This is a genomic window from Rhizobium sp. PAMB 3182, from assembly GCF_052908355.1.
In genome coordinates this window covers 2,736,685-2,792,457 of the sequence record NZ_CM128607.1, presented here as the reverse complement: position 1 = coordinate 2,792,457, position 55,773 = coordinate 2,736,685, and the positions used below count along the sequence as shown (strand labels likewise).

Genomic DNA, 55,773 nt, shown 5'->3' with positions numbered 1-55,773 from the left:
ACGCTTCGGCGCTACATGCCGCGAAGCACGAGGATCATAGGCTTTTTCGGCAAGGTTCGCATCGACACACGAATGCTGTTGCTGTTCGATGCCATCTTGTCGAAGCCTGGGCCGAACATCGTCAGAAAGCTGGCGACAGGCGGTCCGGTGCGATGCATCGGCAAGATCAACGACGACCTGAGCCGGGTGATAACCCGGCTCATGCTGTCTCTGCCCATGGTCAAGCCGCCATCGACGGGTACCATCACCACGTCGAGCCGGCCGATCTGGCTGTAGTGACTTTCCGTCAGCTCGTAATGCAGATGGCCGAGATGGCCGATGCACAGACCCGCGACCTCGAAGATGAAGATCGAGTTGCCGTTCGGTTCGGCTCCGCCGCCATAAAAGCTGCGGATGTCGGTCGGAACGTTCCGGATATACGCGTCCCCCGCAACCATGCTGATATCGGCAGCCTCACCCGGCGTATCTGACCAGCCATGCAGGACATGCGGGATCGCCGGATCGGGCAGCAGCGTGTAATGGCTCGAATGCGCCTTGTTCATGGTCACCACGTCCGGCACCAGAGGCGAACGGAGCGAGCCGCTCCAGTCGGTCGCGATCCGCGTCCCGTCCGGTGTCTCGATAAGGAACGTCGAATGTCCGAGGAAGGTGATCGTCACGTCCTCTTTCAACGCGGTTTTCAACACGGGCAGAGATGAGGAATCGAAACGCGCATACTGCACATCGGGCAGTGTGCCGGCGATCATCTGGCACTGGCTGACGGGCGGGCGGTCCTGCGCCTCCGTCGCCAAGGCGACGAAGACCAGAAGCATGCCGACGATGAATGACGGACGTCTCAGCATTCCCGGCTACCAGCGATGTTGAGCACTCATCGCATGATGCGGGAATGCGCGCCGTCCGTCCAGTCGGCTCACGCATTCGTGACTGGGAGGCTGTCAACTCCAGAATGCCGGCAGCGTTTCTTCCAGCCGCGCGCCAAGGCGAAGCGGCGCGATCTTTTCGGCGAGGCCGGTGCGGTCGGAGATTTCGACGCCGACGCCGCAGATGGTGGCCGGACCGGACGCCGCCTCGAAGCGGCCCTTCGGCATCTTCGAGATAAAACGGTTGAGCGGTTCTTCCTTGTCCATGCCGAGCGAGGAATCATAGTCGCCGCACATGCCGGCATCCGACATGTAGGCCGTGCCGCCGTTCAGGATCTGGTGGTCGGCGGTCGGAACATGCGTATGGGTGCCGACCACGAAGGAGGCGCGGCCGTCGACGAAATGCCCGAAGCACTGCTTTTCACTGGTCGCTTCCGCATGAAAGTCGAAGACAATGGCATCGGCCTGCTCGCCGAGCGGGCATGCGGCGAGGATCGCCTCGGCGGAATGGAACGGATCGTCGAGTTCCGGATGCATGAACACCCGGCCCATGATGTTGGCGACGAGCACGCGCGCGCCGTTTCGGGCATAGAACAGCCCGGAACCGCGGCCCGGCGTTCCCGCGGGATAGTTGGCGGGGCGCAGGAACTGATCGTGCTGGCCGGCGAATGTCACGGCCTCGCGCTGGTCCCAGACATGGTTGCCGGTCGTCACCACGTCGGCGCCCGCATTGATGGTCTCGAGAAAGATGTCCTCGGTGATGCCGAAGCCGCCGGCGGCATTCTCGCCGTTGACGATCACGAAATCGAGCTTCAGATCGCTCACCAGGCCGGGAAGCCTGTCCCATACCGCCTTGCGGCCCGTCTTGCCGACCATGTCACCGAGAAAAAGAAGACGCATTCCCTATCCAATCACCCGAAACTGCGGAAGCCGCTCTCCGTCAAAACGCCGTCAAGGCGGACGTCATGCGGCTCAAAAGGCACCTTTGCCACTTCCTGCAGGTCGAAGGCAATGCCGAAAAGCTTCGGTTTCCGGCCTTTTTGGTGGAGTTTGTCAATCGCCCGGTCATAATAGCCCCCGCCATAGCCGACCCGGTGGCCTTCGCGATCGAAGGCTGCGAGCGGCACCAGCATGATATCGGGATCGACGACCGCCGCGTCCTCACCCGGCCCCATCGTCCCGAAACCCGTCTCGACCAGCGGCACGCCGTGCCTGAATTCGCGGAATTCGATCGTCTCCTTGTCCATGACCACCGGCAGGCAGAGCCTTGCTCCGCGATCTGCAAGATCGGCCATCAGCGGACGGATGTCGGCTTCCGAGCGGATCGGAAAGAAGCCGGAGACGATGGCGCCCTTTTCGACCACAATGGCCGCAATCCCGTGTCGGGCCATGGCGGCTGCCTTCGTCTGCCGTTCATCTGGCGTCAGCGCCGCACGCGCCGCAAGCCGCTCCTTGCGCAGGATGGACTTCAACTCGCTGTGCGAAAAGTCGGCAGATCCTTGTGACATTCAGGCTTCCCATGGACAGAAAAACGGCAGCAGGTCAGGCGACCATGCTGCCGTTCTTCATGGAGCGGAATGACGGCGGAACGCAAGACCCAACCCGCCGCCTGTCTCCGTATCAGGGCAGGATGCTGGTGCTGGACCAGGCCGGACCGTTGCGGTCCTCGTCCTTCAGGCTGGAGGAGCCGAAGCTGTAGCGCAGTCCGCCAAAGAAGGTGTGGCTGTGGTCGTCGCTCAGGTCCGCGAGGGAGGAGGTCGGGTGATAGTTGTCGAAGCGATAGCCCGCAAACAGCGTCAGAGGCATGCTATCCATGCGGTAGTTGATCGCCGTCTTGATCGTCTCGATGTCCATGTCCGACTGGATGCCGTCGATATGGTGATACATGCCTTCGAGATCGAAGCGCAGGTTGTCGGTCAGGAAATAGCGCGCGCCGATGCCACCGAAATAGTGGTCGGCGTCACCGATTTCGTAGTCCTGACTGCCGTAGCCGGCAAGTCCGTAGAAGGTCGTGTTGCCCATGTAGGCTGCAGCCTCGAGACCGCCGGAAACTTCCTTGGTGTAGTTGCCGACGCCGGCAATGCCGAGATCGCTGAAAACGCCGGTGGCGATGCGGTCGTACTTGACGAACCCGCCGATGGCATAGGACTCGGCCGGCCGGTAATAGAGATGGGCGGCCGCGCTGTAGGGCGTGTAGTAGTGATCTTCGATGTGGCTGCGCTGAACGCCGCCGTCAACCTGCAGGTTGACCCCGTTGCCCGCGTCGTAGTTGAGCGCACCACGCAGCGACCAGGCCTTCTCGTCGATGTCGAATTCCTTGGAGCGGCCGATCGCGCCACTGCTCTCCACATAGCCGCTGAAGCCGGAAGAACCCGAAGCGGAGGACTGGAGATCAGCGGCAAGAAGCCCGCCCGGCAGAGGCAGAACAGTGATGGAGGCAAGAAGAACGACTTTGTGGAAACGCATGACACCCTCGCGTGCGGTATGCGTAAATCTGTAACAACTCGTGGTTAATCGTTCCTTACACGGCCCCGAGATTTGTGCCGAAAGAGGAGCTTGCCTTCCGCCGGCATCTTTGTGAGGCTTGGCCAAAGACCCAAGCGGGAAGGACACGCAATGAAAGTCGGAATCGTCGGCGCCGGCATGGTTGGCAGTTCTGCTGCCTATGCGCTGGCACTCCTGGGCCTCGCCAACGACGTGGTACTGGTCGACCTCAACGCAGACCTTGCGCGCGCCCAGGCCGAAGACATCTCGCATGCCGTGCCTTTCGTTTCCGCCTGCCGCGTGACCAGCGGGGACTATGCGGCTCTGAACGGCGCGGACATCGTCATCATCGCCGCCGGTGTCAGCCAGCGGCCGGGTGAAACGCGGATCGCGCTCCTCAGCCGCAATGCCGAGGTTTTCCGCAGCGTCATTGCCGAGACCTCGCGCGCCGCCCCGAACGCCATCCTTCTGATCGCTTCGAACCCCGTTGACATCATGACCGAGATATCCACCCGCCTCTCCGACCTGCCCCGCAGCCGGGTGATCGGCTCCGGCACCATTCTCGACACGGCCCGCTTCCGCAGCCTGCTTGCAAGGCAGCTCGGCGTCTCGCCCCAGTCGGTGCACGCCTATGTGCTCGGCGAGCATGGCGACAGCGAGGTGTTGGCCTGGTCGAGCGCAAGGGTCGGATCGGTGCCGGTCGAAACGCTCGCCCAGCAACTCGGGCAGCCGCTCGATGCGGCAGCAAGAGCAGCGATCGACAGCGGCGTGCGCAATGCCGCCTACACGATCATCAACGGAAAGGGCGCGACCTATTACGGCATCGGCGCCGGGCTGGCGCGCATCGTGCGGGCAATATCGAAGGACGAGCGCGACCTGCTGTCGGTCTCGGCCTCGACGCCGGATATCCTCGGCGTCAAGGACGTCGCACTGTCGATCCCGCGCATCGTCGGAGCCGACGGCATCATCGACGACGTCATACCGGATCTCAATGAGGCCGAACGCAATGCGCTGCGTGACAGCGCGACGCTGCTCAAGACCCTGGCGGACGCCATACCGGTCTGAAGACATTGCATCGAAGTAGGAGAAAGGTGCGATCCACGACAACCGATGGAAACGTCGATCCTGGGCGCCTACTGAAGTAGGTGGGCGCCGTATAGCCAAGCCCACGGGCCTGGTTAGGGACAGCTCCCTTAGGATCGGGTATGGCCCCGAGGATTCATTTGTTCCTGTCGGGAAGCGCAGACCGCACACGCAGATATAGTGGAGTTCGCAGTGTTCCGCCAGTGGCGGCACTCACGATATTACGGCTTTGCAAGACGGGCAGCGCGAGCGGATGTCCGCGTAGAAGCGCATCGGCGAGATGCCGATTGCGCACCGCAATGTGGCGTTCCAGTTCGCGCCGGAAAGAACAACGATATACCCCATTATTTAAGGACGGATGTGAAACGGAATTTTAACAATATTGGGAGCCGCACCTTGGCCCTTTACCGATAATTAGCGATGGATCGCCATAGAATTTCTCCAGCCAATGCGTGGAGAGTTCCGTGAAGTCAGCACCGTTTTCTGCCGTTCTTTCAGCGTTTTCACGGCGAATTCGCAAACCTTCCGGCCTCATTGGGAAATTCATCCATGCCCGTGACGGCAATTTTTCCATTCTCTTCATCCTGACCTTCGTGCCGCTGGCAATCGCCGTCGGCACCGGCATCGATTTTTCCCGGGCATTGAACGCCCGTACGGAAATGCAGGCCGACCTTGATGCCGCGATCCTCTCGGCGACAAAGGATATCGGCAAGGACACCAGCGCAAACCTGAAGACCAAAGCCGAGAAGACCATGAAGGCCATGGCGCTTCAGCGTGGCAGCTATACGTTGAACGAACTGGACATTACCGTCGATACGACCAGCAAGTCGATCAGCGGCACCGCCAGCAGCAATGTACCGACAACCCTCATGCGCCTTGCCGGCATCGACGAAGTGCCGGTACGGATCGCTTCCGCGGCAGCGGGCGGCAAGGATATTTATTACGAGCTGCACCTCGTCCTCGACAAGTCCGCCTCCATGTTGCTGGCCGCCACGACCTACGACCAGAGCATCATGCAGAAGCTCAGCCTGAACTGCGTCTTCGCCTGCCACGACACCGCCTACGGAGAGAAATACCAGGGCGTCTACTACAGTTCCTATTACGACTATGCCCGGGCGAAGAAGGTGGTCCTCCGGGCTGACGTCCAGGCAGACGCGGTCACCACGCTGATGGACACGATCGACAGCGCCGATCCGTCGCACAACCGCATCAAGGTGGCGCTCTATACGCTCGGAACGAACTCCAGCGCGTCGCAGGTGCTAAAAAGCAATTACAAGGTTTCAAACGGCATCCGGCAGGTGATCGCACCGACATACAGCACCAAGGACATCCGCACCCAGATGGTCAGCAACACCGAACTGACCTCCGCGACATCCTACATCACCACCGATTTCAGGGCGCTGACAACGCTCAACAACTATATATCCAAGGCAGGCGACGGATCGTCTCCCTCCACCCCACTGAAGATCGTCGTGATGATCACGGATGGGGCGCAATCGTCTGCGGACTGGGTGTTTTCCGGCCAGCCCTATATCACGCCGATCAACAGCACCTGGTGTGATACGATGAAAAAGCAGGGAGCAACCTTCTCCGTGCTCTACACGACCTATCTGCCCTGGACCAACCGATCCGAATACAACAACACCATCGGCAACACGATGGCGAGTTCCAACTACAAGTCGATATGGGGCGGCACGATGCCTTCGACCAAGGTGACCCGTCACGACTACCTCACCACCGCGCTGACAGCCTGTGCGAGCAGCGCCGACTATTTCATGTCGGCTGCCTCTCCGGATGAAATCAAGGCCGGGCTGACCGAGCTTGTCGGCAAGACGCTGGGCTCCCTGCGGCTGACGCAATAGGCCAAAGGGTGCAGTGACCTACCTCAACAGCGCCAGGACGGTATCCCTGTCATAGGGTTTGCTGATCATCGGAATACCGGCAAACTCTTCCGGAAAGGCTGCCGTATCGCCGTAGCCGGAGGCAAACGCGAAGGGGATGCCCTTCGCCTTCAGCATCCGGGCCACTTCGAAACTGGTTTCCGTTCCCAGATTGACGTCGAGAAGGGCAAAATCGATCGGCACGGTCCGCTGGCTGAGCTCTTCGACCGCAAGCCCGACACTGGAGACGACCACGGTGTCGCGGCTTCCGAGCGTGCGGAAGATATCCTCCGCCTCCATGGCGATGATGAGGTTGTCCTCGACGATCAGAACGGACTGGGGCACGGCGACGGCGGTAACCGCGCCGCCCTTGCCGCTCTCGGCGGGATCCTCGGCAACCGGTGTCTCACCGGCGACGATGTGCTGCGCGGGCAACAGGAATGAGGCCGTAACCCCTTCGAGATTGTAGGAAATGCCAGCCTTTCCGCCGAGTTCAAACGGGATCGTCCGCTCAATGATCGCCGAGCCGAAGCCACGACGTTCCGGAGCCTTCACCGGCGGGCCGCCGATCTCCCGCCACAGGATGTCGAGATCACCCAGCTCGTTGTGCGACAGCGTGATCGTCACGCGCCCGCGCTGGTCCGACAGCGCGCCATGCTTGGCGGAATTGGTGATCATCTCGTGGATGACCAGCGCCACGGACGAGAAGGCCTGGGGCGACAGAAGCAGTTCGGGGCCCTCGATGGAGATCCGTCCGCGCTTATCGAGCAGGTAACTCTCGGCCTCGACCCGAACCAGCTGCGAGAAGGGGGCCGGCGACCAGTTCTGGCGGGTGATCTGGTCATGGGCGCGGGCAAGCGCCTGCACCCGGCTGTCGAGCTTCTTGACGAAGTCGGCCGTCGTATCCTCGCCGGCGCTTGACTGGGAAATCAGGCCGCGCACCAGGCCAAGAATATTGCGGACGCGGTGATTGAGTTCGGCAATCAGCAGCTCCTGCTTCTCATTCGCGAGCTTCCGCTCGCGCCCCGCCTCGTCGGTGAGCCGCAGGACCACTTCCAGAAGCATCACCCGCAACTGCGACGCCGCACGAATCTCGGCAGATGTCCACGGCGCACTCTGGCCATGGACCGATGTCTGCCATGCGGCAAAGCTCTTGCGCGGCGAAATGCGTGCGCCATCCGCGCCGATTTCCGCCGGCTTGTCCGGATTGCCCGCCCAGACGACCTGCTGCACAAGTTCTCCACGGAAGAACAGGATATAGTCGTGCGGTGACCTGGAGATCGGCACCGACAAGATGCCTGCGGCAACTCCCGCAATGGCGCGCGCCTCCGGCATCAGCGACGAGAGCTCGTGCGTTGCAAGAACTTCGTTGTCCTTTCGCGTGTTCAGGAAGGTCTGAAGCCGGAACACGTCTTCGCGATCCGGCGCCGCGCCGCCGGTCAGAGCCACGCCTTCCTGGATTACCGCATAGCCGTCTGCCTTCAGGAGCTGGGCGAAGGATTCCGCCGAAAGCTTGAGAAGCTCCGGTGCCGAAACGCCCGTGGACATGGTCTTGGAAATCTGCGCCGTCAGTTCCGTCACCCGCGCATCGTTGACACGCTCTTCCGCGGTCAGCCGCGTCTGGATGATCAGCGAGAGCATCTGGCCGAACAGCAGGACTGCGCTTCTCTGGCGCATGGTCGGCGTATGCGGCCGCTCGTGGTGGCAGGCGATCAGTCCCCATAGCTCGCCGTTGACGATCACCGAGATCGACATGGACGCACCGACATCCATGTTTTTCAGGTATTCGATATGGATCGGCGAAACGGACCTCAGCCGGCTTCCCGACAGATCGATCGGCCCGGAGCCCGCGGCAATCGGCGCCGCCAGGATCGGCGCACCCGCGTCGTTGACGTCTGCGATCAGCCGGATCGGGTTTTCGACATAGAGAGCCCGTGCCTGCTTGGGAATGTCGGTCGCCGGATAGCGCAGGTTGAGAAACGTTCCCATGTCGTAACGGCGTGCTTCGGCCATGACTTCGCCGCTGCCGTCATCAAGGAACTTGTAGAGCATGACACGGTCGAACCCGGTCATCATCTTGACGAAACGGACGGCCTGCGAGCAGGCGGCATGCAGACTCGGCACCTCGGCAAGCTGGTCGATCGCATTGCGGACGTTGGCCACGTCGAGAGCGACGCCTTCCAGCGCTCCCGCCTTCTCGAATTCGAGGATCACGCGGCCTTCACCGATATGCAACGAGACGTCAAAGCGTTCCTCGACACCTTCGAGCGCCACGTTATAGACCACTTCCACGCCTTTCTTCGGACGCAGGAACTGCAGCCGGTTGCGGATCGCGTGGATGGTTTCCGCCGACAGAAGCTGCGTGGCGGGCTGCTCCATCAGCGACTGCGCATCCATCGGCAGGAAGTCGCGCACATTCTCCGAGACATGCGAGATCGTCCAGTCGGGCAGCAGCGCGACCAGAAAGCCGAAGGACTGGACCCTGCCAAGCAGGTGAATGGGTTCGGCGTCACAATTCGCCAGATCGATGTGCTCAGACATGCACACTCTCCTCTAGGCCAGCTTCGACACGCGCGGCCGACAGGTACGATCCGAACACCAGGCTGGCGGCAGATACCGCCTGGCCCGCAGCTGCGTCGGATTGGTCCCGTGCCGAAAGCCACGCCATGAACGACTTCCACAGCCCCCTTCCCTCGCCATGACGAAGGAACGATTGCGGCAGGAGAGATCCGCCTGCCTTGTCCTGCTGCGCACGGATATGGGCCGCGCCGAGACGCGATCCTTCAAGCACGTAGCAAACACCCTCGACTGACAGGTCGCGGTTCAGGTATGGCAAGGCTTCTTCCCTTGGCGCATCCAGCCCCATCTCCTGCAGATCAGATTTCAACGCCGCCAGGCGCCCGCGCTCCTGGTGAAACGGCAATGTACGGAAAACGTCCTGACCGGAGAGCCAGTACTCCAGCGCCGGCAGCAGACGCGCATGCATCATGAGGAAGCGTCCATACCCCTCACGGCTCGCCAGATCTGCGCGAGAAACGACACAGTCCAGACGCCCATGGAGACCCGCGGTCTCGGCTCTCAAAGCTTCGATGAGGAGCATCCAGAAAAGTCTCCAGTTCAAAATTATGCAACGGTTTGCGATGGTTAAACTGCAAAACGGGATTTGGCGAGAGCAATTGCTTCACGCAGCTGGTCGGGGCGGGAGGGCTTCAGCACCACCTGTGAGCCCGCATAGCGCGAGGCCAGCAAGTCCGCTCTCGTATTGGCCGTATGAAAGATCAGCGGCACTTCGTTTTCATAAAGACGATCGGCCAGCGGAAAGACCTCGCCGTCCTGCAGATTGACATCCAGGACAGCAATCTGCGGCGCGCAATTCTTGAGCGCTTCGATGGCAGATTGCACGGACGGGAACGGTCCTGCGACCCGGCATCCAAGCGACGAAAGGGTGCTTTCCAGCTCCCACGCCACGATCGGCTCGTCTTCGGTGACGATCACCTCGAGGACTTCACTCTCTGCATGCTGGACCGCAAGACCCATAAACGACTTCCTTGCATCTCAATTGACTAAATTCGGTTAGCGGCAAAACGGTCGGAGCGAGGAATTTGTTCCCACCCGACCGGCGCATGTTTTCGTCGAACACCGTCGGCTGCGTCCGGCGACGGGAATCGCAGGCATGCGCAGGGTTCGGCTCGAAAGCCGACCATCGAACCTTATGATGGAGGTGACTGCTCAGTTCACGTTGCCCTGTGGGCGGCTGGTAAGCCTCGAGGTCAGGCCGTTGATCTGGCTCGTGATTTCGACGATGGCTTCGGCGAGCGCCGCCTCGCTGCGGGCCGTTTCGGCAAGTGCCGTTTCACGCACGCTTTTCAGGCTAAGGCTTTCGGCTTCGAGCTTCTCGAGCCTGCGAGAGACTTCGGACAGTTCGTCCATCACCATTATGCCAGCCATGACGGTCAGCCGCAGGTCGCCGATCTCGCCGAACTGGTCGCGCAGGTGGCTGACATAGCGGTCGAACTTGCCGGCGAGCCCCGTCAGGTGCTCTTCCTGGCCCTCTTCGCACGCCATGCGATAGGCCTTTCCGTCGATGGTCACCGTAACCTGCGCCATGTTCTGTTCCTTGCTTCCTGCTTAGCGGTCCAGCACCGCGCGGATCGTTTCCATCGCCGTCACCAGACGCCGGGAGACCTCCCGGTTGACCTCTTCGAGCCGATTGGCGCGAAACTGGGATTCGTCGAGTTCCTGGGCCAGCCGCGAGCGGTCCTCGTGAACCCGGCGAACCTCTCCATCGACGTCGCGCTGGTCGCGCTCCTTCTCGAAGCGCGCGTCCAGCGCACTTTCAAGCCCGCTAAGCGCCTGCCTCAGGCCAGCCAGCGCCGCGTTCACCGTCTTGTCTCCCGACATGCCTCGTATTCCCGTTGCCGCCCATCGAATCGACCGGAAACCGGCCTTTCTGAAGGCAGGACAGTATTCTTCCGGCTGTTCATCCGTCAACAAACCTGACAGGCAAGCCCGGTGCGGAACTTGTGGACGAACACGCATCAGCGGCGAATTTTAGCCGAAAGCCGCTTGGTCCTCTTTCCGGAAACCGAAAATTATTCGGTCGGAAAAGGGCGTGAGGGCCTGTTTTATTGACTCGTCCGCACCACCTGCTATGTGTCAGCCGCGTTTGTACGGCCCTGTGGAAGGGCCAGCACTTTCTTGACACCCGGAACAAGCGGACAAGCTATGATCTCTCGCGAAAAACACAACCGGATGGCCAATGCGATCCGTTTCCTCAGCATGGATGCCGTCGAAAAGGCCAACTCCGGTCACCCCGGACTGCCGATGGGCATGGCCGATGTCGCAACGGTTCTGTTCACGCAGTTCCTGACCTTTGATCCGAAGACTCCGCTCTGGCCGAACCGCGACCGCTTCGTCCTGTCCGCCGGCCATGGCTCGATGCTGCTCTACTCGCTCCTCTATCTGACCGGATACGAGGACATGACCATCGAAGACATCAAGAACTTCCGTCAGCTTGGCGCCAAGACCGCAGGCCATCCCGAATACGGCCATGCCTCGGGTATCGAGACCACCACCGGCCCGCTCGGCCAGGGCATCGGCAACTCGGTCGGCATGGCGATCGCCGAGCGCAAGCTGCGCGACGAATTCGGCTCCAACCTGATGGAGCACTTTACCTATGTCATCGCCGGCGACGGCTGCCTGATGGAAGGCATCAGCCAGGAAGCGATCTCGCTTGCCGGTCATCTCAAGCTCAACAAGCTGATCGTCTTCTGGGACGACAACGGCATTTCCATCGACGGCGCGGTCAGCCTTGCCGACTCGACCGACCAGCACGCCCGCTTCCGCGCCTCCGGCTGGAACACGCTGGCCGTCGACGGTCACGATCCGGAAGCCATTGCCGCGGCAATCGTCAAGGCGCAGCAGTCCGACAAGCCGACGATGATCGCCTGCAAGACGGTCATTGGCTTTGGCTCGCCCAACAAGGCCGGCACGCACAAGGTTCACGGCTCGCCGCTTGGCGCGGACGAAATCGCAGCAACCCGCAAGGCCCTGAACTGGGAAGAAGAAGCCTTCGTCGTTCCCGCCGACGTGCTGGACGCATGGCGCCTCGCCGGCCTGCGCTCGACCAAGGCGCGCATGGAATGGGAAGCCCGTCTCGAAAACGAAGCCGCCGAAAAGAAGGCGGAATTCACCCGCCGCTTCGCCGGCGACCTGCCGGGCGGTTTTGACAGCGCCATCATCGACTACAAGAAGAAGCTGGCCGAGACCAAGCCGACGCTTGCCACCCGCAAGTCTTCGGAAGATGCGCTCGAAGTCATCAACGGCGTTGTTGCCGAAACGCTCGGCGGCTCGGCCGACCTGACCGGCTCGAACAACACCAAGACCAGCCAGACCGCCTCGATCAAGCCGGACGATTTCTCCGGCCGCTACCTGCACTACGGCATTCGCGAGCACGGCATGGCTGCCGCCATGAACGGCATGGCGCTGCACGGCGGCCTGATCCCGTATTCGGGCGGCTTCCTAATCTTCTCCGACTATTGCCGCCCGTCGATCCGCCTCGCCGCTCTCATGGGCATCCGCGCAATCCACGTGCTGACGCATGATTCCATCGGCCTCGGCGAAGACGGCCCGACCCACCAGCCGGTCGAGCACATGGCCGCGCTGCGAGCGATCCCGAACCTCCTGATGTTCCGCCCGGCGGACGCCATGGAAACCGCCGAATGCTGGCAGCTGGCGCTACAGCACCGCGACCGCCCCTCCGGCATCGCGCTGACCCGCCAGAACCTGCCGGCGGTGCGCACCAAGTTCTGCGAGAAGAACCTCTGCGGCAACGGTGCTTACGACCTCGTGCCGGCCGAAGGCGCCAAGGTGACGATCTTCGCTACCGGCTCCGAAGTCGAGATCGCGCTGAAGGGCCGCGAGGCGCTGGAAGCCAAGGGCATTTCCACCCGCGTCGTCTCCGTGCCCTGCGTGGAACTGTTCCTCGAGCAGTCGGAAGATTACCAGAAGTCGATCATCGGCAATTCGCCGGTCAAGGTCGCCGTCGAAGCCGGCATCCGCCAGGGCTGGGACCACTTCATCGGTTCCGACGGCATCTTCGTCGGCATGCATTCCTTCGGCGCCTCCGGCCCCTACAAGGAACTCTACAAGCACTTCGGCATCACGCCGGAAGCGATCGTATCGGCTGTCGAGGAAAAGCTCGCCTGATACCGGACCATATCCCCTCCGGCCTCGCGCCGGAGGGTTTCTCCCCGCGACACAAGCGCGGTGGAATCCCACCCGAAATACTCTATAACGAGCACTGAAATCCGCGTCGCAAGACCAAGGGACCAACCTGAAATTTCCAAGGAATGGGAGTTCGAGCAATGACTGTAAAAGTTGCCATCAATGGTTTCGGCCGTATCGGCCGCAACGTCCTCCGGGCGATCTACGAGTCCGGCCGCAAGGACATCGACGTCGTGGCCGTCAACGACCTGGGCCCGGTCGAAACGAACGCTCACCTGATGCGCTATGATTCGGTTCATGGCCGCTTCCCGCATGAAGTCTCCGTCGATGGCGACGTGATCTCCGTCGGCTCCGAGAGCTTCAAGGTCTTTGCAGAGCGTGATCCGTCCAAGCTGCCCTGGGGCGACCTCGGCATCGACATCGTGATGGAATGCACCGGCATCTTCACCTCGAAGGAAAAGGCCTCCGCCCACCTCGCCGCCGGCGCCAAGCGCGTTCTCGTTTCGGCTCCGTCCGACGGCGCCGACAAGACGATCGTCTACGGCGTGAACCACTCGGCCCTGACCAAGGACGACCTCGTCGTCTCCAACGCCTCGTGCACGACCAACTGCCTGGCACCGCTCGTCGACGTTCTGCATTCGGAATTCGGCATCGTCCGCGGCATGATGACGACGATCCACTCCTACACCGGCGACCAGCCGACGCTCGACACGATGCACAAGGATCTCTACCGCGCCCGTGCGGCCGCGATGAGCCAGATCCCGACCTCGACCGGCGCTGCCAAGGCCATCGGCCTCGTCATCCCGTCGCTGAAGGGCAAGCTCGACGGCATCTCCGTCCGCGTCCCGACCCCGAACGTCTCGCTCGTCGACTTCAAGTTCATTCCGTCGAAGGAAGTGACCGCCGAGCAGATCAACAATGCGCTGATCGCCGCTGCCGATGGCCGCCTGAAGGGCATCCTGGCCTATACCCGTCATCCGAACGTCTCGATCGACTTCAACCACGATCCGCATTCCTCGACGGTTGCCCTCGACCAGACCAAGGTCATGGACGGTACGATGGTTTCGGTCCTGTCCTGGTACGACAACGAGTGGGGCTTCTCCAACCGTATGTCCGACACGGCTGTCGCAATGGCAAAGCTCATCTGACGATCAGTCGAGCTCAGATATCGAGAAAGCGCGCCCTCTCCGGCGCGCTTTTTTGTTGCACTGCGAGAATGAACCTTGGTGGACGCCTCCGGATCGGTCATTGTGACACAAGACACCGCTATGCAAAGGCCCGCCATGCCCCAGACCACCGACACCCTTTCCCCTTCGCTCACCGGCTTCGATTTCTCCGCGCTCTCCGCCCGCGAACGCTACAAGCTGATGATCGGTACCATCATCCCGCGGCCGATCGCGCTGGTGACCAGCGTCGACGAAGACGGCCGCGTGAACGCCGCACCGTTCTCCTTCTTCAACTGCCTGTCGGCCGATCCGCCAATCATCGCCCTCGGCGTCGAGCTCAATCCCGACATGTCCTTCAAGGACACCAGCCACAATATCCGCATGACCGAGGTGTTCACCGTCAACATCGTGTCGCACGCGATCGCCGAGGCCATGCATGTCTGCGCGGCGAAGTATCCGCGCGGTGTCGATGAACTGAAGGAGGCGGGCCTGACCGCCATGCCGGGCGTCAAGGTCGCGTCGCCCTATATCCGTGAAGCGCCGGCCGCGCTTGAGTGCCGCCGGCACATGACGCTCGAACTCGGCAAGTCGCGGCAGATCATTCTCGGCGAGATTGTCTATGCCCACTACCAGGACGGCATCGTCGACGAACGGCTGCATGTTGACCCCGCCGGGATCGACGCGATCGCCCGTCTCGGCGGCGATACCTGCGCAACCATTCGCGACCGTTTCGACATGCGGACGCCGGTTCTCTGAACGCGCCGCTCGTCGGCGAAAAAATCCAAAATTTTCAGCCGGCTATCTCAAAATCTCCGCATTGCGCGCCTATGTTGCAAAAGCAGGGTTCCGAGATCGACAGGGGGCATATTTGGAGTCATTTTACATAGCCATTTTCATCAGCATGGTACTCGTGCTGTTTGCAATTTTTTCAAGCCTTATTGCCTTCCGGTTTGGTGCTCCCCTTCTTCTGCTTTTTCTTCTGATCGGTATCGTAACCGGCGTAGACGGGTTCGGCATCGAGTTCAGCAACTACAATCTTGCCTATTTCATCGGGTCGATCGCGCTGGCGGTGATCCTGTTTGATTCGGGTTTCGGCACCTCTTTGCAATCCTTCAGGCAGGCGGCCGCGCCGGCCCTTGTCCTGTCGATCGTCGGCGTGCTGATCACGTCGGCAATCTTCGGGCTGGCGGCGATGGTGTTGCTCGGCTTCTCCTTCCCCGAAGGCCTGCTTCTGGGAGCGATCGTCGGTTCGACCGATGCCGCCGCCGTGTTCTTCCTGCTGCGCATCGGCGGCATTCACATTCGTGACAATGTTCGCTCGACCCTGGAAGTGGAATCCGGCACCAACGACCCCTTCGCGATCTTCCTGACGCTCACGCTTGTCAACATCATCGCCGCCGGCCAGTCCTTTCAGGATCTGGACCTGACCCTGCTCACCGGCTTCCTTCAGCAGATGGGCTACGGGCTTGCCTTCGGCTTCGTCGGCGGGGTGGCGATCGTCGCCCTGATCAAGCGCTTCCAGCACGATCAGGGGCTGTTGCCCATCCTGGTGCTGGCCATGGCGCTCCTGGTCTTCTCGATCACCGGCGCGCTGGACGGCAGCGGCTTCCTTGCCGTCTATGTCGCCGGTCTCTATGCCGGCAACGCGAAAATCCAGTCGGCGCTGTCCATACGCCGCTTCCAGGCCGGCATGACCTGGCTTGCGCAGATCATCATGTTCCTGGTGCTCGGGCTGCTGGCAACGCCGTCGCAGTTTAGCGACATCCTGCTGCCGGCGCTGACGCTCGGCCTGTTCCTGATCTTCGTCGCCCGCCCGGTCGCCGTCTGGCTCTGCATCCGGCCGTTCCGCTACACCCGCCGCGAGACAGGTTTCGTCGCCTGGGTGGGGTTGCGCGGGGCCGTCTCGATCCTGCTTGCCATCCTGCCGGTCACCGGCGGATTGGAGAACGGCGAGATTTATTTCAACGCCGCCTTCGTCATCGTGCTCGTCTCGCTGGTCGTGCAGGGCTGGACCATCAAGCCCACCGCGAAGCGACTGGGCCTCATCGTGCCGCCGCGCACCGGCGCAGTCGAGAAACTCGAAGTCGACCTGCCGGGTGCCGTCAACCACGAGCTTATTGCCTATCGCGTCGCCCGCGAAAGCCCGGTCCTGAAGGGCGAGCGCATTCCGCGCTGGGCGCGGCCGTCGCTCGTCCTGCGCAACGGCCGTTCCATGCGCTACCAGTATGCCGGTCGCCTGCAGGAGAACGATCTCCTCTATCTCTTCGTCGATCCCGGCTTCTCCCGCCTGCTCGACCGCCTCTTCGCCGGCGCGGTCCCCGTGGCCAGCGACGACAACGAGTTCTTCGGCTCTTTCGCGATCTCGCCGTCGCGCCCGGCCCGCGAGCTCGACGCGGCCTACGGCCCGGGCCTGCTCAGCGAAGCGGAAAGCGAGATGACGATTGCCGAGCTCATCAACAAGCGGGCTGGCGGCCAGGCGGACTATGCCGATCGCATCCGCCTCGGCCAGATCATCCTGATCGTCCGCGAGATCGACGACAATGGTCGTATCGCCAGCGTCGGGGTCTCGCTCGAGCCCGTCGACCCGTCCAACAAGCTGCCGCCCTTGGCCGGTGTACAGGTCGGCTGGGAGCGTCTGCAGGCGCTCATCGAGAAGATGCGACGTACATAAATCCGGAGCCGCCGCTTGCGTCTCCGGCCCGGCGTAGTATGGTCCGGGCCGACAGTTGGGAGCGGTTCCGGCCGCTCCAAAAAGACTTCCCCAGAAGGACAAAAGTGGAGCACCCATGCCGACTTTCAAAACCCTCGACGATCTTCCGGACGTAACCGGAAAGCGCATTCTTCTGCGCGTCGATCTCAACGTGCCGGTCACCGATGGCAGGGTGTCTGACTTGACCCGCATCGAACGCGTCCGCCCGACCATCCTGGAACTCTCCGACAAGTGCGCCAAGGTTATCCTGCTCGCTCATTTCGGCCGCCCTAAGGGCAAGCCCGTCGACGACATGTCCCTGTCGCTGATCATCCCGGCCATCGAAGAGGTTCTTGATCGCCACGTCGCCTTCTCCTCCGATTGCATCGGCGAAGCCGCCGCGGAAGCCGTCGAGAAGATGAACAACGGCGATATCCTGCTGATGGAAAACACCCGTTTCCATGCCGGCGAGGAAAAGAACGACAAGGATTTCACGGCAGCACTGGCCGCAAACGGCGACATCTTCGTCAACGACGCCTTTTCCGCGGCCCACCGCGCGCACGCCTCCACCGAAGGGCTCGCCCACCATCTGCCGTCCTATGCCGGCCGCACCATGCAGGCCGAACTGGAAGCGCTGGAAAAGGGCCTCGGCAATCCGACCCGTCCGGTGGTCGCCATCGTCGGCGGCGCCAAGGTCTCGACCAAGATCGATCTCTTGCAGAACCTCGTGAAGAAGGTCGACGCTCTGGTGATCGGCGGCGGCATGGCCAACACCTTCATCGCCGCCAAGGGCATCAATGTGGGCAAGTCGCTCTGCGAGCATGACCTCGCCGATACCGCCCGCGCCATCATGGCAGAGGCGGAGAAGTCCGGCTGCGAGATCGTCTTGCCGGTCGACGGCGTGGTCGCCCGCGAGTTCAAGGCCGGCGCGGACAACGAGATCGTGGCGGTCGACGCCATCCCCGCCGATGCGATGATGCTCGACGTCGGTCCGAAGTCGGTCGACGCGGTCAACGCCTGGATCTCCAAGGCCCACACTCTTGTCTGGAACGGTCCGCTCGGCGCATTCGAGATCGAGCCCTTCGACGCGGCGACGGTTTCCGCCGCCAAGCACGCTGCAGAGTGCACGACCGGCGGAGAACTGGTGTCGGTTGCCGGTGGGGGCGATACGGTCTCCGCCCTGAACCATGCCGGCGTTGCCGACGACTTCACATATGTCTCGACCGCAGGCGGCGCTTTCCTGGAATGGATGGAAGGCAAGGAGCTTCCGGGGGTCGAGATTCTCACCAAGCAATAGACATGCGTTTTCGCTTTATGCGCGCAGGAAGGAGCGGGATTTCCCGCTCCTTTTTGTTAAATTGGTGTGAATTACTCAAACATTTCAAACGATTAAAATAAATTCAATCGTTTCAATAAAATCCGGCTGCATTTTAATTGCCATAAACTTCTGCTAACGGAGGCTGAGATTTGCCTAGGGAGTAGTTGCATGAGCGAGCGCCTCGAAGATATTGCTGTGAAAATGGTGACCGGAGGCAAAGGCCTGCTGGCAGCCGACGAATCCACCTCCACGATCAAGAAGCGGTTTGACACGATCGGTCTGGAATCGACCGCCGACAGCCGCCGCGATTACCGCGAGATGCTGTTCCGCGCCGACGAGGCGATGAACGACTATATCTCCGGCGTGATCCTCTACGAGGAAACACTTTTCCAGAAGGCGGCCGACGGCACGCCGCTCGTCGACCTGATCAAGGCCTCGGGCTCCATTCCGGGCATCAAGGTCGACACCGGCGCCAAGCCGATGGCACTCGCCCCCGGCGAAACCATCACCGAGGGCCTCGACGGCCTCGCCGACCGGCTTGCCCGTTACCATGAGGCCGGCGCCCGCTTCGCCAAGTGGCGCGGCGTCATCGCCATCTCCGATACCCTGCCGACCTACGGCTCGCTGAAGGCCAATGCGCATGCGCTGGCCCGCTATGCCGCGCTCTGCCAGGAAGCCGGCATCGTGCCGATCGTCGAGCCGGAATGCCTGATGGATGGCAAGCCGGGCGACCACGACATTGCCCGCTGCGAGGAAGTCACAGAATTCGTGCTGCGCACCGTCTTCAACGAACTGGCCGAGATGAAGGTCGATCTCGAGGGCATGGTGCTGAAGCCGAACATGGTCATCGACGGCAAGAACGCCCGCAAGGCGTCTGTCGCCGAAGTCGCCGAACGCACCGTACGCGTGCTGAAGGCGACCGTTCCCGCCGCGGTGCCCGGCATCGCATTCCTGTCCGGCGGTCAGTCGACGGAAGAGGCGACCGCCCATCTCTCGGCCATGAATGCAACCTACGACATGCCCTGGGCCTTGACCTTCTCCTACGGACGTGCTCTGCAGGAGGACGCTTTGAAGGCGTGGGGCGGCAAGTCCGAAAACGTCGCTGCCGGCCAGCGGGCGTTTACGCACCGCGCACGCATGAACAGCCTGGCTGCCAAGGGCAGCTGGAAAAAGGATCTTGAGAAGGCAGCATAAAAAACGCGCCGTTCAAGGGAGGTTGGAGCCGCTGCGCCTTCGGGCTGCAGCGGCTTCTTTCATTTTGGCGATGCCCCGGGGATATCCACCACTCAGCCGCCGGGTCGGATCAGCGCCGTCAGCATGGTCAGGACGAAAGCGCCAACCGCGATCTTCCAGAAATCGCCCCGCCTCGTCAGCCCCGGCAGGCCGATCGGCTTGATGATCTGCACGGCCATGGCAAGCACAAGCAGCAATGCAATGAGTTTTGCCATGACCTTTCCTCTTTTTCCGGTATGCTTTGGCGCAGGAATGATTCCGCCCCTCGCGATCGAGGCTCCGCCCCGATCTATCGCAGATGAATGGAACCGCGCAATGGCACCGGGCATTTGCTTTTTCATTCAACATCCGCTCACATAAGATCATGCGCCGCAACATTTTTCCTGTATTCGCGCTCCTGCTTGGAGCCCTGTTCCTCTTCATCGGCAATGGCCTTCACGGCCTGCTGCTCCCCGTTCGTGGAGCGTCCGAAGGCTACAGCACGACGGTCCTCGGCCTTCTTGGTACGGCCTGGGCCGGCGGCTTTGTCACTGGATGCTTCGTCGCGCCGGCGCTCGTCAGGCGCATCGGCCATGTGCGCGCCTTTTCCGGCTGCATCTCGCTGATCGCCATCGTTGCGCTGCTGACCGGGCTCGTCGTCAACGACGTCGCCTGGGTGGGGCTTAGGGCGTTGACCGGCTTCGCCTCCGCCGGCACCTCGATGATCGTCGAAAGCTGGCTCAACGAGCGCGCCACCAATGAGAGCCGCGGCACGATCTTCTCGCTCTATTTCGTCATCAACCTTTCCGGCGTCGTGGCCGGCCAGATGGTGGTATCCTTCGGCGACGTCCACACGCCGGTCCTGTTCATGGTCTGCGGCATCCTCTACTGCGTCGCGATGCTGCCGACGACGCTCTCGAATGCCGCCTCTCCGCAACCGCTGAAGAACGTCAAGCTCGACCTCAAGAGTCTCTTCTCGCATTCCCCCGTCGCCTTTGTCGGCATTCTGCTGATCGGCATCGCCAATGGCGCCTTCGGCACGCTTGGCGCCGTCTTCGGCGCGCGCGCCGGACTGCCGCAGGCCTCCATCGGCCTGATGATGAGCGCCGCCATCTTCGCCGGCGCACTCCTGCAGCTGCCGGCCGGCCGGATCTCCGACAGGATGGACCGCCGCTACGTGCTGGCCGCACTCGCAGGCATCGCAGCCCTCGCGGGCCTCATTCTCGTCGTTCTGCAGCCGACGAACGTCGTGTTCCTGATCGTCATCGTCGCCATTTACGGCGGCACCGCCAACACGCTCTATCCGATCGCCGTGGCGCACGCCAACGACCACGCAGGCCCCGACGAATTCGTGAAAGTCTCCGGCGGTCTCTTGCTGCTCTTCGGCATCGGCACGATCATCGGCCCGACGGTCGGCGGCCCCGTGATGTCGGCGCTTGGCCCCTACGCCTTGTTCCTGATCACCGCGATCGCTCACATCGCCACAGTCGGCTATGCGATCCTCAGAACGCGCATGCGGGCCGCCGTGCCCATCGCGGACCGCGAGACCTTCACGACCGTGTCCAACACGCCCAACGCCCTCTCCACGCCGCAGAGCGCCGAATTGGACCCGCGCGCCGGCGGCGAAGGCAGGAGTGATGGGCTACAGGCAGCCGAATAGGGATAAACGTCCATGAACCCGTTTGACGACGACAAGCCCAAGAAGAAGACCGAACACGAAATCGGTTCGGATATTTCGAGCCTTTCCGCCGACGAATTGACGGCAAGGATAGCTTTGCTGGAAGCCGAGATAGCCCGCCTCGCAGTCGAGCGCGACGCCAAGTCCAAGGGACGCGCGGCCGCCGAAAGCTTCTTCAAACGCTAAATTCCACAAGTATTGACGGATGAAAAAACGTAGTAATTTTAAGAAGATATTAATTCCCGGCACAGCCACAACAGGCATTTAACGGAAAATTAAGCTTTATAAGTCATTACTGACACCATCCAGTTCACTGGATTCGGACATTGCCCTTTGGGTATGATCGTCTGATTTCTCCCTGTTTTACCTTGAGAGCCGCTTCCGAGTGGCTCTTTTTTTTGCCATTTTGGTGCCATAAGGCAAATGGCCTGCGGAACAACGCCGACAAACGGGAGTTTAGTTAAAATTCTAAACAAATTCGGCACCTTGGCTTTGGCAATGAGCAGTATCTTCACATTGGTTTCTGCAAAGGTGTGGGAATTAACCCTTTCTTAATAATCGGCTTGCGCATTTGGGGTAATGATTGCATCCTGTAAACCGATAAAACGGGTGCCGCCCAGTAAAGAAGGCGGCCAGTCCGACACCCAAGAATGTGATGCGTTGAACAGGGAAATATCGATGTCAGACCGCGGTTTGAACACAATCAGTTTTGCCGGCCACGCGGCGTCTTCCAGTCAGTTTCAGACACTCTACTCCGAGGGCATGTCCCTGGTGGAAGAGACTGCAAGCTACCTGGACGGTTCGGGCCGTGCCGCATCCAAGGTCCTGCCGCGCCTTGCATCCGTTCTCTACGCCGCCGAATCCATGCGACTGACCACCCGCCTCATGCAGATGGCCTCTTGGCTGTTGCTGCAACGCGCCGTCAACAACGGCGAAATGACCCGCGAACAGGTCATCGCCGAAAAGAGCAAGGTGCGCCTCGACAGCTTCAACGTCGACCGTTCGGCCCCGGGCTGGAACGATCTGCCGGAATCCTTCCGCGATCTCGTCGAACGTTCGCTGCGCCTGCAGAAGCGCGTGTCGCTGCTTGACCGCGAAATCTATCGCCCGGCCGAAGCGGCACCGCAGGCAAGCGGTGAAAATTCGGTCCAGGCCCAGCTCGACCTTTTGAAGACGGCCTTCGGCGGCCAGTGAGGCGGAACGTCCAGGGCCGGCCCTGCTAGGAACATCACATCCGAACAACCTCCGGTGAGCCTCTCGCCGGAGGTTTTCTTTTTCCGATCCTGCCAGACAAACGACATGCGAATCTCCTAAGGTCCCGGCTGATGATGAGAAGCCGCGGAGAGAAATTGCCCATGACCTATCTGGAGTTCGAAAACGACTCGGCGCCCGAAACGCTTGCCTTCGTCGACAGGATGAACGAGGCGGCGGACGCAGCGTTGCGTACCCCCGGTTTCGAACGCGACCGGGACCTCATCCGCGCGCTGATCGAACGCGACGACAAGCTGATCATTCCGGCAAGGCGCGGCGACTACCTCTACCAGTTTCGCAGGCTGAAGACGCACGCCCTCGGCGTCCTGCAGCGGGTCCCGAAGGAAACAGCGCCACTTCCCGATGCCGACTGGGAGACCGTCTTCGACCTCGATGCCTTCTGCGAGACGGAGGGCAAGACATGGGTCTGGCGCGGCGCCACCGCCTGCATCGATGACCCTGAGCTGATCCTCCTCGCGCTTTCCGACGGCGGCTCGGACCTGATGCGCTACGTCGAATTCGACTGCCGCGACAAGGCGGTCGTTGCCGGCGGCTTCGATACGCCGGCCTGCCGCGCGCATGCCTCCTGGCTCAACCGCGACGAAATCTTCTACTTCGGCTCCATCGACCGGAATTCGGCGACCCGATCGAGCTGGCCCCGGGTTGGCAGGATCCTGCAGCGGGGAATGGTTCCGGCCGATGCGCCAGTGATCTTCGAGGCTGGCGAAGACGACGTCACCGCCTTCGCCTTTCGCCTGGGACATTCGCTGGCGGCACTGCCGGCGTCCGCCGGACACATCGATGTCTTTGCCATCCGCCATGACATCGGCTCGACCAGCTATTGGCTGCAGAAGAACGGCGGCGAGCGCATGGCATTGGATGTCCCGCGCCTCAGCGATGTGGGCTTCAGCCACAATTACTATCTCTGGCGCGCCAAGTCGGACGAGGCGGTCGCCGAGGGCAGCCTGGTGCTCGCGCCGCTCCCCGTGCATTTCGATGCCTGCCCGCCCCGGTTGGACCGGCCCCGCATCGTGTTTGCGCCCGGCGAGCGCCAGACGGTCACCCAGTTCATGCTGCTGAAGGAATGGTGCATCTTTACTGTATCCGACAATCTTCAGCCGAAGATCTTCCTGCTCGATCTCAGCGACCCGACGGGCGAACCGCAGGAACTTGCCATGCCCGCCAATGCCGAGACCATCGGGCTGAAAACGCTCGACGACGACCTGCACCACGGCGACGACACGCTTCTGATCTGGACGCAGGGTTTCCTCCAGCCGCCGACGCTCTTCCGCCTTGATCTCGCGGACCGCTCACAACCGCCGACGCTGGTGAAGACGGCGCAGGCGCCCGAACTGTTCGACGCCTCCGGCATGCGGTCCGAACTGCTGATGGCGACCTCGTCGGACGGCACCGAAATTCCCTACCGGCTCGTCCTGCCTGCGAACGCGGCCGCCAACCCCCTGCCCGTGCTGCTTTATGGCTATGGCGGCTTCGAAAGCGGCCTGCAGCCCTACTATTCCGGCGTCACCGGCCTCTGGCTCTCGCAGGGCAACGCCTATGTCCAGGCCTATATCCGCGGCGGCGACGAATACGGCCCGGCCTGGCACCTGGCCGCCAAGCGCGAGAAGCGGCCGACGGCCTATGAAGATTTCGTGGCGATTGCGCGCGACCTTGTAAAACGCGGTTATGCGCGCCCGGAGACGATCGCCTGCCAGGGCGGCTCCAACGGCGGCCTGCTGACCGGCGTCATGCTGACCCGCTACCCCGAGGATTTTGGCGCGGTCTGGTGCCAGGTGCCGGTGCTCGACATGCTGCGCTTTCACACCTTCCCGGCCGGCCGCGCCTGGATCGACGAATACGGCGATCCCGACAAGCCGGAAGATGCAACCTTCCTCAAGGCCTATTCCCCGCTCCACAATATCCTGAGCGCGGAAGAGCGGCGCTACCCGCCAGTCTACGTCGAAAGCTCCAGCAACGACGACCGCGTCCACCCCTCGCACGCCAGGCGCTTCGCCGCCCTCCTCAAGGATGCCGGACAATCCGTCCTGTTCCGCGAGTTCGGCTCCGGCGGCCACGGTGGCGACGGCCGAGCCGACGACATCGCCGCCCGCCTGGCAACCGGCTACAGTTTTCTTAGGGAGACGATCGTCAGGAACGCGCGCAGAGGGTAGAGCAAACGCAAAAAAGCCCGGCGCGAAACCGGGCTTTCAAAGCTGTTCGAGCGCGAAGTCTTAGAGGCCGAGGCCGGAAAAGCGCTGCTTGAACTTAGAAACGCGGCCGCCGCGGTCCATGAGCTGCTGGTTGCCGCCGGTCCAGGCCGGGTGCGACTTGGAGTCGATTTCGAGGTTCATGACGGCGCCTTCCGTACCCCAGGTGGACCGGGTTTCGTATTCGGTGCCATCGGTCATGACCACCTTGATCATGTGATAGTCGGGATGGATGTCTGCCTTCATAACAATCTTCCTGTGACGCGCTTCGGGTCCAATTGTCGCAAGTTTTTGGCAAGCCATTGCGGTCTATGGACCAATTGAATAAATGAAGCCGCAGTCGTTTCTGGCTACGGCTTTCCAATTCGATGCCGTGCCTATACATGAACGTTGCCAGGATAACAAGGCCCACATGGCAGGAACTTGGTTCCGCCCGGGCAAGGGGGAAAAGTGGCGCAACAACAGTCGGACAGCACCGCCTCAAGACGCAATTTGCGCCCGCTCGCACAGCTGTTGCCCTATCTCAAGCGCTACAAGAAGAAGATCGCCTATGCCCTCTTCTTCCTGGCGCTGGCAGCCGCGATGACGCTTGCCTTGCCGCTTGCCGTGCGCCGGATGATCGACCACGGCTTCAACGAGGCCGACCACGCCTTCATCAACAACTACTTCGGCATGCTGGTGCTGATGGGGCTTCTTTTGGCGCTCGCGAGCGCCATGCGATACTACCATGTCATCTCGCTCGGCGAGCGGCTGGTCTCCGATGTGCGCAGCGACGTCTTTTCCCGCGTCACCGCGCTTTCGCCGGAATTCTTCGACGTCAACCAGTCCGGCGAGATCGTCTCGCGCCTGTCCGCCGACACAACCCAGATCAAGTCCGCCGTCGGCGCCACGGCGTCGCTCGCCTTGCGCAACACCATTCTCTGTCTCGGCGCGATCGGCATGATGGTCTATACCAGCCCGAAACTGTCGAGCCTCGTGCTGGCCGCCATCCCGATCATCGTCTTTCCGCTCGTCGCTTTCGGGCGCTCCGTGCGTCGGCGTTCGCGCGCCGCGCAGGATACGTTGGCCGACGCGACCGCCTATGCCGGCGAAACGATTGCCGCGAGCCGCACCGTGCAGGCCTTCAACGGACAGGAGGTTGCCAACGCCCGTTTTACCGGCGCCGTGGAGCAGGCCTATGAGGCGGCGCGCGACGCCATCAAGTCGCGCGCGCTGCTGACCGGTGTCGCGATCACCCTGATCTTCGCCAGCATCATCGGCGTCCTCTGGTTCGGCGCACAGAGCGTCATGGCCGGAACGCTGTCACCCGGCACTCTCGGCCAGTTCCTGCTCTATTCCGTCATCGCCGCCGGCTCGCTCGGCTCGCTCTCCGAAGTTTGGGGAGAACTGGCGCAGGCCGCCGGCGCCGCCGAACGCATCGGCGAGCTCCTGCGCGAGGAACCGGCGATCCGCGCGCCGGCAAACCCGCTTGCACTGCCCGAGCCGCCGAGAGGCGAAATCGAATTCCGCAACGTCTCCTTCTCCTATCCCACTTCTGTCAGCAAGGTGACTTTGAACGGGCTCAGCTTCAAGGTCTCCTCCGGCGAGCGCGTGGCGATCGTCGGCTCCTCGGGCGCCGGCAAGAGCACCGTCTTCTCGCTGCTGTTGCGTTTCTATGATCCGCAATCCGGTATCGTGACGCTGGATGGCGTCGATGCCAAGGCGGTGACCCCGGAAGACCTGCGTGCCCGCATCGCCATCGTGCCGCAGGACGTGACGATGTTCGCCTCTTCCGTCCACGACAACATCGCCTTCGGGTCCCCCGGCGCCAGTCGCGAAGCCGTCCGCGCGGCAGCCATTGCGGCCCAGGCCGACGAATTCATCGCGCGACTGGAGAACGGCTACGACACCATGGTGGGAGAACGCGGCATCACGCTGTCCGGCGGACAACGCCAGCGCATCGCCATCGCGCGGGCGATCCTCAAGGACGCTCCGGTGCTGCTGCTCGATGAAGCGACCTCGGCGCTGGACGCGGAGAGCGAAACGCTGGTGCAGAAGGCGCTGGACGGGCTCATGGAAGACCGCACGACGGTCGTCATCGCCCACAGGCTGGCGACCGTGCTGAAGGCCGACCGCATTCTCGTCATGGATCAGGGAAAGATCGTCGAGGAAGGCACGCATCAGAGCCTTGTGAAGAAGGGCGGCATCTACGCACGTCTCGCACGCCTGCAGTTCAATCACGAAATCGAGGCCGACGTTTCCATGCCGGCTGCGGCGCCCGCTGCAATCTGACCTCTCAGGCGAGCACCGCCCGACCGGCGGCGCGACCGGAGAAAAGGCAACCACCGAGGAAGGTCCCTTCGAGGGCATTGTAGCCGTGCATGCCGCCACCGCCGAAGCCGGCGACTTCGCCTGCAGCGAAGAGCCCGGAAACCGGATGGCCGGCGGCATCAAGCACACGCCCCGAAAGATCGGTTTCCAGCCCGCCCAACGTCTTGCGGGTCAGGATGTGGAGGCGCACGGCGATCAGCGGACCGGCATCCGGATCGAGAAGCCTGTGCGGTCTCGCTGTCCGCATGAGCTTGTCGCCGAGATAGTTGCGCGCGCCACGGATCGCGGTCACCTGCGCATCCTTGGAAAAGGCATTGTCGATCTCGCGGTCGCGGGCCTCGATCTGGCTGCGTATATGGGAAGCGTCCAGGCGTGAATCGCCGGCGATCGCGTTCATCGCCTCGACCAGATCTTCAAGCGTCTCCCGGACGGCGAAATCTTCGCCCTTGTCCATGAAGGCCTGCACCGGTCCCGGCGGTTCCTTGCCGAGCCGCTTGAGGAGAAGGCGAATATTCTTGCCGGTCAGGTCCGGGTTCTGTTCGGAACCGGACAGTGCGAATTCCTTCTTGATGATCGCCTTTGTCAGGATGAACCAGCTGTGGCCATGGCCGCGCGAGCAGATCGCCTTCAAGGTCGAAAGCGTGTCGAAGCCGGGCATGGCGGGCGCGCCGTACCGGTTGCCATCGGCGTCGCACCAGAAGGACGACGGGCCCGGGAGGATGCGGATACCGTGGTTCTGCCAGATCGGATCCCAGTTGCGGATGCCTTCGGTGTAGTGCCACATGCGGTCGCCATTGATCACCCGGCCGCCGGCGGCCTCGCTGATCGCCAGCATGCGGCCGTCGACATGCTGCGGCACGCCGGAAACCATGGTTGACGGCGGCGCTCCAAGCCGGTCGACAGGCCATGCCTTGCGCACCAGATCGTGGTTGCCGCCTATGCCGCCGGAGGCAACGACGACCGCGTGAGCGCGTATCTCGAATGCGCCGGTCGTCTCGCGAGAACTGCGCTCGCACCTCGCCACCGGATCGGTTGCAAGCACCCTGCCCCGCGCGCCGCAAACGACCCCGCCCTCGACAATCACCTCATCGACGGCGTGGCGGAAGCGAAAGGTGACGAAGCCCTTCTTCTCGGCCCGGCGGACACGCCGGATGAAAGGCTGCAATACGGCCGGCCCTGTACCCCAGGTCACATGGAAACGCGGAACGGAATTGCCGTGGCCGGTGGCAAGCGAGCCCCCGCGTTCCGCCCAGCCGACAACGGGAAACCAGCGCATGCCCATCTGTCGGAGCCAGCTGCGTTTCTCGCCGGCGGCAAACTGCAGGTAGGCTTCGGCCCACTGCCGCGGCCAGTAATCCTCCGGACGATCGAAAGCCGCCGAGCCGAGCCAGTCCTGGCGGGCAAGATCGAGGCTGTCGCGGATGCGCATGAAACGCTGTTCCGGACTGTCGATGAAGAAGAGGCCGCCCAGCGACCAGAATGCCTGGCCACCGAGATTCTGTTCGCCCTCCTGATCGGTGAGGCAGACCCTAAGCCCGCGATCGGCTGCTTCCGCGGCGGCGACGATACCGGCAAGTCCGGCGCCGACAATCAGGACGTCGAAATCCATGCACGGTCCTCCCAAACCTGCTTTGCCAACGAAGTTGCCGGCTATAAGCCGGTCAGCGTTCCGTCAGCTTGAACTCGATACGGCGGTTCTGCGACCGCGCCTCCGGGCTCTCGCCTTCGGCGATCGGCTGGTATTCGCCGAAGCCCGCCGCAACAAGGCGATTGGCCGGCACGCCCTGCGTGATCAGGAACTTCACGACCGACGTCGCGCGGCCGGAGGACAGTTCCCAGTTGTCGGCATACTTGCCGGAGCCTGACAGCGGCACGTCGTCGGTGTGGCCATCGACGCGCAGCACCCAGTTGATCTCGTTCGGGATTTCCTTGGCGATATCGACGACGGCGCTCGCGAGTTTCGCAAGCTCTTCCTTGCCCTGCGGATTGAGATCGGCGCTGCCCGACGCAAAGAGCACTTCCGACTGGAAGACGAAGCGGTCACCGACGATGCGGATGTTCTTGCGGTCGGACAGGATTTCCCTCAGCCGCCCGAAGAAGTCGGAACGGTAGCGGTTGAGTTCCTGCACGCGCTGGGCAAGGGCGACGTTGAGCCTGCGGCCGAGATCGGCGATCTTCGTCTGGCTTTCCTGGTCCTTCGCCTCCGAGGCATCCAGCGCCTGCTCGATGGCGGCGATCTGCCTGCGAAGGGCGGCGATCTGCTGGTTGAGGATATCGATCTGGCTGAGCGCCCGTGCACTCACCTGCTTCTCGGAATCGAGCGCCTCGTTGAGATCGCTGATACGACCCTGCGCAGCCTCGGCGCTGCCGGAGCCGGAATCAAGCAGGCTCTGCAGCCGCGACCGTTCGCTTTCCGAGGTGGTCAGCGACGCCTGAAGGTTGGCGAGCTGGTCTTCGAGATCCTGCTTGTTGCCTTTTTCCAGCGCCAGAAGCTGGGTGAGTTCGTTGATCTGGCTGTTCAGCCGGTTCAACACCTCGTCCTTGCCGCTGATCTCGCGCGACAGGATGAACTGACCGATGACGAAGACCGTCAGAAGGAACATGATGGCGAGCAGAAGCGTCGACAGCGCGTCGACGAAGCCCGGCCAGTAATCGACCGTGTGCGCCTGCCGACGGTTGCGGGAAAGACCCATCCGCTATTCCCCGCTGACGATGTCGGTGAGGCGGTCGAGCGAGCGGCGCATCGCCTTGGATTCCTCCTGCTGCGCCTCGATCCAGTCGCGCAGCATCTGCTGTTCGGACCGCATGTTCTTGACCAGGCCCTGGATACCTTCGGCGAGGTTGGCCATCGCCTGGACCGTGCGCTGGCTGGATCCGCCGCCTTCGGCGATCTTCTGCAGCTGTTCGACGAGCAGCTTCATGTCTTCCGACGATCCGCTGTCGGCGGACGTCGTGGTGACCGCTTCGGCAACCGCGGCGATTTCCGAGCCGACATCGGTGACCGACGACAGCCAGTTTTCCAGCTCCATGTAGAAGCGGTTCTGGGCGCGGCCGGCCTGCAGGTCGAGGAACCCGAGGATCAGCGAGCCGGAAAGGCCGAGCAGCGAGGACGAAAACGCCGTACCCATGCCCGAAAGTGGTGCGGCAAGGCTTTCCTTCAGCGTGCCGAGCACGTCGGCGCTGTCGCCTGAGCCCGGATCGAGCGACTGGATGACGTTATTGATCGAGCCAATGGTGCTGATCAGGCCCCAGAAGGTGCCGAGCAGGCCGAGGAAGACCAGGAGGCCGATGAGATAGCGGGAAATCTCGCGTGATTCATCGAGGCGCGTGGCAATCGAATCGAGGATCGAGCGCAGCGCGGTCGTCGACAGGGCAATCGTCTGCCAGCTGCCGATCAGCGAGCGCATCGGCGCGAGCAGCTTCGGCTCGCGTCCCACCTTGTCGGCACTGCCGACGGCGCGGAACGAGTTGAACCAGCGGACCTCCGGCCCCAGTCGCAGCACATGGCTGAAGACAAGCAGGATACCGATCCACAAAACGAAGACGATGAGGCCGTTCAGGCCGGGGTTGGCCATGAAGGCGGTCTGGGCCTGACGGTAGAGAATGGCGACGATGAAGCCGACAATGATGAGAAACAGCACCATCGTCCAGAAATAGGGCATCGGGCTGGAGAGCTTCTGCCCGTACTCCTCAGCCTCCAGATCCGACTTACCAAAGCCAGACAGTCCAAATCTCGCCATATTTCATTCGCCTCCGCAACCAGTGCGCCGGAGGCTATTAGAAAATCGTGGAAAATTGAAGGGAAAAGCCGCGCAAAACTTCGTCGCGCGGCCGACGAATTGGCCGATTTGCCGAGCCCGGCTCACGCTTTTGCGATCGGGCGCTTCAAAACTTCGCCGAGTGCGCGATGGATATGCTCGTTGCCGGCGAGCACGGCGCCCGTTTCCAGGCTCTTCGTTCCGCCGTCCATGTCGGTCGCATAGCCGCCGGCTTCACGAATCAGCAACAGGCCGGCCGCTAAGTCCCACGCCTGCAGCCCGGTTTCCCAGAAACCGTCGAGGCGACCGGCGGCCACATAGGCAAGATCGATGGACACCGCGCCCATGCGGCGGATGCCCGCGACTTCGCCCATGACATTGCGCAGCTCGACGAGGAACTGGCCATGATGGCCGCGGCCGAGATGCGGCACGCCGCAGCCGATGACGGCATCGGACAGCTCGCGGCGCGCGGCAACGCGCATGCGGCGGTCGTTGACGAAGGCGCCGCCGCCCTTTTCAGCCGTGTAGAGCTCATCCGTCGCCGGATTGAAGACGACGGCGACAACGATCTCGCCATTGCGCTCGAGCGCGATCGAGATGCCGAAGCAGGGAATGCCGTGAAGGAAGTTCGTGGTGCCGTCGAGCGGATCGACGATCCAGCGGTGCGCGCCGTCGGTGCCGATGATCTCTTCGCTTTCCTCGCCGAGGAAGCCGTAGGTCGGGCGTGCCTTCAGGAGTTCGTCGCGGATGATCTTCTCGGCCTTGCGGTCTGCCTGAGACACATAATCGCCGGGACCCTTGAGCGACACCTGCAGGTTCTGCACCTCGCCGAAATCGCGCGCCAGCGACTTGCCAGCCTTGAAGGCGGCCTGAACCATGACATTGAGGAGAGCGGAGCGGGCCATGAGGCTTCTTATCCTTGAGAACTGATCGTGCAGCTTCGGCTCCACGAGCCCGGAAAGCTGTCTTCGTCGATGCGGATTGAATGATCGGCGGGTTCAAGACCACAAAACGGCCCGGAATTCAAGCCTTGGCGGCCAAGAGGCTCAGAAATCGAGCGGCGCGTTGTCGATCACTTCCTTCATGACGAAGAAGGTCCGCGTCTGGCGCACGCCCGGCAGCGCGATCAGTTGCTCGCCGTGGACGCGGTTGAAATCCGCCATATCCTGCGCGCGGATCTTCAGGAAATAGTCGAAATCGCCGGCCACGAGATGGCAGTCGAGCACGAATTTCAGCGAGCGCGCGGCCTTTTCGAATTCGGCAAAGCTGTCCGGCGTCGATCGGTCGAGCACGACGCCGACCATGACGAGGGCGCCACGATTGACCTTCTGCGGCGAGACCATGGCCCGCACGGTCTGGATATAGCCCTCATCGAACAGGCGCTGCGTGCGGCGATGGCAGGTTGCCGGGCTGACACCGACGAGATCGGCGAGATCGGCATTCGTCAGGCGGCCGTTTTCCTGAAGCAGCTTCAGGATTTTGACGTCGATCCGGTCGAGCTCTGACAGCATGGCGATGACTTCCGTGATTTGCCGAATGCCCGGAATATACGATCGCCTTCCGGCTTTCCAGTTCGTTCTGCCCGAAAGCGCGTCGCCGGAGATGGCATGTGAACCGATATCCAGATCAGACGGGCCGGAACTTGTTTGCGGCGTCGATCGCCTGCTTCTGCTGCTCGTCGGTCAGGCCAAGGTAGAAATCCTCGAGCCCGGGATCGGCAAGCCCGGCGCGGCGCGACAGGACATACCACTTGGCAGCCTCGATCGGATCAGGCCGTGTTCCGAGCGCATTGATGTAGAGATAGGCGAGCTTGTTCTGGGCCGCGACATTGCCGCGGAGCGCCGCGATCCTCAGCCATTGAAACCCCTTGTCAAAGTCACGCGGCCCGCCGACGCCGTTGACCAGCCAGACGCCCATGTCGAGCTGCGCGGTATCGTAACCGGCCCGCGCCGCGCGCAAGAGCCACTCCCGCGCCTTCGCCCGCTTTTCCTCCGGAATATCCGGCAGCGACATGTAGACCTGCGAAACGGCATATTGCGCATCCGCGATGCCCTGCTCGGCCGATTTCTCGTAATAGGGCAACGCCTGTTCGAGCCCGCGCTCGCCCGGATTGTCGGCAACAAGCATCTGGGCGTAGTTGAACTGCGCCGACGCGTTGCCTGCCTCCGCGGCCTTCTTCATCATCTCGTCGGCCTTTGCCTTGTCGCGCTGAACGTCCTGGCCCTCGATCAGGAGCAGCGCGTAGCGGAACATGGCCGGAGGATCGCCGTTTTCGGCCGCCTGCTTGAACCAGAAGGCCGCAGCCTTGGCATCGCGGGGCACGCCGAGGCCGCGCGACAGGAGAACGCCGACCAGGGTCTGGGCGACCGCGTCGCCAAGCTGTGCGCGCGGCAGCGCTTTCTGCAGGGCGGTGACATAGAGCCCGCGCTGGTAAGCGCCATAGGCCTCGTCGACAACACCGGTGAACGGCTTTTCAGCGGGTAGGTCGGGCAGGCCTTCGGCCATCTGGTGAAGGATCGTCGCCCGATCCGCCGCACCGACCCTCCCGGATCGCGCGTCTGGAACAAGCGTTCCACCGTCGCCCACCGGCGGCTCGATACCCATTCTCTGCAACAGGTCATTCTCGTCGCCCGAAGCCGCGCCGGGCCTTGCGCCCTTGTGTAGCGGCTGCGCGAACCCACCGTCGTCTTCGAGCAACAATCCGCCCAGACTATCGTCGGCCGCCAGCGCACCCGAACCGGGAAGGGCGCCGAGCACGGCGAGAAACAAGCAAGAACGGGCAAATCTGAGCATCATGCCAACGTTCAATCGCCAAACCGTGGCGCTTTTTCGTCAAGCAGCGCGTTTGCCTCCGCGACCGCGCGCGCGGCTGCGGCCAGATCCCCGAAAATAGCCGTCCGCAGAGCCACGAACTCCGCTCCGGTTTCGGCGACGGACACGATGGACTCAATCGAAGTGCCGCCCATCACGATGCAGGGGATTTCGACCATGGAGGCCCACCATTCGCCGAGCGCCACGTTCTTCGGATGCGCTTCCGGCCGGATATCGCCGTCGAGCTTTCCGAAAAAGACGTAGTCCGGATTGCACTCGCCGATTTCCAGGGCGTGGTGACGGTCCGGGATGTTGCCGCTGCCGACGATCATTTTCGGCGAATGCTTTTCGATCGCGTCCGCCAGCGCCTGCGAATCGGCCTCGATGTGCAGGCCGTCGGCACGGGCGCGGCCGGCAACGCGGCTGTCACCGGCAATCAATGCGGCAACGCCGGCTTCCTGGATGAGCGGGACGAGCTTTTCGGCATAGTCCTGAAAGTCGCGGTCGGTCATGCCGTATTGCGGCACGATGACCGACGCCACGTCTCCGCCGCGCAGCGCGTCGGCGACGGCTTTCACCGCGATCGACGTTTCCGCTATGTCCGGAACCACGAGAACAAGTCTGCAACGATTGTCGGCGCCGGCCATATGTTACCCTCTGCAATCTCACGGCATTCATGTCAGTGAAGCCGAGGAGGAACCGCATTTGAACAGATCGCCCCTCGTCTTATCCATGCAAATCCGATAGACCTCTCTCACCAATTGATCAACCGGAATACGGCCCGCCGTGACTCTTCCAGACATAACTTTCTTCCTCGCGGCCGTTCCCGCCGTGACCGTCGTCGGCCTGTCGAAAGGCGGGATGGGGGGCGCCATGGGGCTGATGGGCGTGCCCCTGCTCGCGCTCGTCATGCCGCCGGTTCAGGCCGCCGCCATCTTCCTGCCGATCCTGATTGTCATGGATCTGGTCGCGCTCTGGGCCTGGCGCGGCCACAACCACCGCGAAACCCTTCTCATCTGCCTGCCGGGAGCCGTCATCGGCATTGCGCTTGGGTGGGCGACCTCGGCCTATGTCTCGCCGAACATCATGCGGCTCGTCATCGGCGCGATCACCATCGTCTTCGCACTGAAGTTCTTCTATGACACCTATGGGCCGAAACGGCATGTCGAGGTCAAGCCCAAGGGGCAGCGTCCGGCGCTCGCCACCCTGTGGATGACGCTGTCGGGCTACGGCAGCTTCGTCGCGCATGCCGGCGGCCCGCCCTTCCAGATCTACGTCCTGCCGTTGAAGCTCGACCCGAAGACCTATACCGGCACCAGCGTGCGCTACTTCGCAATCGTCAACGCAATCAAGGTCCTTCCCTATTTCGCGCTCGGCGAACTGGATACGCAAAACCTGTCGCTGTCCGTTCTTCTTCTGCCGGTGGCCTTCGTCTCCACCATGATCGGCGCCTGGGCGGTGCGGCACATGAAACCGCAGTTCTTCTACCCGTTCATGTATGTCATGGTGCTGATCGCCGCGACCAAACTGTTCTACGACGGACTGCAATGGTAGCCCCGGGACGAGGTGCAGGCTTTTCTCGCTGCAGCGCACAAATATTCTTGCCCGCCCATGGGCTTTCCCGTAAGTTCGACCCCATGTCCAACACCGATCCTTTCAGTGCGATTGCGGATCCGAACCGGCGTTACCTGCTGGAGGAGCTCAGGCGCGCACCAAGGACGGTGAACGAACTGGCCGAGGGCCTGCCGATCAGCCGGCCGGCCGTCTCCCAGCACTTGAAGGCCCTGCTCGAAAGCGGCCTCGTTTCCGTGAAATCCGAAGGAACCCGGCGCATCTACGCCGTCAACAGCCAGGGCTTCATGAAGCTCAATCTCTGGCTGGACCAGTTCTGGGCGTGAACTACGGCAACAGCGGACGCCCAGAACCGGCTTTTTGAAGGGCCGGACTATCTATCCGGCAAATCCACCCCTAACTGGCCTCATCGAGGCCGGCCTCCTGGGCCGGGTGGCGGGCTTCCCGGTCGAAATGCCGGAAAGCCGAGTAAACACACATACAGAATTCGACTTAGTGCCGCGTGGAGCTCTTGATGCGCTCCATCTCGTCCTTAATGCGCAACTTGCGGCGCTTGATCTCGGCAATTTCGCGGTCGTCACTGGATACGGACATAAGCGCTTGGTGCAGTTCCTGCTCGAGAGCGTCGTGCTTTTGTTCAAGCGATGCAAGATGAGCCTGTATGGTCATTTTTACTGTCCTTCCTTCCCTAACCTATCCCGGCCACACTTGACCGTGGCTTCAGGTTTTAACAGGAGAAATGTGCCACAAGATCCCCCCCTTGTCGAAGGCGATTTCGTGGATTCTTGAAGGCAATTTGACAGCCGCATGAATTTTTTCCCGCTTTCTACAGCCATCCCTAACGGAAGGTTACCGACCGTTCGTCAAGGCTGCCAAGGCCTCCCGCGACCTCACCTTCCGCAAAATGCGGAACAGCTGTTTCAGATAACTTCCCGAATGCACGTTTTAGTGATAGGAGCTTGCCGCAAATGCCGGGGAACCGGCTTGCAGGGCATTGTGACGTGAGAGGCGGGGACAGGAATGGCGGATCAGGAACAGGCGGAAATTCGGCTGGCGGTCGCAAGGTTGCGCCAGGAGCATGAAGACTACGATGCCGCCATCAACGCCATGATTCAGGTCGGCTGCGAAGCCCTTCGCATCCAGCGCATGAAGAAGAAGAAGCTTGTCATCAAGGACAAGATCAGCAAGCTGGAAGATCAGATCATCCCCGACATCATTGCCTAAACAGCTTGAAAGAGGACGACATATGACCAGTGCGGAACGACCGCCGATCGCCATCATCATGGGAAGCCAGTCTGACTGGGAAACCATGAAGAATGCGGCCGACACGCTGGAGGCGCTCGGCATCGAATACGACGCCCGGATCATATCCGCCCACCGCACGCCCGACCGGCTTGTCACCTTCGCAAAGGGTGCTCGCGACGAAGGCTTCAAGGTCATCATCGCCGGTGCCGGCGGCGCCGCCCATCTGCCGGGCATGGCAGCCGCCATGACCCCGCTTCCGGTCTTCGGCGTACCGGTGCAGTCGAAGGCGCTCTCCGGACAGGACAGCCTGCTCTCCATCGTCCAGATGCCGGCCGGAATTCCCGTCGGAACGCTGGCGATCGGCAAGGCCGGCGCCGTCAATGCAGCCCTTCTCGCCGCCGCCGTGCTGGCGCTGACCGACGAGGATGTCGCGATCGCCCTCGACCAGTGGCGCACGCGCCAGAGCGAGGCGGTCGCCGAATACCCCATGGACGACGTGTAATGAAAGACAGAACGATCGGGATCATCGGCGGCGGGCAGCTTGGCCGCATGCTGGCGATGGCCGCTGCGCGGCTGAACTATCGCACCATCATCCTCGAACCGCAGCCCGACTGTCCGGCCGCCCAGCTGGCCAACGGCCAGATTACCGCGGCCTATGACGATCCGGCGGCCCTTGCCGAACTGGCGAGCCTTTGCAACGTCGTCACCTACGAGTTCGAGAACGTGCCGGTCTCCGCGGCCGAGACGCTTGCCGCAAGCGTGCCCGTCTATCCGCCACCAAAGGCGCTGGAAGTGGCGCAGGACCGACTGACTGAGAAGCGCTTCCTGAACGGCTGCGGGATCGAAACCGCCCGCTTCCACGCCGTCGACAGCCAGACGGACCTGGAAGCGGCGCTGGCCGACTTCGGCGGCAAGGGCGTACTGAAGACCCGCCGGCTCGGCTATGACGGCAAGGGACAGCGCGTCTTCAAGGGGCCCGAGGAGAGCGCCGCCGGCGCCTTCGAGGCTCTCGGCTCCGTGCCGCTCATCCTCGAAAGCTTCGTCCCGTTCGAGCGCGAAGTCTCGATCATCGCCGCCCGGGGAACGGATGGAGCGGTTCGCGCCTACGATCCCGCGGAAAACGTCCATCGCGATGGCATCCTGCATACGTCGACGCTGCCCGCAAGGATCGGCGCGCAGACGCAGGCCGTCGCCTTGAAGGCTGCGGAAAGCCTGCTCTCCGCGCTCGACTATGTCGGCGTCATCGGCATGGAATTCTTCGTCCTTGCGGACGGCACGCTGATCGCCAACGAGATCGCGCCGCGGGTGCACAATTCCGGACACTGGACGGAAGCCGCCTGCATCGTCTCGCAGTTCGAGCAGCACATTCGCGCCGTCGCGGGCCTGCCGCTCGGCGATCCGGCACGCCACTCCGACTGCGTGATGCAGAACCTGATCGGCGACGACATCGACGATCTCGGCGATTGGCTGAAGACGAGCGACACCCTTGTCCACCTCTACGGCAAGACCGAGGCCCGCCCCGGCCGGAAAATGGGTCACGTGACCCGGCTGACCGGTGCAAACGGGCAGGAAAAGGCTTGAAGGCCGGTTGACAGGCCCAGGCCTACAGGGTATTTGCCTGTCAACTTTTCGAGGGGCGCGCCAAAGGCTTTTCCGACCGGCGCGCTTTTGATTGTTTAGAGACCGGGAGCGCCGAGAGGCATCCCCACTGAGAAACGCGGATTAAGAAAATGAAGATCAAGAATTCGCTCAAAGCGCTGAAGGCCCGTCACCGCGAAAACCGTCTGGTTCGTCGCAAGGGTCGTATCTACATCATCAACAAGCAGAACCCGCGCTTCAAGGCCCGTCAGGGCTGATTGCCGCGCCGCCGGCATGACCGGCGGCTGGCCGCGAGATCGGCAGGCTTGCGCGACAGGACTTTTGCCGCGCGGCATGATGACAGGCAGATTTCATTTGATATTGGGCGCTTTGCGGATACCATGACCGCCATGCGCCCTTTGTCATTTTGCCTGATAGCAATACTGGCTTGCCCCTTGGCGGCAACACCGGCCTTTTGCGTCGACGACACAGCCCGAATCGAAGAACCGGATACCAGCGGTCTGACGCAGGCCGAGCAACTCGATTCGCTATTCCTGAAATTGAAGCGTGAGCGCGATGCGGGCAAGGCAGAGGACATCTCCCGTCAGATCCGTCGCCTGCTGACCGATTCCGGCAGCCCCACGGTCAACCTGCTGATGGATCAGTCCACCAAGGCCATCACCGAAGGCAGCCCCGACGCAACCCTCGACCTTCTCGACCAGGTCACGCTGCTGAAGCCCGATTTTGCCGAGGGCTGGAACCGCCGCGCCACTGTTCACTACACGATGGGCGACTACCGCAAGGCTATGGCGGACATCCAGAAGACGCTGGAACTGGAACCCCGTCATTTCGGCGCGATCGCCGGCATGGCCGAGATCATGACCCAGATCGGCGATGACGAGATGGCGTTGAAGGCATGGCAGCGATATCTCGAAATCTTCCCGGCGAGCAAGGAAGCCCGCAAGAATATGGAAGACATCTCGGAGAAGCTCGCCGGCCAGCGTACCTGATCCCATAGCCCCAAGCGCGGTCCCCTCCCCTTGCCTTCCATCCCTGTCTTCATCCTGCTTGCCGTCCTGCTGACGCTCCTTCTTCTCCTGGTCTTTTCCTGGATCGTGGCGCGCAGGATCACGCGACGCTTTCCGCCGCAGGGCAATCTTGTCGATGTCGGCGGATACCGCCTGCATGCCGTCCATGTGCCGCGACCCGACACCGCCGACCTGCCGCCGCTCGTCTTCATCCATGGCGCCAGCGGCAATTGCCTGGACCAGATGACGCCCTTCCTGGCACCGCTTGCCGCCCGCGCCGAAATGCTGTTCGTCGACCGGCCCGGCCATGGCCATTCCGAACGGGGCGGGCCGGAGAACGATACGCCGGATGGACAGGCGCGCGCCATCGCCACCCTCATGGAGCGCTACGGCATCGAGCAGGCGATCATATGCGGCCACTCCTTTGGCGGTGCGATCGCCGCGAGTTTCGCGCTGGTGGCGCCAAAGAAAACGGCAGGGCTTCTGTTTCTGTCACCCGCCACGCACCCGTGGCCGGGCGGCGTCGACTGGTACTACACGCTGACGGCGCTACCGGTTCTGGGTTGGCTTTTTTCTCGGACGCTTGCGGTGCCCGCCGGCCTGATGCGGATGCACGGCGCGATTCGCGCGGTTTTTCATCCCAATCCGCAGCCATCTGATTATCATGAGCGCACCGCGCCAGCGCTGGTTTTGCGCCCGGCGACCTTTCGCAACAATGCCAGGGATGTCGCCGACCTCCTCGACTATGTCACAGGCGCCGCGCCGTCCTATCCGACCATCTCCGCTCCGACGATCGTCATTACGGGCGACAGCGACGATATCGTGCTCGCCGACATCCATTCCGTAGGACTGGTCCGTGACATTGCGAATGCGGAACTCGTCACCATCCGCGATCTCGGCCACAAGCCGGACTACATCGCCACCGACATCGCGATTGCCGCGATCGAGAAGATCGCCGGCCACCAGCGCGATCTTCAGGACATGGCCCGGACCTTTACAGCCCCACTGGCGACAAAATAGCAAAAGCCCCGCACAATGGCGGGGCTTTCGAATTCACGTCATCGGATATTTGGGAAGCGGCTCAGACGCCGCTCTGTCCGTCCGAACCGATATAGGCGATGCGCAGCATGTTCGTCGCACCAGGCGTGCCGAGCGGAACGCCGGCGGAAATGATGACGCGGTCGCCAGGCTTGCCGAAGCCTTCGGCGGCAACGATGCGGCAGGCGCGGTTGACCATGTCGTCAAGGTCGGAAGCGTCCTGCGTGACCACGCAATGCGTACCCCAGCAAATCGACAGGCGGCGCGCCGTCTGGATGATAGGCGACAGCGCGATGATCGGCACTTCCGGACGCTCGCGCGAGGCGCGCAGGCCGGTGGTGCCCGACGCGGTGTAGCAGACGATGGCGGCAAGGTTCAGCGTTTCGGCGATCTGGCGGGCTGCGAGCGAAATCGCGTCGGCGCCGGTAGCCTGCGGCTGCGGCCGCTGCGCATAGATGATGCCGTGGAAGTGCGGGTCAAGCTCGACCTTGCTGGCGATCTTCGCCATGGTCTCGACGGCTTCGACCGGATAGGCGCCTGAAGCGGACTCGGCCGACAGCATGACGGCGTCCGCGCCTTCGAAGACGGCGGTCGCGACGTCGGAGACTTCGGCGCGCGTCGGCACCGGAGCGGAAATCATCGATTCCAGCATCTGGGTGGCGACGACGACAGGCTTGCCCGCGCGGCGACAAGCGCGGATCAGCTGCTTCTGCAGGCCGGGAACCGTCTCAAGCGGCATTTCCACGCCGAGGTCGCCACGGGCGACCATCAGCGCGTCGGAAAGCTCGATGATCTCGTCGATCCGCTCGATGGCCTGCGGCTTCTCGATCTTCGACATCAGGCCAACCTGGCCGCGTGCGATCTTGCGCACTTCGGCAATGTCTTCGGGGCGCTGGATGAACGACAGGGCAACCCAGTCAACTTCACCGGTGGCCAGAACCGCGTCGAGGTCCGCACGGTCCTTGGAGGTCAGCGCGCCAACGCCGAGCATCGTGTCGGGCAGGCTCACGCCCTTGCGGTCGGAAATCGTGGTACCGGAAACGACCGTGCAGACGATGGAGGTGCCATCGCATATTTCAGCGCGCAGATGCAGCTTGCCGTCATCGATCAGCAGGCGCTGGCCCGGCTTGACCGATTCGAGGATTTCCGGATGCGGCAGGAAGACGCGGTTCTCGTCGCCGGGAACGTCCTTGTTGTCGAGCGTGAAGGTCTGGCCGATCTTCAGTTCGACCTTGGTGTCGGCGAACTTGCCGACGCGCAGCTTCGGTCCCTGAATGTCGGCGAGAATGCCGATCGGACGACCGCTGCGCTTCTCGACGCTGCGGATGCGGCCGATGAGCGTGCGCATCACGTCGTGGCTGGCATGGCTCATGTTGATGCGGAAGACATCTGCACCCGCCTGGTGCAGCTTTTCGATCATGTCCTCTTCGCTCGAGGCCGGCCCCAAAGTGGCGAGAATTTTTACCTTGCGATTACGCTTCATCAGTTTTGACTTTCTTGCGTCCCGGGAGTGTCAGACAATTGGACCATCCAGCTACCCTGACGGCCCGTATCATATTCTTTGAAGCCCATCTTCTGATAGCCACGGGCATAGCAGTCGTTGACTCCGAGGATTTTGAACTCATCCTCGGCAACGCACATATTGATGTCGCCGGCCCAGCGCCCACCGCGCGCCGCATCCTCGGCATAAAGATAGTAATAGCGGGATTGGAGGTCTCCCTCGATCAGGGTCGCACAGGCGGCTGCCGGCACCTGCCACCATCCCTCGCTCACCCATCCCTTGTCGGTGCGGTAGCCGATGGCGACGCCAACCAGGTTCCCCGTGCCATTGCAGACGCGGAAGTCGGCATGGGCGGCCGGGGCCGAAAAATAGAAAATCGGAGCGAGAAGCGCGAGCACTACACGCAGGCCATAGCGTGACAGCCCCCGCCCGTATTTTGAATAGCGCTGTGGCACGATGATCAGGGAAACTCCGTGGCTAAGCATTTGGGTCTTCATGCGACGGCCATTGTAGAAAGTCAACGCCAGTTTAATCGATATAAATGGTCCGGGACATGCGCAAGGCGGTATCCCGGACGTTGGAATGCGGCGCTTGCACGCCCTCCGGGCTCATGTAAATAAAGGCGCCTTATCATTTCAGGATGTGCCCCATGCGTGAATTCTCACCATTCGAATTGCTAGATGGCGACTATGACAAAGGTATGGTCCTCGTTGCCGATCACGCCATGAATGGCCTGCCGGAGCAGTATGGTTCTCTTGGACTTCCCGACAGCGCCTTCCAGCGGCACATCGCCTTCGACATCGGCGTGGAAGGGCTCACACGGCGGCTGTCGGCAATGCTCGGCGTTCCGGCCATCATGGGGTGTTTTTCCCGGCTGCTGATCGATCCAAACCGTGGCGAGGACGATCCGACCCTGATCATGAAGATATCCGACGGCGCGATCATCCCGGCCAACCATCCGATCACCGAGGAAGAATGGAACTACCGGGTCGAGACATTCCACCGGCCGTACCATGAGGCGGTCAGTGCGCTGATTTCGCGCACCGCAAAGGCCTGCGGCAAGGCGCCGCTGGTGCTTTCGCTCCATTCCTATACGCCGTTCTGGAAGCAGACGCCCCGCCCCTGGCATGCGGCCGTCCTGTGGGATAACGACCCGCGCGCACCGAAAATGCTGATCGACCTCCTGTCGCAAGCCGGCGACATACTGGTCGGCGACAACGAGCCCTATGACGGTGCGCTGAAGGGTGATTGCATGTACCGTCACTGCATGTCGCGGGGCATCCCGCACGCGCTTCTCGAGGTGCGCCAGGACCTGATCGGCGATGAGGCGGGGATCGATGCCTGGGCGGAGCGGCTGGCGCCGCTGTTTGAAACGATGAACGCCGAGCCATCCCTGCATGCGGTAGAATTGCAACCGTCACGCACGGGCCCCTACCCGCAAGGCTGACCGGAAAACAAGGAGAGCGACACGATGACCAAACCGACGCCGCAAGAGGAAATCGAACTGCAGGCCGCCGCATTCCGCCGTCTGCTCAATCACCTGCGCGAACGCACCGACGTCCAGAACATCGACCTCATGAATCTCGCCGGCTTCTGCCGCAATTGCCTGTCGAACTGGTATCGCGAGGCCGCCGAGGTCGAAGGCCTCGACGTATCCAAGGACGAATCGCGCGAAATGGTCTACGGCATGCCCTACGAGGACTGGAAAGCCCTCCACCAGCAGGAGGCAAGCGCCGCGGATCTGCAGTCGTTCGAGCGCAACAGACCGAAGGAATAGCAGCCTCGGCCGGAAATCTGCTTGACCTTGCCGCCCGTTCGCGGCAGGTGACGCTACCAAACCGAATTCACATCAAACAGGAGTAAGACATGTCTGATGCTCACGGGCTTGCCCGCGACCAGCTCCGCGCCTTTGTCGAACGCATCGAGCGGCTGGAAGAAGAAAAGAAGACGATCGCCGACGACATCAAGGACGTCTATGGCGAAGCCAAGTCCATGGGCTACGACACCAAGGTGCTGCGCAAGGTCATCTCGATCCGCAAGCAGGACAAGGACGAGCGCCTGGAACAGGAAGCGATCCTCGACACCTACCTGCATGCGCTCGGCATGATCGAAGCGCCGCCGGAAGAATAATCCGGTTCAGGAGCCGAAGACAAAAAAGCCGCCCTTGAGGCGGCTTTTTTCATGTCCTTGAGCAGGATCGGATGCTTCAGAGCATTTCGTCTGCAGATCCGCTGAAGCGTCCGGCATCGATCGGCTGCGTCTGTGTCGAGAAACCGGTACCCCGCGCTGCGGCCGGGCTGCGGCGCATGGCGTCGCCGGCGAAGCGGGGCGCCTTGATGACACCGGCGCCATCCGGAGCAATCGCATTGGCAACCGCCCACTCGGACAGCATCTTCTTGGTCAACTCGACGCGAACCTTGTCGTCACCGACACGGGCAACGATCGCCTCGGCCGTGTCAGGGCGCGCACCCTTGACGGGCAGTCCCTTGGCAAGGCTGTCGTCGGCCGCTTCAGGAACATCGAAGGCATCGCCGAGACCGTTGTTCTGCTTGATCACCTGCTTGACCGGGTCAGGCGCGGCATAGGCAGTCATGATCGGCGCCTGCTCGAAGCCGCTCTTCAGCACGGCAGCCGTCAGGATCTGATCTGCATGCTGGACATGTCCGGCCTGCTGCTTCTTGCCCCAGGAGGCGACCTCGTCTGCGGAAAGGCCGGCGCTGCGCAATTCGGCAGGCGTAAGCGAGGCAACCTGATAGGCGGGGCGTTCCTGCGGCGCCGGAGCATCGCCGCCAAAGCGATTCCACTGTCCGTCGTCGGCGCTCGCCGTCATGTTGCCCTGATCGGCACCGCCGGGCAGGCCACGGGCCGCCAGCAAAGTCGGGACCGGAATGTCATCGTAGTCCGCCAGATCGGCATATTCCTCGCCGGCATCTGCCGGGCTCTCCGGCATGGCTGCGGCAAGCGCGTCTTCGGCTGCGTTATGCGCCGGCGGCACGAGTGCGGCTGCCACTGCGATATTGGCGGGCGCATCCTTGAGCGAAGGTCTCAACAGCGGCACGGGCGGCTCTATGCCGTCGACACCTGGAAGTTCAACCGAAGCGACCTGAATGGGAGCCTGCTCGGCAACCTGCGGGGCAGGCCGTGCCGGGGCCGGGGCTACGGCGGGCGCATCGCCCACATCCTCGCCCTCGTCCTCGTCGCCGCCTCCGAACAAGGCCGCGAGCAATGTCTTGCCTCTCGACTTTCCGCCGCCCTTGTCGGCAATCACGACACTGTTCGAACTCAGTCGCTTCTTGTAGTCCGCCATCGCGAGTTCATACCCCGGCAAAGGTTTGCCGTCGGCGGGAATGTGCAAAGTGCGTCCATTCGGGAAAAGTCGGACCAGTTCCTGGCGCGTCATGCGCGGCCAAGCGCGGACGTTGCCGACATCCATGTGCACGAAAGGCGAACCCGAGCGCGGATAGTAACCGACGCCGCCGGCCTGCAGCTTCATGCCAAGTTCACGAATCTTGGAAAGCGGAACGCCGGGAATGAAGAAGTCCACGGCCGTGCCGAGCATATGCTGGCTTTCCTTGGCGACACCGCTGGACCGCGACCGCAGCATGGCATTGGTGGCCGGCGAGCGGTATCCGGAAACGACGTTGATGTAGCCGTTGGAACCACTCTCGCGATAGACCTGCCAGAGCACGTCGAAAAGACGCGGGTTCATCTTGGTCGATTCGTTACGGCGCCAGTCACGCAGAATATAGTTCAACTGCTTCAATCCCTTGGGATCGTAGCGACCATTCCGCTTGTAGACGATGTTGGCTTTCTCGCCGGTGTGGATGAAGTAGATCTTCAGCGAGCGTGTTTCCGCGGCGGCATGATTGGCCGACGCGAAGAAGACTGGCGCCGCTGCAAACACGAGCATGAGCCAGCACAGGACCTGCAGCATGGCCTGCCGCAGCGAAAAGCTACGTGCTGGCACTTGCCTAGAGTCCGGCCGCCCGTGCATTGCGGGCAGCTTGTAACCTGTCACAACCTGCAACTCGATCCCCGTCCGAGAGACAATTTCAATGCCGTCTCACATGAAGCTGAAATACGGTAACACAATGGCAATTTTGCCACGGATTACCACTTCTTCCTGACATAGTGAATAATCCACTAACAAGATTTAGGGAGATATACACCATGTGGCTTGCTCGACGGTTAACGGGGAAGCCCTAATGAATTCTTATGCCGCATCTTTTTTGGGGTCGTCGGGATCGATACCGTAGTCCCTCAACTTGCGATAAAGCGTCGAGCGGCCGATGCCGAGCTTGCGCGCCACGCGACTCATCTGGCCGCGATAGAACTTCAGCGCAAAGCGAATCAGCTCCTCCTCGACCTCGGCGAGCTTCTTGACGTCACCGAGCGGATCGGTGCTGACAATCACGTTGTCCGGAAAATCGTCTGTGGCATCCGCCTTCGCCGGTTGAAGATTGTCTTCGGCCGGCGCCGCGGCGGCGGGGCTGGTAAAGTCCGGATAGACCGGCGGCGCGCTGTAGCGCAATTGGGGTTTGAAGCCGCCGGGCGGCACAGAGACGCCTTCGTCACTGAGCGCGCCGGGAATTTCAGCCGCGACCTGCGGGAAGTCATGCTCGGTCAGCTGGCCGTCCTTGGCGAGCACGACGGCACGGAAGATCGCATTCTCGAGCTGTCGGATATTGCCCGGCCAGTCATATGCCGTCAGCAATGCCAGCGCACTGGATGTGACTTCCGGCACCGTGTCGAGCTTCTGCTCCTCGGCAAAGCGCTGCACGAAGACGCGGACGAGATGCGGAATATCTTCACGGCGGCGGCGCAGGGCCGGAATATGGATCGGGAAGACGTTGAGGCGGTAATAGAGGTCTTCGCGGAAGCGGCCGGCCTTGACCTCCTCGATCAGGTCCTTGTTGGTCGCGGAGATCAGCCTGACATCGACGCGGCGCGGCTTGGCAGAGCCGATGGTTTCCACCTCGCCCTGCTGGACAGCGCGCAGGAGTTTGACCTGAACCTCGAGCGGCAGGTCGCCGATCTCGTCGAGGAACAGCGTACCGCCATCGGCTTCGACGAACTTGCCGCTATGGCGCTCGGTCGCGCCGGTGAACGCGCCCTTCTCATGGCCGAACAGGATGCTTTCGACAAGATTGTGCGGGATCGCGCCGCAATTGACGGTGATGAACGGACGGTTGGCGCGCGGACCGGAAGACTGGATGGCGCGGGCGACAAGTTCCTTGCCGACGCCGGATTCGCCCTCGAGAACGACCGGAATGTTCGACTGGGCCGACCGTTCCGCGAGTTCCACCACGCGCAGCATGTCGGGGCTGGCGGAGACGATGTCCTCGAACGAGATATGTCCGGTGCGCGGCCGGCGGCCGGCGCGTGCGAAGGCTTCCCGCTGGTCGAGCTTCAGGGCGTTGGAGATTGCGGAGGCGATCCGCTCCGGCGAGACCGGCTTGACGACGAAATCGAAGGCGCCAGCGCGCATGGCCTGCACGACGGTCTCGATGCCGCCCTGCCCGGTCTGGACGATGACCGGGATTTCCGTTCCCCGCTGACGCAACGCGTCGAGGAATTCCAGCCCGGTCATTTCCGGCATCATCAGGTCGAGCACGATGACGTTGACCTGGTATTCGCCGCGGCGCAGGAATTCCAGCGCCTCGCGGCCGTTCTCGGCCATGTGGGCCACATACCCGTGACGTTCGATCGCGTTTTTCAGCAGGCGGCGCTGGATCGGATCATCTTCGGCAACGAGAACATGGGCGGACATATTGTTATCTCTCCTGCAAATCGGCTGCGAACCTGAAACAGGCTCAGGGCTGGCGATCGCACTCTTCCATGAACGATTGAACATCCCGTTTTGAGAAATGGTCGCATTTTAGCGATTGCCGTTTCCGTATGAGACCATGTCTTCTTCCGGCCTTGCCCCGCCCGCCTGGCTTGACTACTTCTTGGGCTGACGAGGACGGCAGCGCGCCGTCGGCATGAACATGAAGGACTTGAAGACGATGAAGAACATTCCGGCCGCCGATCCCCTTTTCCTTGTCCGCGCGGCGGACGAAGCGCGGGCAAGCGGGGCCGGACTCGGCGATCTGCCGGTCTGGAACCTGACCGATCTCTACCCTTCCGCCGACTCCGGCGAATTCAAGTCTGCGCTCAAGGAGGCCGCCTACAAGGCCGAGGCTTTCGAGGCGCGCTGGAAGGGTCGGCTGGCCGAGGCCGCGGCGAAGACCGGAGATGAAGGTATCGGCCAGGCGCTGAAAGAGTATGAGGTGCTCGACGACCTGCTCGGACGCATCGCGTCCTTCGCCGGCCTCACCTATTTCGGCGATACGTCCAAGCCTGAAAACGGCAAGCTCTACGGCGACGTCCAGGCCAAATTGACCGATGTTTCCGCCCGTTTGCTGTTCTTCACGCTGGAAATGAACCGCATCGACGACGCCGTGATCGACGCCTGCCTGGAAAGCGATCCGGCCGCCGCCCACTACAAGTCCTGGATCGTCGATCTGCGCAAGGACAAGCCCTATCAGCTGGATGACAAGCTGGAACAGCTCTTCCTCGAAAAGTCGATGACCAGCGCCGCCGCTTTCAACCGCCTGTTCGACGAGACGATGGCGGAGCTGCGCTTCGATATCGACGGCGAAAAGCTGCCCCTGGAACCGGTTCTCAACATGCTGCAGGAACTGGACGGCGAGGTCCGCAAGAAGGCGGCGATGGCGCTGGCCGAGACCTTCAAGGAGAACCGCCGGCTCTTCGTCCAGATCACCAATACGCTCGCCAAGGACAAGGAAATTTCCGACCGCTGGCGCGGCTTCGAGGACATCGCCGACAGCCGGCATCTGGCAAACCGGGTCGAGCGCGAGGTTGTCGATGCGCTTGCCGCCGCCGTCCGTGACGCCTATCCGCGCCTGTCCCATCGCTACTACAAGATGAAGGCAAAGTGGCTCGGAATGGAGCAGATGAACTTCTGGGACCGCAACGCGCCTCTGCCGGAAACCCCGAACGCGGTGATCCCGTGGACGCAGGCAAAAGACACCGTGCTTTCCGCCTACGGCGCCTTCTCCCCCGACATGGCGGGTATCGCGAAGCGCTTCTTCGACGAACAGTGGATTGACGCCCCGGCACGCCCGGGCAAGGCGCCCGGTGCCTTCGCCCACCCGACGGTTCCCTCCGTGCACCCCTATGTGCTCGTCAACTACATGGGCAAGCCGCGCGACGTGATGACGCTCGCCCACGAACTCGGCCACGGCGTCCATCAGGTGCTGGCCGGCGCGCAGGGCGCGTTGATGTGCCAGACGCCGCTGACGCTCGCCGAGACCGCCTCCGTCTTCGGCGAGATGCTGACCTTCCGCGCCCTTCTCGCCAAGACGAGCGACAAGCGCGAACGCAAGGCCATGCTCGCCCAGAAGGTCGAGGACATGATCAACACGGTCGTCCGCCAGATCGCCTTCTACGAATTTGAGCGCAAGGTGCACACCGCGCGCAAGGAAGGCGAACTGACGGCGGAGCAGATCGGCGATCTCTGGCTCTCCGTCCAGGGCGACAGCCTCGGCCCGTCGATCTCGATCACGGACGAGTATCGGGATTACTGGATGTACATCCCGCACTTCATCCATTCGCCCTTCTACGTCTACGCCTACGCCTTCGGCGATTGCCTGGTGAACTCGCTCTACGCGGTCTACCAGAACGCCGAGACCGGCTTCCAGGAGAAGTATTTCGCGATGCTGAAGGCCGGCGGCACCAAGTATCACAGCGAACTCCTGAAGCCATTCGGCCTCGACGCCTCCGATCCGGCCTTCTGGTCGAAGGGGCTGTCGATGATCGAAGGCCTGATCGACGAACTGGAAGCGCTTGACGGATAGGCCGCCTTGCTGACCTGATACCGCATGCGTGAAGCCTTCGCCCTCTTCCGGGACGACACCACCCGGCAAAGCCTCGTCTTTGCCGGGCTGGAGGAGATCGTCTGCGTTCGGCGCAAGTCCGACATCCTGCCGGCACTCAAGCGGCTGGAAAAGGCAAGGCAGGACGGCAAGTGGCTCGCCGGCTTCATGTCCTACGAGGCGGGCTACGTCTTCGAAGACAAGCTCGCGCCGCTGATCGAGGACAATCGCGAGACGCCACTCCTGAACTTCGGCATCTTCGATGCGCCGCAACCCGACGACCATCCACTCGCCGAAGCGCGGCTACGCGTCGAAAACGAACCCTTCATCACCGAGCCGAAGGCTGCCTGGGATTTCGAAGCCTACCGCCGGCGCTTCGACAAGTTGCATGAACACCTGCGCAAGGGAGATTGCTATCAGGGCAATCTGACCATGCCGGTCGAGGCGCGCTGGAGCGGCGATCCGCTCGCCGCTTTCCATTCGCTGATCGAGCGCCAGCCGGTGAAATACGGGGCGCTGATCGATCTCGGCGGCCCGATCATCCTGTCGCGGTCGCCCGAGCTCTTCTTCCGCACGGATGACGAGGGCTGGATCGAGACCCATCCGATGAAGGGAACCGCCCGAAGAGGGGGAACCCCAAAGGAAGACGAAGAGATCATCGCGGCGATGAAGGCCGACGAGAAGTCTCAGGCCGAAAACAGGATGATCGTCGATCTCCTGCGCAACGACATCTCGCGCATCACCGAAGTCGGCACTCTGGACGTTCCGAAGCTTTTCGAGGTCGAGACCTATCCGACGCTTCACCAGATGGTCAGCCACGTTCAGGCGAAACTCATTCCGGAGACGACGCTGACCGACATTTTCGCCGCCCTCTTCCCCTGCGGTTCGGTGACGGGTGCGCCGAAGATGTGGGCGATGAAGATTCTGCATGACCTCGAAGCCGGCCCGCGCGACGTCTACTGTGGTGCGATCGGTTTCGTCTCGCCGTCCGGTGCCATGCGGTTTTCCGTGGCGATCCGGACACTGACGCTGTTCAATGATGGCCGGGCCATCTTCAATGTCGGCGGCGGCATCGTCTTCGATTCCAATGCCGAAGCCGAATACGAGGAATGCCTGCTGAAGGCGCGCTTCGCCGTGGGGGATCAATGGATTTCTCGCTGATCGAAACCCTGCGCTGGGAACCGGAGGTCGGCTTCATCCGACTTCCCCTGCACCTCGAACGGCTGAAAGCCTCCGCCGCGGCACTTGGCTTCACAGGCAGCGAAAGGGCCGAACCGGCATTGCTTGCCGCCGTATCGGGAGACGACACCCTTCGTGTCCGCCTCGAGCTTTTCCCGGACGGCAGGATCGACGTGACGACCGCGCCGCATGCAGGATTGCACGCAGATACGGTCTGGACCGTGAAGATCGCGAAGACGCGGCTTCGCTCGGACAATCCCCTGCTTCAACACAAGACATCGAAACGCGACGTCTATGCCGCAGCCCGCTCGGAATACTCCCGGGAGGAGGCGGACGAGGTTCTGCTCCTCAACGAAAAAGGCGAACTCTGCGAGGGCACGATTACCAGTCTCTTTGTCGAGCACACGCCCGGTAACTTCCTCACGCCGCCCCTCTCCTCCGGCCTGCTCGCCGGCGTGCTCAGAGGCGAGCTTCTTCGCACGAGCGAGGCACAAGAACAAAAGCTGACGCCGGACGATCTTGCAGCCGGCAATATCTATCTCGGAAATTCACTCCGCGGCCTTGTTCGCGCGCAATGGCGCAAGTGATACAGACCTTTCCCGGATCAGAGCCAACCAACCTGGAAACCACAACGAGGTAACACCATGATCATCGTTTCGCTCACCTATGTCATGCCCATCGAAGCCGTGGAGGCGCATCTGGAGGCGCACATGGAATGGCTCAAGGAGGGCTATGAGAGCGGCGTTCTGATCGCGTCCGGCCGAAAGGTGCCGCGCACCGGCGGCGTGCTGCTGGCAAGGGGTGATCTCGACGCCGTCAAGGCATTCTGCGCGCGTGATCCGTTCGCCGTACACGGCGTTGCCACATACGACTTTACGGAAGCAGCCATCTCGATAACCGCTTCCGGTCTGGAAGGCCTGAAGGACTGAGGCGGCGAAGAGATATCGCCTCACTGATCTCGACAGTAACGATGGCGGCGTCATAGTCTGATGGGAATTCAGCTGGATTTCCTCCAATGGTCACAACGATACAAGCGCCCATCTACACACCAGACACCGCCTTGCCGACGCCCTTCAGCATCGGTCTCAAGCCCATCGACTACTCCCGCTGGATCGAACCCGACGCGGATATCGGCTTCTATCTCGACGAAAAGGCCCGCGTCTGTCGCGAAGGCCTGGATGAGGTTTTCCGGATGGAAAGCGACACGGAACAGGCGCAGGAAGAGGTCCTTGCGCGTCTTGCCGATCATCTGGCGAGCCAGCACGCTAGCCTCTATCATCGCCAAGGTTCGGTCTTCGAGATGGCCGGGCACCACGTCGACATCGCCGACACCAGCCGGCCAGCCCTGCTGCGCGCCGGATCCCTCGTCCAGGACGATCTGGTCCTGATGCGGCGCAAGGAAACGGGCTGGCACATCGTCGCCGCCCATGTGACCTTTCCATCCTCCTGGTCACTGTCAGAAAAATTCGGCCAGCCGATGGAGGGCGTTCATTCCGGCGTACCGGGCTTCCAGAATGGCACCCGCAACGCGCAGCTGGTCAACCGCATCTTCGACAATCTTCTTTTCGAAAAGCCGGTGGAACGGATGAACTGGTCGATCAAGGGTGACGGCGCCCTGCCGCAACCGGTCTCCAGGCATATCGACGGCGACCCGGCCGTGGCGGGCCCGGAGGCCATGAAGAACTTCATCCGTGCCGAACGCCAGACGCTGAGCCGGCTGCCGGTCTCCGGCGACATTCTCTTCACCATCAGGGTCTTCGTCGATCCGCTGGCGGCAATCGCCGCAAGGCCGGATGCCGCGCAGCATCTTTCCAACATGGCGAAACTGCTCGAAGGCCTGAACGACGACCAGCTCGCCTACAAGGGCTTGCGTACGCTCCGCGACCCGCTGGTGGCGTTTCTGCGCGGTTTGGCAGCCGAAAAAGCCGGCGCGGTGGAGCAGGCATGATAGAACCGTCTTTATTATGTCAGAAGACTGTGATTAGAGCGGAATGAACAAGGGCACTTTTGCCCAGGAGAAAAGCATTATGACAGACCAGACCTACCCGGTTTACGCTGAAATCACCGGCCCGATCGTGATGATCGGTTTCGGCTCCATCGGTCGCGGCACGCTGCCGCTGATCTGGAGGCACTTCAGCTTCGACATGAACCGGTTCGTGGTCATCGACCCGCTGCCCGACGACACTGGCATCCTCGCCAAGTTCGGCGTGCGCCACATCCAGGAGCATGTGACGAAGGAGAACTACAAGGATCTCCTGAAGCCGCTGCTGACGGAAGGCGAAGGCCAGGGCTTCTGCGTGAACCTGTCGGTCGACACCTCCTCGCTCGACATCATGAAGCTCTGCCGCAAGCTCGACGTCCTTTACATCGACACGGTCGTCGAACCGTGGCTCGGCTTCTACTTCGACAAGGACATGAAGAACGCCGACCGCACGAACTACGCGCTGCGTGAAACCGTGCGCAAGGAAAAGGAAAAACGCCCCGGCGGCACCACGGCGGTTTCCTGCTGCGGCGCCAATCCGGGCATGGTCTCCTGGTTCGTCAAGCAGGCGATCGTCAATCTCGCCAACGATACCGGCCTCGAATTCGAGGAACCCAACCACGAGGACCGCGAAGGCTGGGCGAAGCTGATGAAGAAGCTCGGCGTAAAGGGCGTGCACATCGCCGAACGCGACACCCAGCGCTCCGTCAACCCGAAGCCGCTCAACGTCTTCTGGAACACCTGGTCGGTCGAAGGCTTCATCTCCGAAGGCCTGCAGCCGTCGGAACTCGGCTGGGGCACGCACGAGAAGTGGATGCCGAAGAACGCCAAGAAGCACAAGAAGGGCAACAAGGCGGCGATCTACCTTGAGCAGCCGGGCGCCAATACCCGCGTTCGCACCTGGTGCCCGACGCCCGGCCCGCAATACGGCTTCCTCGTCACCCACAACGAATCCATCTCGATCGCCGACTACTTCACGGTCCGCGACAAGGACGGCGACGTTTCCTTCCGCCCGACCTGCCACTACGCCTACCATCCGGCCAACGACGCCGTGCTGTCGCTGCACGAAATGTTCGGCAATGGCGGCAATGCCCAGCCGGTGCTGCACGTTCTCGACGAAAACGAACTTGTCGACGGCGTCGATGAACTCGGCGTGCTGCTCTACGGCCACGAGAAGAACGCCTACTGGTACGGCTCGCGACTGTCGCTGGAAGAGACCCGCCGCATCGCGCCCTACCAGAACGCGACCGGTCTGCAGGTGACGTCAGCCGTGCTTGCCGGCATGGTCTGGGCCCTGGAGAACCCGAAGGCCGGTATCGTCGAGGCCGACGAGATGGACTACAAGCGCTGCCTGGAAGTGCAGATGCCCTATCTCGGCCCGGTCGAGGGGCATTATACCGACTGGACTCCGCTCGAAGGCCGTCCCGGTCTCTTTCCCGAATCAATCGACGAAAGCGACCCCTGGCAGTTCCAGAACATCCTGGTTCGCTAAGCAGAACCGCCGCATTCAAGGGCCTCAAGTCTCCGCTTGAGGCCTTTTTGCAACGCTATCAATTGCTTGCCTCCGGATAACCACGGGTTGCCTGCCCGGGGACCCTTGCTTTCGCCCGTTCATCACGGCAAGGTCAGGACAAAGGCCCGAAAAGGGCGGGACTCTGTTTCTGGAGAGACTTCATGAAATTCAAGATTGCCGGCACGGCCATTCTCTGCGCAACCGCGCTCACCGCCTGCCAGACCGGCGGCAGCTACTATCGTCCGTTGCCGCCTCAGCCGCGGGTTCAGACGATCGAGGGCACCTGGGCGGATTCCAACGGGCTGATCTCGACGTTCCAGGGCGGCTCCTTCGCCACCCGGACGACGGACACCAACCAGCTCCTGGCATCGGGCACCTACGCGCAGATCAACGACAAGCTTATCGAGATCAACCTGACCTCGATGGTGCGCAACACGACCTCCAAGGTCAATTGCGCGCTGGTGACGCCCAGCCAGCTGAACTGCACCTCGGAATCCGGCGGCCAGTTCTCGCTGACACGGCGCAGCTGACGTCCTGCCGCGTACCGACCCGTCGTCGTCCTGAAAAAACTCCCGCCCGGCGGGAGTTTTTTTATGGCCGAACCGCAGGTCGCCGCGCTCCCGGGACTACGATAAGCAAACCTGTGAAGTCATATTTTTTGACCAAAAGGGAAAAACCGGCTTGCTCATCATCCGAAGCGATGAATAATCGTCATAAAGGCTTGCAGGTAAGCAGCCTATAAGGGCTTCGGCCGAACAAAGAGGAGAGCCACATGTTTTCGCGATTGAAACTGGGACTGTTCAGCGCCTCGCTGATTGCCCTGTCGAGCGGCAGCGCATTTGCCGATTTCGAGCTCGATATCCTGCACATCAACGACTTTCACTCCCGCATCGAATCGATCAACAAATACGATTCCACCTGCTCGGCCGAAGACGAGACCGAAGGCAAGTGCTTCGGCGGCGCGGCCCGCCTGCTGACGGCGATCAACCAGACGCGCGACACGCTGAAGGGTGAAGGCAAGAACGTCATCCTCCTCAATGCCGGCGACAATTTCCAGGGTTCGCTGTTCTTCACGACCTATCATGGTGCCGCCGAGGCCGAATTCCTCAACCTGATGAAGTTCGACGCGATGACCGTCGGCAATCACGAGTTCGACGAGAGCGAAGACTCGCTGAAGACCTTCCTCGACAAGATCCAGTTCCCGGTCGTCACCGCCAATGTGAAGGCGAATGCCAACTCCACCATCAAGGACCGCATCGTTCCCTCGCTGGTGCTGACCGTCGGCGGCGAGAAGGTCGGCATCGTCGGCGCCGTCACCAACGACACGCCGGAACTCTCTTCGCCGGGACCGAACATCGACATCACCGTCGATCAGGACGCCATCAGCGCCGAAGTCGAGAAGCTGAAGGCCGAAGGCGTCAACAAGATCATCGCTCTGACCCATGTCGGCTATCCGCGCGATCTCGCCGTCATCGCCAAGATCCCCGACGTCGACGTGGTTGTCGGCGGCCATTCGCACACCCTGCTGTCGAACACGGACGAGAAGGCGGAAGGGCCGTACCCGACCTGGGTCGACAATCCGGGCGGCTATAAGGTGCCGGTCGTCCAGGCCGCCTCCTACAGCAAGTATCTCGGCAATCTCGACGTCGTTTTCGATGACAACGGCGTGGTGAAATCCGCCCAAGGCGACCCGATCCTCATCGATGCGAGCTTCAAGCCCGACGAAGCCGTGCTTGCCCGCATCAAGGAACTTGCCGCTCCGATCGAGGAGCTGCGCCAGAAGGTCATCGGCAGCAGCACCGCACCGATCGAAGGGTCGAGCAAG

Annotated in this window: 55 protein-coding genes, 1 other RNA gene and 2 pseudogenes (1 of these 58 only partly in view); 32 read left to right on the top strand and 26 right to left on the bottom strand. The window is 62.1% G+C overall.

All coding sequences use genetic code 11. The features are described 5' to 3' along the window. Positions 1-11 precede the first annotated feature (11 nt). From ACU5AZ_RS13510 to ACU5AZ_RS13495, 4 genes are all read right to left on the bottom strand, one after another. On the bottom strand, positions 12-842 hold the full coding sequence (locus ACU5AZ_RS13510; protein ID WP_446822867.1) for an MBL fold metallo-hydrolase: 831 nt from the start codon (positions 840-842) through the stop codon (positions 12-14). A 93-nt stretch (positions 843-935) separates the two neighbouring features. After that, positions 936-1,760 (bottom strand): TIGR00282 family metallophosphoesterase, encoded by an 825-nt coding sequence (locus ACU5AZ_RS13505; RefSeq protein ID WP_446822866.1) that lies wholly within the window; start codon positions 1,758-1,760, stop codon positions 936-938. A gap of 11 nt (positions 1,761-1,771) precedes the next feature. Beyond that, the gene (locus ACU5AZ_RS13500; RefSeq protein WP_446822865.1) at positions 1,772-2,368 is read right to left on the bottom strand and encodes a 5-formyltetrahydrofolate cyclo-ligase; all 597 of its coding nucleotides are present in this window, start codon (positions 2,366-2,368) and stop codon (positions 1,772-1,774) included. A gap of 112 nt (positions 2,369-2,480) precedes the next feature. Beyond that, the gene (locus ACU5AZ_RS13495) at positions 2,481-3,326 is read right to left on the bottom strand and encodes a hypothetical protein (protein ID WP_446822864.1); all 846 of its coding nucleotides are present in this window, start codon (positions 3,324-3,326) and stop codon (positions 2,481-2,483) included. Positions 3,327-3,476: 150 nt separating this feature from the next. Here ACU5AZ_RS13495 and ACU5AZ_RS13490 point away from each other — a divergent pair, with 150 nt between their 5' ends. After that, positions 3,477-4,409, top strand: a complete 933-nt coding sequence (locus ACU5AZ_RS13490) for an L-lactate dehydrogenase (protein ID WP_446822863.1) — start codon at positions 3,477-3,479, stop codon at positions 4,407-4,409. 26 nt (positions 4,410-4,435) lie between these two features. On the opposite strand, the gene ssrS is transcribed toward ACU5AZ_RS13490, so the two are convergent. Then, a non-coding RNA gene (gene ssrS / locus ACU5AZ_RS13485) (6S RNA) lies at positions 4,436-4,595 on the bottom strand. Between the two features lie 296 nt (positions 4,596-4,891). Here ssrS and ACU5AZ_RS13480 point away from each other — a divergent pair. Next, the gene (locus ACU5AZ_RS13480; RefSeq protein ID WP_446822862.1) at positions 4,892-6,289 is read left to right on the top strand and encodes a TadE/TadG family type IV pilus assembly protein; all 1,398 of its coding nucleotides are present in this window, start codon (positions 4,892-4,894) and stop codon (positions 6,287-6,289) included. Between the two features lie 18 nt (positions 6,290-6,307). Here the strand turns inward: ACU5AZ_RS13480 and ACU5AZ_RS13475 are convergent, their stop codons facing one another. The 5 genes from ACU5AZ_RS13475 to ACU5AZ_RS13455 all read right to left on the bottom strand — a co-directional run bounded on the left by ACU5AZ_RS13475 (position 6,308) and on the right by ACU5AZ_RS13455 (position 10,708). Continuing rightward, the gene (locus ACU5AZ_RS13475) at positions 6,308-8,848 is read right to left on the bottom strand and encodes an HWE histidine kinase domain-containing protein (protein ID WP_446822861.1); all 2,541 of its coding nucleotides are present in this window, start codon (positions 8,846-8,848) and stop codon (positions 6,308-6,310) included. Further along, the gene (locus ACU5AZ_RS13470) at positions 8,841-9,407 is read right to left on the bottom strand and encodes a biliverdin-producing heme oxygenase (protein WP_446822860.1); all 567 of its coding nucleotides are present in this window, start codon (positions 9,405-9,407) and stop codon (positions 8,841-8,843) included. Before ACU5AZ_RS13470 ends, ACU5AZ_RS13475 begins: the two co-directional genes overlap by 8 nt. 44 nt (positions 9,408-9,451) lie before the next feature. After that, positions 9,452-9,844, bottom strand: coding sequence for a response regulator (locus ACU5AZ_RS13465; protein WP_446822859.1), 393 nt, complete (start codon positions 9,842-9,844; stop codon positions 9,452-9,454). 192 nt (positions 9,845-10,036) lie between these two features. Next, positions 10,037-10,414 (bottom strand): cell division protein ZapA, encoded by a 378-nt coding sequence (locus tag ACU5AZ_RS13460; RefSeq protein WP_446822858.1) that lies wholly within the window; start codon positions 10,412-10,414, stop codon positions 10,037-10,039. Positions 10,415-10,435: 21 nt separating this feature from the next. Next, positions 10,436-10,708 carry a DUF4164 domain-containing protein gene (locus ACU5AZ_RS13455; RefSeq protein WP_446822857.1) on the bottom strand — a complete coding sequence of 91 codons (273 nt, stop codon included), beginning with the start codon at positions 10,706-10,708 and terminating at the stop codon, positions 10,436-10,438. A gap of 324 nt (positions 10,709-11,032) precedes the next feature. Here ACU5AZ_RS13455 and tkt point away from each other — a divergent pair, with 324 nt between their 5' ends. From tkt to ACU5AZ_RS13425, 6 genes are all read left to right on the top strand, one after another. Beyond that, positions 11,033-13,015 carry a transketolase gene (gene tkt, locus ACU5AZ_RS13450; RefSeq protein ID WP_446822856.1) on the top strand — a complete coding sequence of 661 codons (1,983 nt, stop codon included), beginning with the start codon at positions 11,033-11,035 and terminating at the stop codon, positions 13,013-13,015. Positions 13,016-13,173: 158 nt separating this feature from the next. Next, complete coding sequence (gene gap / locus ACU5AZ_RS13445) at positions 13,174-14,181, top strand: type I glyceraldehyde-3-phosphate dehydrogenase (protein ID WP_446822855.1); 1,008 nt, start codon at positions 13,174-13,176, stop codon at positions 14,179-14,181. A gap of 135 nt (positions 14,182-14,316) precedes the next feature. After that, the gene (locus ACU5AZ_RS13440; protein WP_446822854.1) at positions 14,317-14,955 is read left to right on the top strand and encodes a flavin reductase family protein; all 639 of its coding nucleotides are present in this window, start codon (positions 14,317-14,319) and stop codon (positions 14,953-14,955) included. A 112-nt stretch (positions 14,956-15,067) separates the two neighbouring features. Next, the gene (locus ACU5AZ_RS13435) at positions 15,068-16,870 is read left to right on the top strand and encodes a potassium/proton antiporter (protein ID WP_446822853.1); all 1,803 of its coding nucleotides are present in this window, start codon (positions 15,068-15,070) and stop codon (positions 16,868-16,870) included. Between the two features lie 115 nt (positions 16,871-16,985). Beyond that, a complete protein-coding gene (locus tag ACU5AZ_RS13430; protein WP_446822852.1) occupies positions 16,986-18,185 on the top strand; it encodes a phosphoglycerate kinase in 1,200 nt (399 codons plus the stop codon). A 189-nt stretch (positions 18,186-18,374) separates the two neighbouring features. Then, complete coding sequence (locus ACU5AZ_RS13425) at positions 18,375-19,400, top strand: class I fructose-bisphosphate aldolase (protein ID WP_446822851.1); 1,026 nt, start codon at positions 18,375-18,377, stop codon at positions 19,398-19,400. A gap of 92 nt (positions 19,401-19,492) precedes the next feature. Here ACU5AZ_RS13425 and ACU5AZ_RS13420 read toward each other — a convergent pair whose 3' ends face one another. Next, entirely contained in the window at positions 19,493-19,654 is a 162-nt protein-coding gene (locus ACU5AZ_RS13420; RefSeq protein ID WP_261928802.1) for a hypothetical protein, read from the bottom strand. Between the two features lie 149 nt (positions 19,655-19,803). On the opposite strand from ACU5AZ_RS13420, the gene ACU5AZ_RS13415 reads away from it, so the two are divergent. After that, positions 19,804-21,078: an MFS transporter gene (locus ACU5AZ_RS13415; RefSeq protein WP_446822850.1), complete on the top strand. Its 1,275-nt coding sequence runs from the start codon at positions 19,804-19,806 to the stop codon at positions 21,076-21,078. A gap of 12 nt (positions 21,079-21,090) precedes the next feature. Further along, on the top strand, positions 21,091-21,282 hold the full coding sequence (locus ACU5AZ_RS13410; protein ID WP_446822849.1) for a DUF1192 domain-containing protein: 192 nt from the start codon (positions 21,091-21,093) through the stop codon (positions 21,280-21,282). Between the two features lie 89 nt (positions 21,283-21,371). Here the strand turns inward: ACU5AZ_RS13410 and ACU5AZ_RS13405 are convergent, their stop codons facing one another. After that, positions 21,372-21,611 (bottom strand): hypothetical protein, encoded by a 240-nt coding sequence (locus tag ACU5AZ_RS13405; protein ID WP_446822848.1) that lies wholly within the window; start codon positions 21,609-21,611, stop codon positions 21,372-21,374. 163 nt (positions 21,612-21,774) lie between these two features. Here ACU5AZ_RS13405 and rcdA point away from each other — a divergent pair, with 163 nt between their 5' ends. Both rcdA and ACU5AZ_RS13395 read left to right on the top strand, forming a co-directional pair. Continuing rightward, positions 21,775-22,290: a protease adaptor protein RcdA gene (rcdA, locus tag ACU5AZ_RS13400; RefSeq protein WP_446822847.1), complete on the top strand. Its 516-nt coding sequence runs from the start codon at positions 21,775-21,777 to the stop codon at positions 22,288-22,290. Between the two features lie 161 nt (positions 22,291-22,451). Continuing rightward, the gene (locus ACU5AZ_RS13395; RefSeq protein WP_446822846.1) at positions 22,452-24,518 is read left to right on the top strand and encodes a prolyl oligopeptidase family serine peptidase; all 2,067 of its coding nucleotides are present in this window, start codon (positions 22,452-22,454) and stop codon (positions 24,516-24,518) included. Positions 24,519-24,578: 60 nt separating this feature from the next. Here ACU5AZ_RS13395 and rpmE read toward each other — a convergent pair whose 3' ends face one another. After that, a complete protein-coding gene (gene rpmE / locus ACU5AZ_RS13390) occupies positions 24,579-24,800 on the bottom strand; it encodes a 50S ribosomal protein L31 (protein WP_261928797.1) in 222 nt (73 codons plus the stop codon). A gap of 204 nt (positions 24,801-25,004) precedes the next feature. On the opposite strand from rpmE, the gene ACU5AZ_RS13385 reads away from it, so the two are divergent. Then, positions 25,005-26,825 (top strand): ABC transporter transmembrane domain-containing protein, encoded by a 1,821-nt coding sequence (locus tag ACU5AZ_RS13385; RefSeq protein WP_446822845.1) that lies wholly within the window; start codon positions 25,005-25,007, stop codon positions 26,823-26,825. 4 nt (positions 26,826-26,829) lie between these two features. On the opposite strand, the gene ACU5AZ_RS13380 is transcribed toward ACU5AZ_RS13385, so the two are convergent. From ACU5AZ_RS13380 to ACU5AZ_RS13350, 7 genes are all read right to left on the bottom strand, one after another. Further along, entirely contained in the window at positions 26,830-28,473 is a 1,644-nt protein-coding gene (locus ACU5AZ_RS13380) for an FAD-binding dehydrogenase (RefSeq protein WP_446822844.1), read from the bottom strand. A gap of 52 nt (positions 28,474-28,525) precedes the next feature. Further along, positions 28,526-29,557: a peptidoglycan -binding protein gene (locus ACU5AZ_RS13375; protein ID WP_446822843.1), complete on the bottom strand. Its 1,032-nt coding sequence runs from the start codon at positions 29,555-29,557 to the stop codon at positions 28,526-28,528. Between the two features lie 3 nt (positions 29,558-29,560). Next, positions 29,561-30,604 (bottom strand): MotA/TolQ/ExbB proton channel family protein, encoded by a 1,044-nt coding sequence (locus tag ACU5AZ_RS13370; protein WP_446822842.1) that lies wholly within the window; start codon positions 30,602-30,604, stop codon positions 29,561-29,563. Positions 30,605-30,726: 122 nt separating this feature from the next. Beyond that, on the bottom strand, positions 30,727-31,527 hold the full coding sequence (locus tag ACU5AZ_RS13365) for an inositol monophosphatase family protein (RefSeq protein ID WP_261928793.1): 801 nt from the start codon (positions 31,525-31,527) through the stop codon (positions 30,727-30,729). Positions 31,528-31,668: 141 nt separating this feature from the next. Beyond that, the gene (locus tag ACU5AZ_RS13360; protein ID WP_261928792.1) at positions 31,669-32,133 is read right to left on the bottom strand and encodes an Lrp/AsnC family transcriptional regulator; all 465 of its coding nucleotides are present in this window, start codon (positions 32,131-32,133) and stop codon (positions 31,669-31,671) included. A gap of 115 nt (positions 32,134-32,248) precedes the next feature. Beyond that, entirely contained in the window at positions 32,249-33,418 is a 1,170-nt protein-coding gene (locus ACU5AZ_RS13355; RefSeq protein WP_446822841.1) for a tetratricopeptide repeat protein, read from the bottom strand. 8 nt (positions 33,419-33,426) lie between these two features. Further along, a complete protein-coding gene (locus ACU5AZ_RS13350) occupies positions 33,427-34,080 on the bottom strand; it encodes a thiamine phosphate synthase (RefSeq protein ID WP_446822840.1) in 654 nt (217 codons plus the stop codon). A gap of 139 nt (positions 34,081-34,219) precedes the next feature. On the opposite strand from ACU5AZ_RS13350, the gene ACU5AZ_RS13345 reads away from it, so the two are divergent. Together ACU5AZ_RS13345 and ACU5AZ_RS13340 are read left to right on the top strand one after the other, a co-directional pair. Further along, entirely contained in the window at positions 34,220-34,987 is a 768-nt protein-coding gene (locus tag ACU5AZ_RS13345) for a sulfite exporter TauE/SafE family protein (protein ID WP_446822839.1), read from the top strand. Positions 34,988-35,070: 83 nt separating this feature from the next. Beyond that, complete coding sequence (locus tag ACU5AZ_RS13340; protein ID WP_261928788.1) at positions 35,071-35,331, top strand: ArsR/SmtB family transcription factor; 261 nt, start codon at positions 35,071-35,073, stop codon at positions 35,329-35,331. Positions 35,332-35,497: 166 nt separating this feature from the next. Here ACU5AZ_RS13340 and ACU5AZ_RS13335 read toward each other — a convergent pair whose 3' ends face one another. Next, complete coding sequence (locus ACU5AZ_RS13335; RefSeq protein WP_261928787.1) at positions 35,498-35,674, bottom strand: YdcH family protein; 177 nt, start codon at positions 35,672-35,674, stop codon at positions 35,498-35,500. A 351-nt stretch (positions 35,675-36,025) separates the two neighbouring features. Here ACU5AZ_RS13335 and ACU5AZ_RS13330 point away from each other — a divergent pair, with 351 nt between their 5' ends. The 6 genes from ACU5AZ_RS13330 (at position 36,026) to ACU5AZ_RS13305 (ending at position 39,876) form a co-directional block, all read left to right on the top strand. Further along, a complete protein-coding gene (locus ACU5AZ_RS13330) occupies positions 36,026-36,229 on the top strand; it encodes a YdcH family protein (protein ID WP_261928786.1) in 204 nt (67 codons plus the stop codon). A gap of 22 nt (positions 36,230-36,251) precedes the next feature. After that, complete coding sequence (gene purE, locus ACU5AZ_RS13325) at positions 36,252-36,752, top strand: 5-(carboxyamino)imidazole ribonucleotide mutase (protein ID WP_261928785.1); 501 nt, start codon at positions 36,252-36,254, stop codon at positions 36,750-36,752. Next, positions 36,752-37,831, top strand: coding sequence for a 5-(carboxyamino)imidazole ribonucleotide synthase (locus ACU5AZ_RS13320; protein ID WP_446822838.1), 1,080 nt, complete (start codon positions 36,752-36,754; stop codon positions 37,829-37,831). The genes purE and ACU5AZ_RS13320 overlap by 1 nt, the downstream gene beginning before the upstream one ends. Before the next feature lie 149 nt (positions 37,832-37,980). Beyond that, on the top strand, positions 37,981-38,106 hold the full coding sequence (gene ykgO / locus ACU5AZ_RS13315; RefSeq protein WP_093004239.1) for a type B 50S ribosomal protein L36: 126 nt from the start codon (positions 37,981-37,983) through the stop codon (positions 38,104-38,106). Between the two features lie 48 nt (positions 38,107-38,154). Next, positions 38,155-38,838: a tetratricopeptide repeat protein gene (locus ACU5AZ_RS13310; RefSeq protein ID WP_446822837.1), complete on the top strand. Its 684-nt coding sequence runs from the start codon at positions 38,155-38,157 to the stop codon at positions 38,836-38,838. Between the two features lie 30 nt (positions 38,839-38,868). Next, complete coding sequence (locus tag ACU5AZ_RS13305; RefSeq protein ID WP_446822836.1) at positions 38,869-39,876, top strand: alpha/beta fold hydrolase; 1,008 nt, start codon at positions 38,869-38,871, stop codon at positions 39,874-39,876. A gap of 61 nt (positions 39,877-39,937) precedes the next feature. On the opposite strand, the gene pyk is transcribed toward ACU5AZ_RS13305, so the two are convergent. After that, on the bottom strand, positions 39,938-41,377 hold the full coding sequence (gene pyk, locus ACU5AZ_RS13300) for a pyruvate kinase (RefSeq protein ID WP_446822835.1): 1,440 nt from the start codon (positions 41,375-41,377) through the stop codon (positions 39,938-39,940). Next, positions 41,377-41,892: a DUF1036 domain-containing protein gene (locus ACU5AZ_RS13295; protein WP_446822834.1), complete on the bottom strand. Its 516-nt coding sequence runs from the start codon at positions 41,890-41,892 to the stop codon at positions 41,377-41,379. The genes pyk and ACU5AZ_RS13295 overlap by 1 nt, the downstream gene beginning before the upstream one ends. Positions 41,893-42,044: 152 nt before the next feature. On the opposite strand from ACU5AZ_RS13295, the gene ACU5AZ_RS13290 reads away from it, so the two are divergent. The 3 genes from ACU5AZ_RS13290 (at position 42,045) to ACU5AZ_RS13280 (ending at position 43,525) form a co-directional block, all read left to right on the top strand. Next, entirely contained in the window at positions 42,045-42,842 is a 798-nt protein-coding gene (locus ACU5AZ_RS13290) for an N-formylglutamate amidohydrolase (RefSeq protein ID WP_446822833.1), read from the top strand. A 24-nt stretch (positions 42,843-42,866) separates the two neighbouring features. Further along, positions 42,867-43,172, top strand: a complete 306-nt coding sequence (locus ACU5AZ_RS13285; protein ID WP_446822832.1) for a DUF1244 domain-containing protein — start codon at positions 42,867-42,869, stop codon at positions 43,170-43,172. A gap of 89 nt (positions 43,173-43,261) precedes the next feature. Next, positions 43,262-43,525: a DUF2312 domain-containing protein gene (locus ACU5AZ_RS13280; protein ID WP_261928778.1), complete on the top strand. Its 264-nt coding sequence runs from the start codon at positions 43,262-43,264 to the stop codon at positions 43,523-43,525. A gap of 76 nt (positions 43,526-43,601) precedes the next feature. Here the strand turns inward: ACU5AZ_RS13280 and ACU5AZ_RS13275 are convergent, their stop codons facing one another. From ACU5AZ_RS13275 to ACU5AZ_RS13265, 3 genes and pseudogenes are all read right to left on the bottom strand, one after another. Continuing rightward, positions 43,602-45,362, bottom strand: a complete 1,761-nt coding sequence (locus ACU5AZ_RS13275; protein WP_446822831.1) for a DUF882 domain-containing protein — start codon at positions 45,360-45,362, stop codon at positions 43,602-43,604. A 246-nt stretch (positions 45,363-45,608) separates the two neighbouring features. Further along, positions 45,609-45,812 (bottom strand): annotated as a pseudogene (locus ACU5AZ_RS13270) (helix-turn-helix domain-containing protein); the annotation flags it as partial. 168 nt (positions 45,813-45,980) lie between these two features. After that, positions 45,981-47,165: pseudogene (locus ACU5AZ_RS13265) on the bottom strand (sigma-54-dependent transcriptional regulator); the annotation flags it as partial. Between the two features lie 238 nt (positions 47,166-47,403). On the opposite strand from ACU5AZ_RS13265, the gene ACU5AZ_RS13260 reads away from it, so the two are divergent. From ACU5AZ_RS13260 to ACU5AZ_RS13225, 8 genes are all read left to right on the top strand, one after another. Continuing rightward, positions 47,404-49,257 (top strand): M3 family oligoendopeptidase, encoded by a 1,854-nt coding sequence (locus ACU5AZ_RS13260; protein WP_446826010.1) that lies wholly within the window; start codon positions 47,404-47,406, stop codon positions 49,255-49,257. 24 nt (positions 49,258-49,281) lie between these two features. Beyond that, positions 49,282-50,436 (top strand): aminodeoxychorismate synthase component I, encoded by a 1,155-nt coding sequence (locus ACU5AZ_RS13255; RefSeq protein WP_446822830.1) that lies wholly within the window; start codon positions 49,282-49,284, stop codon positions 50,434-50,436. Continuing rightward, positions 50,421-51,041, top strand: a complete 621-nt coding sequence (locus ACU5AZ_RS13250) for an aminotransferase class IV family protein (RefSeq protein WP_446822829.1) — start codon at positions 50,421-50,423, stop codon at positions 51,039-51,041. Before ACU5AZ_RS13255 ends, ACU5AZ_RS13250 begins: the two co-directional genes overlap by 16 nt. A 57-nt stretch (positions 51,042-51,098) precedes the next feature. Continuing rightward, positions 51,099-51,383: a YciI family protein gene (locus ACU5AZ_RS13245; RefSeq protein WP_446822828.1), complete on the top strand. Its 285-nt coding sequence runs from the start codon at positions 51,099-51,101 to the stop codon at positions 51,381-51,383. 86 nt (positions 51,384-51,469) lie between these two features. Continuing rightward, positions 51,470-52,402 carry a heme-dependent oxidative N-demethylase family protein gene (locus ACU5AZ_RS13240; RefSeq protein ID WP_446822827.1) on the top strand — a complete coding sequence of 311 codons (933 nt, stop codon included), beginning with the start codon at positions 51,470-51,472 and terminating at the stop codon, positions 52,400-52,402. A gap of 79 nt (positions 52,403-52,481) precedes the next feature. After that, a complete protein-coding gene (locus ACU5AZ_RS13235) occupies positions 52,482-53,927 on the top strand; it encodes a homospermidine synthase (RefSeq protein WP_446822826.1) in 1,446 nt (481 codons plus the stop codon). Between the two features lie 182 nt (positions 53,928-54,109). After that, positions 54,110-54,478: an outer membrane lipoprotein Omp10 gene (omp10, locus tag ACU5AZ_RS13230; protein ID WP_446822825.1), complete on the top strand. Its 369-nt coding sequence runs from the start codon at positions 54,110-54,112 to the stop codon at positions 54,476-54,478. 242 nt (positions 54,479-54,720) lie between these two features. Next, a protein-coding gene (locus ACU5AZ_RS13225) for a 5'-nucleotidase C-terminal domain-containing protein (protein WP_446822824.1) crosses the window boundary here: on the top strand, positions 54,721-55,773 show its 5' portion. It continues 957 nt past the right edge of the window; only the first 1,053 of its 2,010 coding nucleotides appear in the window; the start codon lies at positions 54,721-54,723; its stop codon lies off the right edge, out of view.

Excerpts from the sequence above, each read along its gene's own strand:
- ACU5AZ_RS13240 (WP_446822827.1), top strand. The coding sequence starts at position 51,470 with ATGGTCACAACGATACAAGCGCCCATCTACACACCAGACACCGCCTTG.
- ACU5AZ_RS13280 (WP_261928778.1), top strand. The coding sequence starts at position 43,262 with ATGTCTGATGCTCACGGGCTTGCCCGCGACCAGCTCCGCGCCTTTGTC.
- ACU5AZ_RS13475 (WP_446822861.1), bottom strand. The coding sequence starts at position 8,848 with ATGTCTGAGCACATCGATCTGGCGAATTGTGACGCCGAACCCATTCAC.
- ykgO (WP_093004239.1), top strand. The coding sequence starts at position 37,981 with ATGAAGATCAAGAATTCGCTCAAAGCGCTGAAGGCCCGTCACCGCGAA.
- ACU5AZ_RS13370 (WP_446822842.1), bottom strand. The coding sequence starts at position 30,604 with ATGGCGAGATTTGGACTGTCTGGCTTTGGTAAGTCGGATCTGGAGGCT.
- ACU5AZ_RS13260 (WP_446826010.1), top strand. The coding sequence starts at position 47,404 with ATGAAGAACATTCCGGCCGCCGATCCCCTTTTCCTTGTCCGCGCGGCG.
- ACU5AZ_RS13295 (WP_446822834.1), bottom strand. The coding sequence starts at position 41,892 with ATGAAGACCCAAATGCTTAGCCACGGAGTTTCCCTGATCATCGTGCCA.
- ACU5AZ_RS13425 (WP_446822851.1), top strand. The coding sequence starts at position 18,375 with ATGAGCGAGCGCCTCGAAGATATTGCTGTGAAAATGGTGACCGGAGGC.
- ACU5AZ_RS13495 (WP_446822864.1), bottom strand. The coding sequence starts at position 3,326 with ATGCGTTTCCACAAAGTCGTTCTTCTTGCCTCCATCACTGTTCTGCCT.
- ACU5AZ_RS13395 (WP_446822846.1), top strand. The coding sequence starts at position 22,452 with ATGACCTATCTGGAGTTCGAAAACGACTCGGCGCCCGAAACGCTTGCC.
- ACU5AZ_RS13420 (WP_261928802.1), bottom strand. The coding sequence starts at position 19,654 with ATGGCAAAACTCATTGCATTGCTGCTTGTGCTTGCCATGGCCGTGCAG.
- ACU5AZ_RS13245 (WP_446822828.1), top strand. The coding sequence starts at position 51,099 with ATGATCATCGTTTCGCTCACCTATGTCATGCCCATCGAAGCCGTGGAG.
- ACU5AZ_RS13355 (WP_446822841.1), bottom strand. The coding sequence starts at position 33,418 with ATGATGCTCAGATTTGCCCGTTCTTGCTTGTTTCTCGCCGTGCTCGGC.
- ACU5AZ_RS13330 (WP_261928786.1), top strand. The coding sequence starts at position 36,026 with ATGGCGGATCAGGAACAGGCGGAAATTCGGCTGGCGGTCGCAAGGTTG.
- ACU5AZ_RS13430 (WP_446822852.1), top strand. The coding sequence starts at position 16,986 with ATGCCGACTTTCAAAACCCTCGACGATCTTCCGGACGTAACCGGAAAG.
- ACU5AZ_RS13500 (WP_446822865.1), bottom strand. The coding sequence starts at position 2,368 with ATGTCACAAGGATCTGCCGACTTTTCGCACAGCGAGTTGAAGTCCATC.
- omp10 (WP_446822825.1), top strand. The coding sequence starts at position 54,110 with ATGAAATTCAAGATTGCCGGCACGGCCATTCTCTGCGCAACCGCGCTC.
- ACU5AZ_RS13320 (WP_446822838.1), top strand. The coding sequence starts at position 36,752 with ATGAAAGACAGAACGATCGGGATCATCGGCGGCGGGCAGCTTGGCCGC.
- ACU5AZ_RS13455 (WP_446822857.1), bottom strand. The coding sequence starts at position 10,708 with ATGTCGGGAGACAAGACGGTGAACGCGGCGCTGGCTGGCCTGAGGCAG.
- ACU5AZ_RS13255 (WP_446822830.1), top strand. The coding sequence starts at position 49,282 with ATGCGTGAAGCCTTCGCCCTCTTCCGGGACGACACCACCCGGCAAAGC.
- ACU5AZ_RS13350 (WP_446822840.1), bottom strand. The coding sequence starts at position 34,080 with ATGGCCGGCGCCGACAATCGTTGCAGACTTGTTCTCGTGGTTCCGGAC.
- ACU5AZ_RS13360 (WP_261928792.1), bottom strand. The coding sequence starts at position 32,133 with ATGCTGTCAGAGCTCGACCGGATCGACGTCAAAATCCTGAAGCTGCTT.
- ACU5AZ_RS13290 (WP_446822833.1), top strand. The coding sequence starts at position 42,045 with ATGCGTGAATTCTCACCATTCGAATTGCTAGATGGCGACTATGACAAA.
- ACU5AZ_RS13510 (WP_446822867.1), bottom strand. The coding sequence starts at position 842 with ATGCTGAGACGTCCGTCATTCATCGTCGGCATGCTTCTGGTCTTCGTC.
- ACU5AZ_RS13470 (WP_446822860.1), bottom strand. The coding sequence starts at position 9,407 with ATGCTCCTCATCGAAGCTTTGAGAGCCGAGACCGCGGGTCTCCATGGG.
- ACU5AZ_RS13490 (WP_446822863.1), top strand. The coding sequence starts at position 3,477 with ATGAAAGTCGGAATCGTCGGCGCCGGCATGGTTGGCAGTTCTGCTGCC.
- rcdA (WP_446822847.1), top strand. The coding sequence starts at position 21,775 with ATGTCAGACCGCGGTTTGAACACAATCAGTTTTGCCGGCCACGCGGCG.
- ACU5AZ_RS13440 (WP_446822854.1), top strand. The coding sequence starts at position 14,317 with ATGCCCCAGACCACCGACACCCTTTCCCCTTCGCTCACCGGCTTCGAT.
- tkt (WP_446822856.1), top strand. The coding sequence starts at position 11,033 with ATGATCTCTCGCGAAAAACACAACCGGATGGCCAATGCGATCCGTTTC.
- ACU5AZ_RS13365 (WP_261928793.1), bottom strand. The coding sequence starts at position 31,527 with ATGGCCCGCTCCGCTCTCCTCAATGTCATGGTTCAGGCCGCCTTCAAG.
- ACU5AZ_RS13335 (WP_261928787.1), bottom strand. The coding sequence starts at position 35,674 with ATGACCATACAGGCTCATCTTGCATCGCTTGAACAAAAGCACGACGCT.
- ACU5AZ_RS13460 (WP_446822858.1), bottom strand. The coding sequence starts at position 10,414 with ATGGCGCAGGTTACGGTGACCATCGACGGAAAGGCCTATCGCATGGCG.
- ACU5AZ_RS13235 (WP_446822826.1), top strand. The coding sequence starts at position 52,482 with ATGACAGACCAGACCTACCCGGTTTACGCTGAAATCACCGGCCCGATC.
- ACU5AZ_RS13380 (WP_446822844.1), bottom strand. The coding sequence starts at position 28,473 with ATGGATTTCGACGTCCTGATTGTCGGCGCCGGACTTGCCGGTATCGTC.
- ACU5AZ_RS13250 (WP_446822829.1), top strand. The coding sequence starts at position 50,421 with ATGGATTTCTCGCTGATCGAAACCCTGCGCTGGGAACCGGAGGTCGGC.
- ACU5AZ_RS13465 (WP_446822859.1), bottom strand. The coding sequence starts at position 9,844 with ATGGGTCTTGCGGTCCAGCATGCAGAGAGTGAAGTCCTCGAGGTGATC.
- ACU5AZ_RS13410 (WP_446822849.1), top strand. The coding sequence starts at position 21,091 with ATGAACCCGTTTGACGACGACAAGCCCAAGAAGAAGACCGAACACGAA.
- pyk (WP_446822835.1), bottom strand. The coding sequence starts at position 41,377 with ATGAAGCGTAATCGCAAGGTAAAAATTCTCGCCACTTTGGGGCCGGCC.
- ACU5AZ_RS13505 (WP_446822866.1), bottom strand. The coding sequence starts at position 1,760 with ATGCGTCTTCTTTTTCTCGGTGACATGGTCGGCAAGACGGGCCGCAAG.
- purE (WP_261928785.1), top strand. The coding sequence starts at position 36,252 with ATGACCAGTGCGGAACGACCGCCGATCGCCATCATCATGGGAAGCCAG.
- ACU5AZ_RS13375 (WP_446822843.1), bottom strand. The coding sequence starts at position 29,557 with ATGGGTCTTTCCCGCAACCGTCGGCAGGCGCACACGGTCGATTACTGG.
- ACU5AZ_RS13415 (WP_446822850.1), top strand. The coding sequence starts at position 19,804 with ATGCGCCGCAACATTTTTCCTGTATTCGCGCTCCTGCTTGGAGCCCTG.
- ACU5AZ_RS13285 (WP_446822832.1), top strand. The coding sequence starts at position 42,867 with ATGACCAAACCGACGCCGCAAGAGGAAATCGAACTGCAGGCCGCCGCA.
- rpmE (WP_261928797.1), bottom strand. The coding sequence starts at position 24,800 with ATGAAGGCAGACATCCATCCCGACTATCACATGATCAAGGTGGTCATG.
- ACU5AZ_RS13340 (WP_261928788.1), top strand. The coding sequence starts at position 35,071 with ATGTCCAACACCGATCCTTTCAGTGCGATTGCGGATCCGAACCGGCGT.
- gap (WP_446822855.1), top strand. The coding sequence starts at position 13,174 with ATGACTGTAAAAGTTGCCATCAATGGTTTCGGCCGTATCGGCCGCAAC.